Source organism: Sphingobium terrigena (genome assembly GCF_003591655.1).
Lineage (GTDB): Bacteria > Pseudomonadota > Alphaproteobacteria > Sphingomonadales > Sphingomonadaceae > Sphingobium > Sphingobium terrigena.
Map to the genome: position 1 here is coordinate 1 of NZ_QVRA01000014.1, position 57671 is coordinate 57671.

The window sequence follows — 57671 nt, forward strand, 5'->3', positions numbered from 1 at the left end:
TTCATAAAAGGGCGACCCAAAAGGTCGCCCTTTTATCGTTACCGTCGCGGGATGGAGCAGCCCGGTAGCTCGTCAGGCTCATAACCTGAAGGTCGTAGGTTCAAATCCTACTCCCGCAACCACCGAAACCGACATTCCACAAAGCCCCGACGCCAAAGCGCCGGGGCTTTGTGCATTCTGCGCCACTCGACGCTGCTCGATCCACTCCAGGATCCTGCCAAACTCGCCGTAGAGCATCGCGTTGACCTCACCGCGCTTCGCGCCGGGCGTAAGCTCGATCCGCTCGATCAGCGCCCGCAACGCATCGGCGGCTTCCTGGCGCTCCTCCGGTTGAGATAGTGCGTGCGTCAATCGCTCGACTTTGCGCCGATAAATCTCGGAGATGTTGGGATGGATGTCAGGCACGTCAACAGGGGCCGCAGCCAAACGAGCGCGGATCGCATCCTCCTGCGCTTCCAGCTCCAGAAGCTCATCGACAAGCGCGCGTGTGCCCTTACCTGCCTTTGCGAGTGTCACGAGGCCCTTGATCGCCTTGAGGACTTTCTGCAGCTCGGTTCGATCGGCGATTTCTGACGCGCGGCGCTGGTGGTTGATCCGGTTGCTCTCCTCGACATAGGTCCGAATGGCCTCTGCTGCGACCTCCGGGGTCATCATGCGATCGCGCAGACCATCAAGGACGCGCGCTTCGAGTTTGTCGCGCGTGATGCTATGCCCGTTCGCGCAGCTTTTCGTATCACCATGGTTCGAACAGGCAAACCGCCCCCGCCCGCGAAGGGAATAAGAACCGCCGCAGCAGCCGCAGTAGACCAGGCCGGAGAGAAGACTTTTTGGGCGATGCGTTCGATTAAGGGCTGTCTGAGCAGAGCGAGTTGCCGCAATGCCGTCGGCATATTGGATAGCGATATTCTCCTGCCTTGCCTTCACAGCGTGCCAGAGTTCTTCATCCACGATCCGCAGGTCAGGAACCTCGGTCACAATCCATTCGGATTTGGGATTGATGCGGGAAACCCGCTTGCCGGTTTGCGGGTTCTTCAGATAGCGCAGCCGGTTCCAGACAAGTTTGCCGATATAAAGCTCATTGTTGAGGAGGCCGGTGCCGCGCTTGGCGTGGCCGCGGATCGTGGTCGATGTCCACAGCTTCCCCGTTGGGGCAGAAATCCCGGAGGCATTCAGGCGGCAGGCGATTGCATGGGGGCTGAGCCCGTTGGCGAACTGTCGAAAAACCTGGCGAATGACTTCAGCTTCCGCGGCATTGATACTCCGCTCGCCGTGCACAGGTTCGCCTTCGCTCGAGAAGCGCCGCACGACGTCGTAGCCAAAGCAAAGCCCGCCCCCGGATTTGCCCTTCTCGACGCGGCCGCGCAGACCGCGGTGGGTCTTCTTGGCAAGATCCTTGAGGAACAGAGCGTTCATCGTGCCCTTGAGGCCGACATGCAGTTCGGAAACCTCGCCCTCGGCCAGCGTAACGATTTTGACCCCAGCAAACTGGAGGTTTTTGTAGAGCGTGGCGACATCAGCCTGGTCGCGTGACACGCGATCCAGCGCTTCGGCGAGCAGGATGTCGAAGCGCCCCATCTGCGCATCCTGCAAAAGTGACTGGATGCCGGGACGCAGTATGACGCTCGCGCCCGAGATCGCTGCATCCTTATAATTGGCGACAATCCGCCAGCCTTCGCGCGCCGCCTGTTCACGACATATCAAAAACTGGTCGTCGATGGATGCAGGGCTCTGCTTGTCATCGGAATAGCGGGCATATAGCGCGACGCGGGGCATTCGGAGTCTCCAGAGATGAGCTTTGGGGTCAGTCTACAGATTTGACCATGCTTGCCAATCTGCAGCTGCGATCAAAATTAGAGCGCGCTTCTATACTGCACTGCTGTCGGCCAACATTGATGGGCGGGCTTCGACATCGTCATCAATCAACCGTCGCGGGGTGCTACCGTTGGCTTTAGTCGGCAATCTGTGAGCAATTATTTGCGATGCTGGTGTAATCCGCCTTCTGTTGATCCGGCGGTCCGAGCAGATGCTCGGCCAGCTTGTTCCGACCTTGAGCAATGTCGTGGCGCAGGCCCAAGGCCACCAAGCTTCGTTTCACCGATCTATGACGGCACGACCGATGCGCTTTCGTCGCTCTCGTCCGGCCAGTCGTTCGGAACGAGCGCGGGCGGCTTGGTCCACGGTTGCTCGACCAAGGCGGACTGGAACCAGTCGTCGCGAAGATTGGCGTGTTCCGTCACGATAATCTGGAATCCCTTGGCGTCCTCCTCGCCAAAGCGCCGGAGCACCTCGAACAAGCGGCGGACGGCTTCAAGATCCGCATCCGTTTCTGTCTTCTCGATCGATCCGCCGGCTGCGGCATAGACCGTCTCGGACGGAAAATAGACCTGGGTCGGCTGGTCGATTAGCAGGAAGCGCGGCAAAGGCTGATCGTTGTTGGCGGCGAACCGGTGGAGCGCCAACAGGGCCGCCAAGTGGTAAGCAAGATGGTTCTCGCCCCCGCCCGTCCTGGGCATGTAGATCGGTCGGCTCGGTCGGTCGATTACAACGGTCAGGTTGTGCATGTCGAGGCGCGCCGGATACTGGCCGAATTCGCCGCCCAGATCGGTAATGTAGCGCGACATGTGCATGGAGATGTTGTTCAGCGTCGAGGCGAGCCGTTCGCCGGAATCATCTGCCCCGATCTTTCGTTCCAGATCGTCGGCCTTCGCTTTCAACCGTTTCTCCTCGGCCTCAAGACGCGCCATCTCGGCGTCGGGAAGGAGATTCTCCAGGAAGAGGCTGACTCGGCCCACAACCCGGGACGCGGCGTTGTTGCGATTACCCATCTGCGCGATGACCTCGTTTGAGGCGATCGCCGCCGACAGCTCGACCTCTTTGGTGCGGATCTGATCCCCAACCGCCTCAAGCGCCGTGCGCTGAACCACGAGATAGGCTTCCAGGGCAGGTCGCTCGCCCCGAACGGCGGTCATTTCCTGGTCCAGCGACTCGATCTCCGCCAGAAGCATGCTCGCGATAGGGCTGGATAGCGCCAGATTAGCTTCGGTGAAGGGCCACTGCCACTCGCCCGTTTCCTTGCTTTTCGGTAGGGCCTTGATCGAGGCCAGACGGTCGCGCTGCTCCCCGGCCTCGCTCTCGAAGCCCTCCGACCTTTTGGCGAACTGGACCGTAGCGTCGATCCGTCGCTGAATCTCGCGACGCTGCTCGCGAAGGCCGAAGAGGTTTGTTTCAATGGTGGCGACCCTCTGGCCGTCGTCTTCGGGCACGGGTGCCGGCGTCCACGACAGGGCGTCGCGAAGGAGGCTGACGACAGGCTCGCCGGCGCCGCGGTCGGTGGCGAATATGCCGACGCTGCGCGCTTCCGAAATCAATCCAAGAGCGCGCTCCTCGGAGGTTTCGACCGCGCCCCTGGCCTGCTCGAGCAGCTTGCCGTTCAGCCGGCGATCGCGCTGGAGCGTGCGCAGCTGGGCCTCCAGCTTGTAGCGGTTTCTCGAGGATACCCCCAGGAGAATAGGCAGGGTGTCCTTGATCGCCTGTGGTTGGAATGGCTCGTTTTGCCGGTAGAAGAGCTGGTCCTTGTTGGCGACGATCGTCTGCTTCTGGAACAGATAGTAATAGGTGTGCTTGATATTAGCGTCATAGCTCTCACGGCTGTTCTCCAGCGGCACCGCCGTGGTGTTCTCGGGGATGCCGATCATGCGTGAGAGAAGGGTCTCGACCCCGCTGTCGTCGTCATTGACCAGAAGATCAGTGTGGTCTGGAGCAGCGATGTCCGCACCGCGCCGGATCATAGCGGTGCTGCAGCTGCTTCGACCTGAGCCCGGCGACGGCTTGGCCACCAGCACCTGCTCTCCGGCGAACTGATAGATGACGGCGAACCAGCTTACGCGATCGCGTATGACGCCTTCGGGAATGTTGAAGGTCGAGCGCCCCATGCAATATTCGATGATTTCCGACAGAGCCGATTTGCCGGTCGAGGACCGTCCAGTGATGACATTGAGGCCGTTCAGGTGAAACTGCACATCCCGCCTGCGGCCGTCATAGCTATAGAGGTGGATCGACTTGATCTTCATGGTCGGACCCCCAAGGTCGTGTAAATTGTGACGCGATCGCCAATCTGGGCGAATTCGCGACCGAGGAATTTCGCCACCCGCTGACAGGAGATCGACTCGGGCGTGCCATCTATTCCCTTGCGGACGCCCTCTCGGACCGTCCGCAGGCGACCGTCGGGCGTGACGACGAGGGCGCCGAGCTGCATCAGCAACCCGAGCGCCTCGAACGCGAACGGCAGGAGATCCGTCGTTCGTTTCGGCAGATCGACGAGCATCTGCGGATTAGCCACAACGATCTTCAGAAAATAGCTTCGGTTCGCCTTGGCGAGGGTTTCGCGCGCGTCCCGCTGCAGGCAGAGCGGCAGGACGAGCAGCGTAAGCGAGAACGGCATCCCACGCACATCTTCATCCTCATAGGCCGCGAGCGCGCGGAACAGGACAAGGCCGCAGAAGGCCGGATTGAAAAGGTTCCTGATCTCTACGGGTCTAAGGTCCCACCGTTTCATGCAGCTACCCCGAGCAGATCGGCGAGGCGCTTCATGAATGCGGGATTCCAGTGCACCCGCGGCATGGGACGGGCGTTGGCGAGAATCTGAAAGGCGCCGCGAACGACGTAAGCCTCGGTCACACGCTCCCTGATCCGCAATTCCCCGGTTTCCGTTTCAGCCCATTTGTAGAGTTGGCGTCCGGCCGCCCGGAAAGCGTCGTCCCCGCTGGCATCATGAAGGGTCTCGAAGATTATATCCCGGAAGCGGCCCCACTCTTCGATCAACCGATCCTCATATTCTTCCATCTCCCCCGAGATCAGCAGATTCTCCCGCGCCCAGCTCGACCGCTGCTCGAAGGCGCGGTAATAGTCGATGATAGCGCTCTGGATGCGGGCGGGGGATACGTCGAGGTCCCGAAGTTGCTCGACAAATAGACGGGTGTCGTTGGCGACGTCGATCCGCCCGTCGGGCATCCGGCCGCGGAAGGTGATGGGCAGACTGTCGGACCGGTACTCTTCGGCAATCGAAGAGAGCTTGTCCGACACCTCATGGCCGTAGACCAGGCCTATTCGCTCACCGGTGAGTACCTTGATCATCAAGTCCATCCACCAGCCTTCCAGCCGCTGGAAGAGCGGACCCCGGACGTCCCGGCGGACGGTCCTTAGATGCTGGTCGAGCACGATCTGCGAGATCGTGTCGATACGCGGGCTTCCGTCCAGAATGAGGATCCGGCCATAGAAGTCGACGAGTTCGTCCTCCGTCAGCTCGGCCAGATCCGTCTTGGTCTTGCCGATCGTCGCAGAGGTGCTGCGATCTAGAAGCATTGCGGCCATTGCTGCTCGATCTGCCGGATCGCTATCGACCTCCGCAAACAGCGTCAGCTTCGATCCCGGCGCGATGACCGCCGTGGTGAACAAGACGAAGTCGGTGTTAGAGCTGATCCTGCCGTTGTCGACATAATAGGCCAGCCATACCCTCACGGATTTCCAGAAGTCGACGTCCAGATCCGTCAGCCTGTCGCCCTCGGCCTTGTGCTTCAGCGACGCCAGGGTCTTTCGTCCGCCCGCCGTGTCAAACTCGAGATCGTCGCTTTTCTCGATGAGAAGCGAGGTGCTTTCGGGCAGGGACAAAAGCCTCAGCAGCGCTAGCCTGGGCTGATATATGAAGCCAAGTCCTGATTCCGCAGCGGAAAATATCGAGCGAGGTTCAGGCATTGCGTTCGGCATCCCCTACCGCATGATGTCCTTCGGTCATCCACTGAATCCCCTCATCGTCGCCTGATCATGGATGCAACTTCAGCTCGAAACAATAACTGAATAGCTACTGACGATCTTACAGCAGTGGCACCAGCGAACATCAGGACGTCTGTTGCTACTACTGGAAGCTGCCGTTCCGCACCGCTGCCGGAATGTCGAGTAAGTTCCACGACTCCGCGTTCGCTTCCGGTAGCAGTCGACCCTTCCCGGGCATTCAACGATCCAATCTCCACATTCCAAAGGCGGACATTAGTTTAACGAACACGGGCTTCTGCCAGGCGTTCCATCAACCGGATTTGCGCTTGGTCCTGACCTTGGGAGCAGGCAATTCCTGGGATGTGATACGAACGATCTCAGCAAGCCACTCACGGTCATCCCACTTTTCCGCGTCGATCAGGAGACAGGGCTTTGCACCGGGATATGGAGGGGCTTCTTCCGCACCGGCAGCGAATGCCCGCCCTCCAACCGTGGGCTTTACGAATAGGTGGTCGTCGCAGACCAATGCAACCATTTTCCCATCGCAATAAATGCCGAATTCGCCAAACATCGCCTTGGCTGAAACGGTGCCGCTGCCTGCCAACTGCTCAACAAGGAATTCAACGGTTCTACGATCTGACGCCATAAGGCAATATCGACTGTCCTGATGAAAAGGTCGAGGGTCAATCGACCCTTTGTGGCCGTTCAGCCCCCGATTCTTCGTTCCCAGCAGCGGTCCGTCTGCTTTCTCATTCTGGATGCCCGAGACTGGGCCGACAGCAGATTAGTACTTCCCAGCGGTCTTGCCGAGGAAACCTGTCATGGCGGCCGCAGCTTCGGTAAAACTGAGGTTGGGTGAACGGTGGGGCCGCTTAGCTCGCAACACCGAGGTTCGGCGTTATTGGGCCGCTGCCCTTTTCCGGCCGATAGTCAGCAAGCTATTTGAGGACTGCCCATCTCACTCAATCCGCTCATTTCTCAGGCTGGGCTGGGCTGTTGCCAAACCCCGAGCGTCAGTGCTTCATATCCGTTGAAGAAGCTTTCGAATTTAAAAAGGTGCCTTTGCCCGTCGTCGTTCACGAGGAGAACCTCGGCGTCACCAAGCGGACCAGCGCGCTGCGAACCCGAATACCCGCTTACGATTCCAAACAGGTCAACATCCGTCAGGCGGCCAAAGTTCGCGCGGAACAGCGGTGACTGAACGCAATAGCGGCATGGGTTGACTGCGTCGAAATCCGCTTTACGTCGGCTTGAATGCGGGTGTCCTGTCACAAGAGCCACCATTGGCCGCTGAGCCTCTGCTTGCTCGACGAATCTCCAGAGGGTTGATGTGATAGTGTTGCCATAATGGCTACTTAGCTGCCGAATTAGAGTGATAGAGGGCGGGCTCGACATCGCCTCTTCAGTGAAGCGGTCAGCTAGGAACAGGAGCCGACCAGCCGCATAGTTGGCTTCGGCCTCCATCGTCTCGTGACATGACGGCGCCAATGTCACTCGGTCATCCCCGTACATCATGCCTTCGTGCCAAGGGATGACGCTATGGCCGATTTCATGCGCCTCACTCCAGCGGTGCTTCAACTCCGGCACGTCAGCATCGAGCAAAATGCGTCTGGAATCCGGAAGATAGAGCGCCTTTAGGCTAAGCTTTGCGATCGCCTCCTTCAAAAGAGTTGGGCGCTGAAACACCTGCTGCCCGGCGATCTTCATCCGGCTGAAGACTTCGCTCACGAACCCATGATCTGTCGAGCTGTAGAATTGCCTGTCGAGCTTGAGCAAATCGCGGACGATGCGCAGATCGATGGGTGGCTCGGGATTGCCGAGCCCTCGGATGATCTTTTCGATCTGCCCGTCGATGTCCGAAATTGTGCGCGGACCGAGCGCGACATTCCTCATGCCCGTGACCGATCCGCTCGGTCCTGGATTACTGCGACGACCGAATTAAGGAGATCGAGCTCGTCGTCGGAGAGGCGTCCGCGAAGTTCGGACCGTGCAGCGAATCGCCGCTGCGCGACATGGGGATCGACATCGTTCGCCACGATGACGCCAGCGAGCTCGTTCAGCTTCAATTGTGAAAAATGGAATTTCTGCGCAATGTACCAGACGGTCCGTCCCTCCACGCAATAATAGGGATCCTCCTCAATAGCCTGCGCCTCGCTGAGTTCGATATTCACTGCGTTCGCGAACTCGTCAACCGACAGGCCCTCACGCCGCCGAAGCAGATGCACGAATTCACCGAAGGTGGTGGCACTATCATCCGCTGCCTGGGCAGACAATCCGTCTGCCGGCTGGCCGAAAATGCTTCCGGCACCAATCGGGCCATCCGGCTCCGCATCGATGCGGGCAAGCCACCATTCCCTTGATCTCTCTATCGGCACTCTCTTCACTCCTGCGCCAATAACGTTTGAGCCACGTCGGAGGTCATCTCGTAATATCGTAAATTTTGCACCTGTGCATCTGGACCGAGGTCGATCATGCCTTCCTTCTCGTAGTAAGGTTCCGCCTGCGGTAGGGAATGCAGCCCGATTCGCCCCTTGAAGCCCTCCTCGAAGCTTAGCTCGACCGCTGCGGCCAACAAAATCGGCCCTGCGCCGCGATACTTTTTCTGCGTGCCGGCAAATGACTGATTCCATGGCGCTACCTCCAGATAATCGACGTAGACGAGCGGCTTGCCGCTCACGCCTTCCAAGCGGGCCGTCTTGGTGAGATCGACCCGCATCAGTGCCTGCGTCATCCCTTCAGCCGTGATGCTGAACGTTCGAAAGGCCAGCAGCTCGTCTTCAACGACCTTTGCTGCCCAGTTCCAGTGTCCGGTCTGCGGCCACTCCGACTTGGGCACGCCCTGTTCGTGGAGCGCAGCCTTGAGCGCGCCTAACGCAGGCTGCCAAGCATTGTGCCAGTCCATGATGTGATTCACGCCGATCCCGTAGACGAGTTCGGCAGGCACGACGTCGTCGGTCGTGAGATCCCGAAGGAAAGTCGGCGCGGTCGCAAAGGTCACAAAAGCATGAGCTCGGCTTTGTCCTGCGTAGCCTCGTTTTCGAAGACGAGTTTGTCGCCCTTCTCAACCCTTGCGTCGAGCATCTGATAGAGGCGCAGCGCTTGGCGCAGAACGGCGGTCTTGCTCAGATCCTTGCGCATCGACAGGTCTTCGAGCGCCCGCATCTCGGCGTCCGTGAGGTTGAGGGTCATGGTCCGCTTGGACATCGGAATCTCCGTTACTGCAGCACTGTATATGGGCGTAATAGCTACATTGTCAACTTTAAACCTTTAATTTTTGCCTATTGAATAGCTAAAATATAGCTACTATGTATTGATGGAGGAGATGTCCAATGAGTCGTGAGTACGTAAACCATGGTGACATTGTCCGCTTTGCGGATGCGCGCGTGAACCTGAAGCGCGAGGATGCCAGCGAGTTGCGTGCCCAAGCGAACCGGTTGCGCGACAAGCTCGAGACCTATTTGTCGCATCATCCCGATTTCGGACTGAAGAAGATGCTTCTGTCCGGCAGCTTGGCGAAGGGGACGGCGCTCAAGTCGGTCAGCGATATCGATGTTGCCTGCTATGTGGCCTCGGAGTCCGCGCCGCATGCGGTCGGCGATCTGATCGAGTGGCTGGCCAAGCGCCTGGAAAGCGCGTTTCCGGGCTTTAAGCCGTCGCAGATCGTCCGTAAGACTTATTCGGTATCCGTGAATTTTATCGCGACCGGCAATGAAGTCGACATCGTGCCGATCCTCTATACGGGCGATCCTCAGTGGCGCGGCAATTTGATTTCGCAGGACACCGGCGAGCCGCTCATGACGAGCGTGCCGATGCACCTCGACTTTGTCCGCAAGCGCAAAGCGGGAAATCCGGTGCATTTCGCTCAAATGGTCCGGCTCATTAAATTCTGGGCCGGACTGAGGAAGCGCGAAGATAGCAATTTCCGTTTTAAGTCGTTCATGATCGAATTGATCCTGGCTCACTTAGCGGACCGGGGCGTCGCGTTGAACGACTATCCCGAGGCACTGCAATCGTTCTTCACCTTCCTAGCGAACGACCAGCTTCGGTCAGTGATTTCGTTCACTGATTATTATCCGGCAGGAACCTGCGTCTTGACCAGCAACCCGGTCCGCATCTGGGATCCGGTGAACTGCGAGAACAATGTGGCGAAGCTCTATACCGAAGCCAATCGCGGCTTAATCATCGAAGCAGCGATAGACGCCGGCGACGCGGTGGATGCGGCGCTCCGCGCGATTTCGAAGGGCGACACCGTCCGTTATTGGCAGAAGGTCTTCGGGCCGAGCTTTGACGTCTAAGGATCGACGATGAGCAGCTATACTACGACAGAGACGAGCACCTTTACGATCACCCATGCGCGTTATATCGCGTCGAAGGTGGCGACCGACCTTAAGCGCTTCCAGCGTTTCTATGGATCGCCAAGCGACGATCTGATCGACCGATATGAGGGCGAGCTTGTCGGGCTGCTGAAGCACGATGCGGTCGATACGGTCGTTTACGGGTTCCAGCGAAATTCGCTCTGGACCCCTGCATCGGTGCGCTATCGCGCCACGCCGGGCGGTTCCTTGGCGACTGATGACGATCCCGGCAAAATCCGGCCCGGAATAGATATTGCGGGCGCGCATTTCACTTCTTTCCTCAGTTATTCAAATACTTGGTTAAACTTGACCCAGGCGGAGCGCGACAGCATCAAGAAGAGCTTGCCGATTCAGCGATCGACCAGCTCCGTCCCCAATCTGGAGAGCGGGGCGTGGAGTGACGATCTCAGTTATTCGGCAGGTGGCCGCGGACTTGGGCGCAGCAGTGTGAGGACGTGGTAATGTCAGAACGATTGACTCTCGGCGAGCTGTTTGATCGTCGGCTGGATTTTCCCGACCTCGATGCTCGCCGCCGCCTTAACCGTCTAGTCGGCGTCGAAGAGACCAAGCAGCGTTTGACCAAGATGCTGGGCATTCTGGTCAATCCGGCGGGGCCGCGTGCCTGGGCGAAGAGATTTCATCCGGATGCGCAGGTTCTGCTCGACTATGTCGAGTGCCGCCCTCCGCTTGTCATTCTCGCGGGTGATGTGGGATCGGGTAAGACCGAGCTCGCCGAAACGATCGGGGACGCAATCGCGCGGCAGGAAGACATACCCGTTACGCTCTATCCGCTTAGTCTGTCCACCCGCGGTAGCGGCAAGGTCGGCGAAATGACACGACTGGTCTCGGCCGCGTTCGACTTGACACTCGAGGCGGCTTCTAAGCTGCAGGGCAATGGCGCCCGCGCGTCCGGCGGCGTGATCCTGCTGGTTGATGAGGCGGACGCGCTCACTCAGAGCCGCGAGGACGCACAGATGCATCACGAGGACCGGGCCGGCGTGAACGCGTTCATCCGCGGCGTCGATCAACTCGCCGCCAAGCGCGTGCCGGCTGCGGTGATCCTTTGCACCAATCGCCTATCGGCGATCGATCCGGCTGTGCAGCGCCGCGCGGCGGAGATCTTTTCCTTTACGCGGCCTAATGCGGAGCAGCGCCGCGCTGTGCTTCAAGGCCCACTCAACGAGGCCGGCTTGAATGCGGGTGATGTGGAGCGGATCGTCGCCGCGACCGGCGAGGATCGGAGCAACCCTGGGTTTACCTATTCCGATCTCACCCAGCGCCTAATCCCCACCCTCGTTCTGGACGCCTATCCTGATCGCGCGATCACCAGCAGTCGCGCGCTTGAACTAGCAAGGCAGATTCGACCCACCCCGCCCTTCCGCGACGGTACGGCATGATCGCCATGTTCGCGAAAACGGAACGATAGCGTGGTCGATGCGATTACAGCAAGTTGGCATGGCAACAACTACCAGTCGCGCGTGTTCTGGCAGAATGCCTTGAACTTGCTCGACGACACGGCCTGCGTCGTCGAGGTGACGTTTGAAGCGAATGGCCCAAAAGCCTTTGACGACGTCGTCGTAAAATATGATCCGCCCGTGCCCCGTTCCGGCCCAGACCGTATCCATGCTGACTACCATCAGGTAAAGTATCACGTCGATCGCGGCGGGCACTTCGGCTATCAGGACTTCATCGACCCAGCATTCATCGGAGCGGCTTCCTTCTCACTGCTGGAGCGCCTGCGCGATGCGCAGGCGACCGCGCCGGCTCCGTCGCTGTTCACCTTCCTGACGACGTACCGAGTATTGCCGACTGACCCGCTCGCGACGTTGATCTCGGGAAACGACCACACCCTTTTGCTCGAGCGGTTGTTCGACGGCACGACTGACCGCAGCAAGATGGGGAAAATTCGCAAGTGCTGGCGCGAGCATCTCGGCCTCGCCGATGACGAGGCGCTGCGCATGGTGTTGCGCGGGTTCCGCGTGATCGACGGCCACCGCTCGCTTGACGAGCTGCGGTCCGAAATAAATCTGAAGGCAAAAGTCGTCGGGCTGCTAACCTGCAACGCCGCCGATTCCGATTTCCGTTACGACGAACTGGCGCGCCAGCTCAAATCGCGCCGATTGAACGCCTTCACCCGCGAGGCACTGCTGACGCTTGCCCGCGATGAAGGCCTGCTTGCGGAAGTCCGGCCTGCCGATCCGTATTTGCCAATCGCGATCCGCAGTTTCCTCGGCCCCGCCTCGGACCTTACTGGCGCATTGCCAGGGAACACGCTTCTTCTGACTGATGCGTTTCGTCAGCGGTATCTGGAGGACAGTCAGAGCTGGCAGTCGGATATTCGGCCGAGGGTCGAGGCATTCCTTGCGGTCGCTGCCAAACAATCGCGGAAGTTGTGCCTGACCCTCGATGCCCATGCCTCAATCGCCTTTCTGGCGGGCTCCGTGCTCAACGTAAAATCGGGCGTCGACGTGCATCTCATCCAAAAGGGCAGAGTTGGAGCCCGTATGTGGCGCGCCGACGACGGCTCGACGGGCGCACGTTTCGCTGAGCGCATGTCACCCCAAGGTACCGGTCGCGACATCGCCGTGCTTATGAGCGCGGCGCAGGATGTCGAGCCACAGGTGCGTCAATACATATCGAGCCATGCGCTCGATATCGGCACGTTGCTGTCATTTTCATTCGAGAGTGGCCCAGGCCAACAAAGTATCACAGGCGGCGAACATGCCACTGCGCTCGCCGAACAGGTTGCTAATGCGATTCGGCGGTCGAAGGTCGAAGACCCTAACGCGATCGTCCACGTTTTCGCGTCGGTCCCGAATGCGATGCTCTTCTTCTTCGGACAGCAGCACCAGGCTGTTGCACCGTGCATCATATATGAGTTCGATTTCGACCGGCGCGGTAACAAAAGTTATCAACCATCGTTTCTCATGGATTGAAGGTGAGCCGCGCGTTCCGCTTAGCGGAAGAGAGGTGGCCACGTTAGTCTCCAGCTGTCCTTGTAGCTTGTCGATGGCCGCAGTCTGCTCCCGCTCTGTTACGAGATTGGCGCGGTCACAATATTTAGAAGCGGCTTACTTTGGAGGGCGTTAAGTTGAAGGTCCGGATCAATCTCAGTCTCGTAGACTACATTCGCACTGGCAACGCAAACACGGAGGGGTTGCTGGCAGGCGATCATCCATTGATGCCACTCGTCACTGACTACTATAATTTCTTCGCCACGAAACTTTGGAGCGACGGGCAGCCGATCGCGGAAGTGCCGATGTTCCTGTCGACGAACGCCTTCATGATGTGGACGAGCGGCGTCCGCGTTGCGATGAGCGGGCACGAGACCGCCATCTATCCTTTGTTCCGGACGGCCTTGGAGTCTGCTTGCTACGCGCTGCTAATCTCTCTCAAACCCGAACTGGAAGCCGTTTGGTCTGATCGGGACAAAGGCGATGCGGAGAGAAAGGCATCTCGCAGGGCGTTCGGCGGCACGGTCGCGGACGTCGTCAAACACTTGGAAATTATGCAGGCAGGCCTGGGCACGTTCATTAGCTCGCTATACGAGGCGAGCATCGACTACGGAGCACACCCTAACACCCGCGCTATTCGTAACCATGTGCAGGTCACTCCGCCTACCGATGAGCAGAAAAGGTTTGATCAAGGCAGCATTTATCCGGGGGATTCATTTCAAGTGTTTCGTGCGCTGACCTCCGCATTGGAATATGGTCGTGGTATAGCCTTGGTGCTGGCGCACTGCTTGCCTGTTATGACGGCCGCAGTGGTCGAACCGCTGCGGCAACTCCAACTTGAGTTCGTTCGAGTGCTAGAGATGGAAACGCCTGACGAGCGCGGACATATTTAGAGCTCAGATCAGCGGGCGTTGACCGCCGGTGCCATCGAAAGCTCTCGTCCGCTGCGCGACTGACGTCGTTCCTAACCTTCGTTTCGAGAGAGGGTTGAGCGGCAAGGGCTCCGACAACTGCTGAGCAGAAAATTGATTGCGAGGCTCTTGGCCATCGTACCGATGCGCCGCTTGCTCGAACACGCCGCCATCTTGTCTCTTCGACGTGTATGTCCTGGGACATGAACGTAAGTTTTATACCGCCAATCAGCGTTCGAAAGTGGTAATCCCGCCATCCACGATTACGTCCATTTGCGCTTACGCGATTGATCGCCCGCTTTTTGGGTAGGCTCCGCCGCGAGCGAATGGCTGAACCGGGGCGCATTGCCGTCTTCCGGCTCTCGGCTGTCTATAATATAAGCTGGGAACGGCAGCTTCTCTATCGCGGCCGAAGTCAATAGGCGCAGGTCGTTTTCCGCCGCTGCCAGTGCGCCGGTCGTGTCGGGTTGATAGACGACGAAATGCGAATGATAATTTTCTGCCGAGCTTGAGATCGCCACACGGGGTTCGTGCTTCTCTCCGGGGTCGACTCGTAGCCGCCCCATGAGGGGGTAAGAGAAAGCGGCGTGGATCAGTCTTTTGGACGCCCTCGCAATGGGGCTGCTGCCGTTACGATCTCACGCCACCTTCGTTCCCGTGAGGACATCTTCCTGCCGAGGCAGAACCGTGAAACTCCTGTTTGAAATCGTGTCAGGCGACCGCGATCGCCGTGCCGGGCTCGCTGCCCCAGCGGAAATTGGTCCCGTCCGTCCACATGCGGTGGAGAACTACCGCCAGTCGACGCGCGACGGCGACGATGGCACTCGGCATGCCTCGGCGCTGTGCGACCTTCATCCCCCAGGCCTTGAGCCACGACCAATGCCGGCTCTGGGTCAGCAGCACCTGCGCGGCTTCATACAGCATCGTTCGCAGCATGGTGTCGCCGGACTTGGAGATGCCCCCGTCATAGTCGATCTCGCCCGACTGATGGCGTCTCGGTGTCAAACCAACATGCGCCCCGACCGCCCTGGAATGGACGAACCGTTGCGGTTGATCGACGGTCGCGCGATAGGTGAGCGCCACGACAGCTCCGACGCCGGGCGCGGTCGTCAACCGCTTGCAGACCGGATCATGCCGAACCGTGTCGAACAGCATCTTGTGGAGCACGGCGAACTGCTGGCGCATCACCCGCCGCACCGTCAGTAGCGGTTCGACGATCGCCGCCAGTCTCGGAAACCCCTCGACCAAGTGCCGGATCCGGGCCTCGTAACCGATCGTGCTGACGACACCGACCTTGAGGCCGAAATTGCGCAGCGTGCCCCGCATGTCGGACTCGATGTCGATCAGCTTGCGCTGGACGAGTTTGCGGCTTGTCAGCAGCATCCGTTGCTCCTGCGCGGCCAGCGTCTTCGCATGCACCGGCTTGAACGGGCCGACCCGCATCATCTGGGCAATCCCGCGGGTATCGTTGCGATCGGACTTGTTAATTTGCTGGGCCCTCAACAGCGCCTTCATGTGCCGGGTCTCGACGCAGATGACTGGGAGACCCGCCCCGGTCAGACCGTTCACCAGCCATTGCGACAACGGCCCGGCCTCGATCCCGATCCTAACATAGTCTTCGCCGACCGAGGTCAGTAGAACGACTATGTCATCCGGCTCGGTCGGCACCTTTTGCTCGCAAACCACCTTGCCGGCATCGTCCACCACGCACACCGACGTCTCCTTCACCGAGACGTCCCAACCCACGAAATGTGTCATTGCGTCTCACTTCTTCCCTCGATGCACGAGGTCAGGCTCGACCCCGATCCAGGCATCGTACGTGAAGGGGCTGCAATCTCATCCGCTGTCGAAATGCAGCCGCCGCGATACACCATCTTTCTGAAGTCTGTGATTCTGAAGCCGACATTCGGGAAAGTCCCACTTATGCAGTCACTCCGCTCTCATTTAAAACCCCTAACCTAGGCCAAAGATGCGGCATACCCTGATCGTCGTGCCATTTCGCGGTACGCTGCAACAGGCCGAGCCCACTGACCCGGACCCGAATACACCGGAGACTGCTTTATAATGTCCAGCTCAGATATCGGGGCTAAGACAACGACCTCGTTCCCACAGCCACGCTTCAATCTCGGCAAGAGTGACCTTGCCCGAATTGCCTACACTCATGATTTTACGGCGGGTCAATGTTGCAACCCGCTCCGGAAGTAGCCGGTCGCGCTCGCCAAGGTCCGCTTCCGGCTCGATGACTAAATGTTGCAACACGTTATTGGCCCGGCCCGACAGTGCGGCACGGTTGGTTTGAATAGCTTCCTCTCGGGCACGCAACTCCTCACGTGCCATGACATCGCGCACCCGGCCGATGCTGATCCCAAATGCTGCGGCAATTTCGCGCTGTTTCATGCCTTTGGCTTTCATGGCAATCATACGCTTTCCGCGCTCCTCTGCATCACTTGGCTTCTTTCTGGGTTGCCGTATCGCAGGGCGTTTCACCTCGATTGCGCGAACACCGTCCCAGAAGCGGATGGTGTGCAAAGACGCAGATCTGATCGCATCCATTGCCCATGTTTTCGCAGCGTCAACATCTGGCACATCGACCAGCCTCATTGATGGCTCGCCCTCGTCGGAAACCAGATAGAATGCAAACGCAGGCACAAGTTCGTCCTTCGGAAAGACCATGATTTTCAGACAAAATCATTCCGTCGGCAAGATTGCAATTGCACCGCCGTACGGCGCAAAAATGCGCCGACACAAGCAAGGAATAGCAGCATATTTGCCGCAACATTCGCCCGACAATGGTTCATCTGATATTGAAACGGCTGACAAACAAACCTCATTCGCACGATTTAGGCGGGACGTCCGTGCGCTTTTCTCGCTGCTGTCGCTCCTGATCAAGTTCACGGGCGATCTGACGGCCAAGGAGGCGCGCAAGTCGCAGGATGGCGGCATCCGCTTCGGCAGAAAGACTGGGAGGTGCATCTCGATTGGGCCGTTTTTTCTTCATTGCGGCCGTGCCCAGGATTTGGAGTACGCCCAGTTATTAGAACCGTAGAACAAAGCTCGATGGAGGGCAGGAGGAAAGAAGGGGGCAAGATGATCGCGGTGGCTATGGGCGATCGGTCCACGGTGATCATGGTGGATCAGTTTCCAGTCGGATAAACCTGTGCTATTTTTCAAAACGGAAAGGCTCTGCAGATGCAGATTGTTGATCACCTCGAACAGACAGATGCGGCACACCCGCCATCGCCGCGCGCTGCCGATTGGTTTTGGCGGCCATGGTACGCCAAGCTCTACTGGGTAGCGGCGCTGCTGTACTGGATTGGCCTCGAGATCATGATAGCCATTCCGTATGACCGGGTGAATACATCCGTCGCCAACAGCATGGTGTTGCTCATCATCGTCTTCAATCCGATCACGGTCGTGGCGGTTCTTGGCTATGGATTTTTGAAAGCCAAGGTTACTTGCGGAGAATGGGTGATCGTGCCGGGGTCGGTACCGCAAAGACCGCTGGTTGATCAAACCTCTGACCCATTCGATGTGCGTTCGGGTGATTTGCATCTCCGACATATCGGCGTGATTCAGGACTGACATCATGGATCCCGGCGCTCCTTGAAGCTGGGATCCCCGTCCGACATTCCGTTGTCGCGATCGAAAAGCAAGCGTCCCGAACTGAGGATCGACGACTGCTCCATCGACGTGATGGGGCCAGTCACATCGACTGTACCCCGTCCTGAATCAGCCTGTCGTAAATACCGGTTACGGAGCCCATCACTACCGAGTACCCGTTCTCCCAACTCCCTGGCGAATGCCTCTTCTGGACGCCCAGAGCGAGAGGCTACTTTTTCTGCAGATGCGATCGCCTCCCGAACATCATAATTCACAATGTCGATCGATGATCGGGCAGAAACTGAAGCGCTGCCACGATCCACAAAGTCCATACCAATCTTGCCGGAGAGCGAACCGACAGCGCTACCCTTGGTGCCGCCCTTGTTATCGCTACTCTTGCCTCCCGAACCCATCCCGCGTGTCGCTGAAGCGGTCAAGTTGCCCGATATGCTCTGACTATCCTGCGTTTGGTGCTCGGCAGATCGGGAAAGCGACCGTTGCCACCCGGTCTGCACCATGATCGCGGTAACGTCGCGCTCCAGCGTATCGGCGACCTGCGGTTTCAGCCGCCAGTCACCCCGCCGATCCATCTCGAACCCGCCGCGCAACCAGTTGGCCATGGCGGTCTGGCCCTGCGCGCCGCTGCCCAGGAAATGCTCGATCGTGTCCGGCCCCGCCTGTTTGCCGGCTTCGAACCGCGTACTCGTGTCGTTGCGCGCAGACTGGCTGAACCCTGTGCTGCTGGAGACGAGCAGATCATTATGCGCAAAACTGAACCGGGCATGCCCGCCATTGGCGATCGCGCCAAGCTGGCTTTCGTTGATCAGTCCCCCGCGCCACATTTGTGCCGCCAGTTCCGGCGTCAGGTTGAGGCCGATGTCGCCATTCTGGTCCATGGCGATCTGGCGCTTCGACATCTCCACGCCATGCTCGCGGAGCAGCGCCTGGGTACGGGTGAGCCGCTCCTTGTCGACGATGCCGGTCAGTCGCTCGTTGCGCGCGCGATCGGCGATACCTTCTGCGCCGCCTTCAGCCATATCGACCTGGTTTCCGGCAGTGCCCGCCAGCGCGCGGATGAAAGAATCCAGACGCGCGGCTTCGCGGACCGACACGCCAGCGGCAGCAGCGCCTTGTGCAAAACCGGCATTGTCCGCCTGGCGCCGTTGCTCACCGATCTGGGCCGAGCTGCGCACGCCATCAGGACCGATCTCGCGTTGGGCATCAAGCTTGCCCGACCGCTCAGCAAAATCATAACCGGCGGCCTCGCGCGTGCGGCCATAGACATTTGTGCCCTCGCGTGCGGCTTCCGCTGTTGCTCCGTCGGCAGTGCCGACCTGAACAGCGGCATTATAGCTTTCCAGGGCGCGCAGCACCTGCGCCTCGTTGCGCCCGGTCGAGCGCGACAACTGGCTGATCGCGCTCGATCGCGCTTCACCTGACAACGCATTGATGAACCCGATGCGCAGACTGGTTTCGGTGACCGAGAGACCCAGCATCCCTGCGGCCTCGCGCTGCCCCTGATTATGTCCGGTACGATGGGCCTGTTCCGTCGATACATTGCCGCGCTCGACCGCCGCAACCCTGTCGCCGGCATAGTCGCGTCGTCCCTCCATCGCGCCAACCTGCGTCTGCGCGGCAGTCAGGTCATTGCGCAGCATCTGTTCCTGATCGAAGGCGTTGGCGGTGATCTTGGCAAAGGTCGGATCAGCACTGGCCTGGGCGATCACGGTCGACGCCTTAAGCGCAGCGTCCTTTGCATCATAGCCGCTGCGTTCAAAATGCCGCTGCGCGCCCGACTGCATCATCTCATAGGCTTGGCTGTCGCCGAACGCCTTCCACTGCACCATATTCTGCGCGAAGGCGGCAAAAGCGCGTTCGCCGCCCTGGCCTTCGCCGAAGTAGCTCGTGCCTAGCTTGCGAAGTGCGTCCCCTTGCGCAAAATTGTGGATGGCAGAGGTCGCTGCATTGGCGCGGATCGCGCTGGCCGTGGCAGGATCGTTCAAATCCCGCCCGACCAGGGCAGGGGAGAGCCCGCCCAGTTCCCGCGCGGCATCGGCCCGACCCAGCCCGAACGCCGCCGTTCCGGTCGCGCCGCCGCCATGTTCTCCGATGACCGACCCGGCCGACGCAAAGGCGCGATCGAGCCCAAAACTGCTGCGTTCGCCAAAATCGCCGAACCCCGACGAGGTGGAGCGCCGCGCCATCGTGCCACCGGCCGATGCCTGCGCTTCGAGTGCAGAGGCATAGCCCTCGCTGGTCCCGATGGTTGCCGCCGCCATGCTGCCCTGACCCTGGACGCCGAGCATGCCCGACGTGAACGCAGTGAACATATTGCCAGAGAAGCGGAACACGGTGAACACGAATGCGCCCGCCAGGCCCGCGGCTGCGGTTCGGAACGAGCCGAAGATGGCGAGCGCCTTCATCGCGGCTGATGGTGCCAGGATCCAGCTATCGGCCGCGACATTGGTCGCGCGCAATTCGGCCAGCACATCCATCGCCCGGCCAAGGGTGAGCTGGTAAATGCCCGCATCGATCACGCCCCAGAGCGCGACGAACACGAACAGGCCCAGCGCGAAGCTTGCGACCCGCAGGTTGATCGGCGTCAGGATGAACAGCAGCGCGATCGGCATCATCATGAGCATGATCGCGAACACCGAAGCCCGGATGGTCGGCATCCACTCATTGGCAGTGGAAAGCGTGGCAAGTCCATTGGACTCGATCGCCCGGTTCGCCATTACCCGCGCCGTGGCTGCAGGCGAATCTTCGAACAAGACATCGCCGACCGTCTGACCGAGCAGAATGTTGGTGAGGAACGTCTGCCGGCTCATGGATTGGCCCAGCATCATGTCGCCCAGCGCATCGATCTGCTGGCGGCAGCGATCGCGCTGGCTCGCCTGGCTTACATCGAACCCGGTGCGAGCGCAGACCTGGTCGCTATAAGCGTCGAACACAGTGGAGTCCGACAGGCGATCGGCAATATGGTCCCACGCTGCATCGCAGCTCATGGTCGCGCCCCCTTTGTCGCTCGCCGTGAAGACGGTCGAGAAGGTCGCAGGGCCCGCCATCGCCGCAAAGGAGGCGGGAAGGTCAGTCGAGGTCCGGAACAGCTGATCGTCATCGACGCCATAGGCCGGTGAGACACGCGCAACCGGGTAGCATTGGCGAACATAATCCTTCACGCTCGCGTCGAGGAAGGTGTCGACAATCGGGCTGCGCGGCGAGACTGCGTTGAGGAACAGGTCGAACGCATGGCCGCCAGCGCCAAATTCCAGCTTGGCATTGGGATCGGTGGTGTTGTCATCGATCGTTTCAGCAAGCGCCCGTTCCATCAGGTTGGTGACGCCGGCGACCAGCACGATGAGATTGGGGACGCCGCCGACCGGCTGATAGGCGTTGCGCACCCGGTCATAGATGTGGACGGTACCGGTCGTGGCGATCATCCCGGCGAACAGGCCTATACCGACCAGCATCTGGAAGCCGAATGCAACCAGGCCCATGCCCGAACCCCGAATGCTGGCGATGACCGCGCCAAGGCCAATGCCAACCACCGCGACAATCAAAACCAGTGTTTCATAGCGCGGATCACCGAAGATCATCGCCACCAGGTGAAACGCATCGACGGTTTCGGAAAAGCCGTCCCAAGTGTGATAGCTGGCATCGATCGCCAGCGCGGGCGTGGCGCTCAGCAAGCCGAACAGGACGCATGCCAGGCGGATGAGATGACGCATGGCTCGCCTCACCGGTTGCGATTGGCGTTGGCGCCAGCGGCGTCACGCGCATCACGGTCGCGCTGGCGCACCACCCCGGCATAATTTGCCGAGAGGTTCGCCTGGTTCATGGCCGCGATGTAGGACTGGCGCATCTGCGAGCGCTGGCGCAGCACCTCGTCGCGCAGTTCGCTTAGCTGCTCGATGCCCTTGGTCAGGATGCGCGTCTGGCAGATGTTCGTGTTGTCCGCGTCGGCCGCGCCCGCCGTCGTCACGCCGCGCTCGGCATTCTGCAGCGCAAAGTCGATCGAGCGGGTGAGATCATTGAGCATCTGATAGGCGAGGGTGAGGGCGACCAGCTCGTCGGTGTCGGCGATCACGCTGTCGGTCAGGCCCTGCCGCACGCCCCATTCGAGCAGGCGGTAGACCGGCAGGGTCCGCACATTGGCGACGAACTGCTTTTCTTCTGTCGTCAACGCGGCGCGGGTACGGATCTTGGCGGCCACCGATACCATCCTTTCCCGCGCCAGCAGCAGAGCGCCGCGCCCGGCGCCGCTCACCGAGCAATCCGAAGCTGTCGCGGGAATGTTGAGCGCACGGGTGGGCACCCGTCCGGTCAGGAAATCATCGGCGCTCTCGCTATCCTGGCGCGGGCAGGCGGGGATGGCCGAGAAGAGCGGCACTTTGTCCTTATCATCCCAGCGCATATAGACATCGCCGACCCTGGCACGCATCACACCCGCCCAGTCGGACGCACCGACACGCGCGGCAGCATGGCCCAGCAGCGAACCGGTCTTGAAGATGTCGGTGACCTCGACTGGGCAATTGGCCAGCGCGTCCTTCAGATCCTCGGTCGGATTACCCTTATTAGCTTGGATCTTCTCCCGGCTCTGTTGCCAGCTATTGGCATAGCCTGCGCGGATCGACTTGTATCCGGTCATCTCCTCGACGATCCCCGACATATTATCGTCGCCTTTGGCAATCTGAACCATGCGATTGGCGAGACGGCAGTCGTTCACCTGGATGGAATTGAGATAATTGGTCGCTGCCTCCATCTTCGAGATGATGTTACCCATTTTCTCGTCGAGCGTTTCGAGCAGATACTGGAAAGCGACGGCTGGCGCAGCCTGCAGGATCGTCTCCAGCTTCTGGACCAGATAGTCGGGGTCGAGAAACGACATGCCCCCTAAAAACATGTCGATGCCCCCGCAGCCCGCCTTCACCTTGGGAAGCGTCAGGCTCATGAGATAATCGTCATGCACGTCGACGCGACCCGACATGCCGCCCGCGGTCACATAGCCGCGGGTCTGGTCCTCGAAGCTGCCCGGCGAGCTATAGGTGACATTATCGAACCAGCTTTCGGCCCAGCCTTGGGCATAGGCAGGGGCCGCCTGGCCGCATGACGCGACGAGGATGGAGAAGGCGAGGGTCAGACGATATGGATGACATCGCATGGCAGGTTCCTCATGAAAATGGACATGTGACGCTGCCCCGCCATGATCAGCGTCGCTTTGGGTTAGAGGAGGTCAGCGCCCTCACGCCGACGATCCCGGTAAATTTCGACATGGCACGCACGCCTACCGCTGCCCGGGTTCCGGTCAGCATCCGGGCTGCAAGCCAGGCGTTGCGCGCAATATTGGCGCTATGGTCGGTGCCGATCGCGATCGGCACCATGCGGTTCGGGTCGGCAAGCGGGCGCACCCATGCGACCGGGTTTCCGACCCAAGGAAGGCCGAGACGTCCTGATCGCAGCATCGCTTCCTCTTGCCCCAACGTCCGGACGTGCCAACCATAGCGGGTACGAAAAGCGGAAAGCTTGGTCCACAGATCGCCGCATGGCAGGCAGCCGGGCGATGTGCTCATCTCGATAGTGTAGAGCGACGCTTGGCCACGCAGCATGCTCTCGAAATCGGCAGGAAAGTCTCGCGTCACCGGCACGCGGGCCAGCCAGAGACGCATGTCTGCGGCTGTCGACACCGGATGAATGGCGGCTCGCCTGGCAAGGCCGCGATCCGTCGGCTGCGCAGCGGCTGTTGCGGGCGTCTGCACCGATATTGTCAGCAAGATAGCCCAGGCGAACAGGGCCTGCGCGAGGCGCGTCACGGCCTTGGCCCCTGGGCATCGACGAGGTCGCCGCCGATCACGCGCGGATCGGTCGCGGAGACGGGTCCATTGGCGAGCGCATCGAAGAAGCCGTCTTCCTCGCCGGCTCCCGTCAGCCATTGTTCGGGCCGGATGTCGCCGCGCAGCAGCCGGGCCGCCTGATAGGCCATCTGGGCGAGATTGGGATAAGTCTCGACGCCTGCTGCGATTACCATACGCTGGGCGCTGTTCCGGCGAATGACCATGGTGGTCGGCGTCACCTCGACCCCGAAGCGCTGGCCGAGTTCGGGTTTGCGGTCGAGATCCATCAGGCTGACCTGCCAGCCCATATTCTCCTGGAACCGCTGGACGATCGGCCATTGCACCTTGCAGTAGCCGCAGGAGTCCCGTGCGAACATGACCAGCGCAAATTCCCCGGCATGCGCACGCAGATATTGGCGGCGGACCTGGTCCTTATGTGCGCCCAGCGCATCGCGGGCCTCGCCCACCATCGGATTGGCGGCCCGGGCATTGAGCTGCGGATAGGTGAGCATCGCAAGCTGGGTGACGCCGGCAAAGGCGCGTGCCTTGCGCCGGGCAAAATCCTGCAACCGCCAGAAGTCGGCGACCGCATCGATCGTGAGAACGGTGGCGGCATAGTCGCGCTGCTGTTCGATCAGCTTGGCGATCCGGGGCGGCGCCCATTTGGCCAGTTCAGCCATCGGCGGTATGACGGGTTTTGGGATGACATCATCGGCCGCTTCTTCCGCAGCGCTGGCCTTTGGGGTTTCATACCACCAATAGCCGCGTGTTCCGCGACCTCCCGGGCCTGGAGGCACAGGCTGCGCACCCGCAATATCGACGGGCAGAAGCAGCATTGCAACCAAAGCGAGGAGGCGCTTCACAGCAGCTTTTCCATGCGGGTGAGCCGCTCGACGGCAACCGGGCCGTAATAGCGGCTGTCATATCCGTCGGGATGTCGCGAGCCGACGAAGATCATTCCATCGGGAATATGCAGACTTTCCGGTCGCCAACGGTCAAGCGCCTTGCCGCTGCGCGCTAAGGGTTTGGCGATGCCCATCAGCCTGCCGTTGCAATAGTAGCAGCCGGTCCAACCGCGACCCACGGTGCCAGGCTTTTCAACCATCACGATCCGGTCGCCTGGCAAGCACAGCGCATATTTGGTGACATTCACTGGCTTGGGGCCGGCAATCGGATCGGACAGAAGGAACGAGACGAGGTCGCCGTGACGGATCGGGCCGAGGGAGCGGTGCACGACCCACGCATCGATGGAGGGCGTCATGACCAATGTGATCTGCGGCATCGCCCACCAGGCAAAGAGACCAATCGGCAGTACGATCCCATAGGCCTTGAAAAGCTGACCCGAACGGGGCGGCTGCCCAGGACCAGCAGCGCCCAGCGCCACGGCTGCGCGCAGCGGCAGATCCTTGAGTTCGCGCCAGACCCGGTTACTGGCGCGCCATGTGAGCAAGAGCATCCTGCACCTCCGCCTTGCCGCCAAGGCGGCCATATTCCTCGAGAAGCCCGGACAGGGCAGCATCGCCCAGCACGAGATGCGCTGCGCGCGGGCTCGCCTCGTCGCGCTCGCAATAGGGCCGGGTCGGATCGCCTGGGATCATCGCCAGCGCCGGCACCTGGCTGACGCGATGCTGCCGGAAAATCAGTGGATCGACGATCAGCTGCACGTCGCGCATGGCGCAGGCGGGACCTTCGCATCCCGGATCGCGGCGCAGTATCGCGGCTGATAATTGCGCCATCGGTCCAACCTGCCGCATCCCGCCCGGCATGCCGCGAAAAGCCATGACGCCCCCGGCCCGTTCGAGCTGCCCTGCGTAAGTGCGCAGTGTTTCAACCGGCATGGAGGAGGACACAAACAGTAGCGGGAGCCACTGGTTCGCGCTGCTGCCGGAAACAACGCCAGCCAATGCCGCTTCTTTGGGCTGTTCAAGGCCCAGGGCCTGCGCGATCCGCCGACTGGCGGTGTCCCGTTCGATGGCCAGGGCTTTGCGCGTCGCCGCGACGTCTGCCTTGACGCGATCCGCCATGGCAGGATCCTGCTTGCGCCTGCTTATCCCCTCGAAGGCGCGGCGCTCCGCGCCAGCGTCGGCTTTTGAGGGCAGAACGGGCGAGGCTTTCGTTGAAGCCTTCGCCTTGGCGGCAGCCCGCTTCACGCGCTCCATAGCCGCGTCACCCTGATCCTGGATGCGCGTACGCGCATTTGCGCTCGTCGGCTGTTCTGCCAAAGCCTGCGGTTCACTTGCTCGCACCGATGCGGGATAGAGCGCGAGAGCCGCCAGAAGCAGGGCGCACCTAGTTGCGGATCGTCTGCATATGGGCATCGATCTTGTCCTTCATCTCGATCTGGATTTCGGATTGGGCGCGCGCCTCGATTTCCGCATAATATTCGGAGAGGTCCATTTTGCTGAAATCGAGCGCCTGGAATTCTTGCGGGCTAAAGCCTCGGCAATAGGGTTGCTTCGCAGTGCCCCAGCCGATGGCGCTAAAGGCCTTCAACTGTGGGCGGCCCTGTTCCTGGATGATACGGCCAAGCTTTGTGTTGAAGCAGCAATGGCCCCGCGCCTTCTGGACGCACACGCCAAGGATGCTCGACGAACAATAGCTGCCGATCTCATGGCACATGCCCGAACCGCGCAGCATGCCCACTTCCATATCCTGCTGGTCGCAACCTTGGAGCAGGAGATCGATCATGAAGTTGACCGCTAGGCTGATCGCGATCGATGTGGGATCGATGCCGACGATGATCGCATTGGCACCGGCACTCGCTGCCTGGCTTGCGGTCGCGCCTGCCTTGAAGGCGGTGTAGGCGGCTTTCATGCCGGTGAAGACGCCCTTGGCCACCGCGATCTTGGTCGTAATCGACGAATTCGATCCGCCCATGCCGTCCTTCACGATCTTGCCCTTGTCCTTGCAGCAATTCTGGAAGGTGGTGCTGAGTCCGGCAGGACGGCAACGCGCGGCGCGTCCGGAGAAGATCTCGATCGTGCCAAGGCAATGGCCATCGGCATCGACGGTGCCGTTGGCCGCGACGCCGGGATCATCCACCACCGGCTCCTCGACGATCGGATTGGCGCTGGTGTCGATACAGGCGTTGGCCGAGCAGCTTGGCGCGCCGCCGCTGGCCGGCACAGCGCAGGCATATTGCTCGCCGAGCGGGCACCGCATCGCTCCCGCTCCATCCGTCTCACACGGTGTTTCGCCAATGGGGCACATCCATCCGCCCGCGCCGGTCAGATGGCAGCTTGCCGTTTCGCCGTCGTCCGCCGCATCGCCATTGCCGTTAAGATCGACAGCGCAAAGCTGCTGAGCGCTTGCGGTGCCGGGGAATAAGGAACCAGCGCCGACGAGGAGGATCAGCCCCAAAAGCAAGATATGCAGCGACCTCATCGCACGGCACTCGTGCAGACCATGTCGGCGCCGCCCAGATGTACGGTCTGCATCATCACTACCGCTTCGGGAAAATCATCGATGCAGCCACAGCCCTGCACCAGTTCCTCGCCCTCGCCCGCAGGGCAGACATCATTCTCCTGGCAGGCGTGATAGTGATAGTCCCAGCCCAAGGGATCAGTCTGTCTGGAACCGGTCACGCCATCGGGGGCTGCGGCTATATTGACCTGCGCCTTGCGGGTTTTGCAGATGGGCTCGCAGGCATTGACGCTGCCGGACACGGGCAAGGAGAAATTGCGGGTTGTCAGGCTATGGCTGCCATCGGCATTCTTGACCCGGTCAGCGAGCAAAGTCTCGGTCGAATGATCGATGATATAGGTGCCGCGGGAGAGATCGGGCTGTGGGAGCGCGCCGCTATCGACCGTGCAGGCATAGCTGCGCTGGCGTTCGAAGAAGGCGCGGCTGATCGTGGTCGCGCAAGCACCCGTGCCGATCAACCGCGTTTGGGGCAGGGGGGTGAGCCCGGTCTTGACGCCGTTGCGATAGGTGATGACGCCATCGACATTCTCATCGTCGAGACGGCAGGCATTATTGGCCGCATAGCCCGAACAGCTATCGACAAGCTGCTCGCTCGACTTGCAGCCGGCGTCCACCTTCGCGTCGATCGCCGCATAGGCTTCGCCGCCATCGGCAACCGCGACCCGCAACCAGATATCATGATCGCCTTGCGTCAGCCTGGAGGTGAGATCGAGGCCGGGATCGACATAGAAGGCGCTCTTCTTCTCGCATTTGCCCGGCGGCGGTCCCGATCCGGTCCAGACTTCCGGGCCAGAGCCAACCAGGTCTCCATCGATCCTGATCTGCGCCCAGTCGTCCCCGCCAAAGCGGGTCAGAAGTAGCTGCTGAAGCCTTGCGGCGTCCTTGACCCGCAATGTCATGTGAAAATCGATAAGCGTGCAGGATCCGCCTGTGAGGCTATTATCGGTGGGCGAGCCCATGACGAAGGTGCGGCTGCTTGGGTCTGTGGCATAGGTTGAGTAGCCGCCCGCCACACGATCGATGATCATCTCGGCGGCTATTTCTTCCTGCGTGATCTGCCGGGTGATCGCGCAGCCTCGGCGCACCTGCGACGTGCCGGTTCCGGTCGACGACTGGACAAGCGCCTGGAAAATGCTGCTCGTTTGCGCGGCGCCATAGGCGTCGCCCGCGATGGCGCCCGGATTGGCCTTATACGCCGTGGCGCCCACCTGCGGCTGCGCCGCGCAGGATGTGGTTTGCGCGCCGGTATAGCGGATGAGCGGGCCATCGATGGCGGCCTGCGCGATGCCGATACGCGGGTCGGCCGTGGTAAGCGCGCCGACAACGCCGCCGCCCAGATCCTTAAGGATCGAAGCCATATTGCCCCAGACCAGATTGCTGCCGCAGCTATTATTGACGCAGTAACAACCGGCCAGATCGGTCAGCTCGACCGGGGACAGCTTCAGTGCCCCGGATGCAGAAGCGTCCCAGCGGAAGAAGCGGCATGCGTCCCAGCTGCCCGGCGCGCAGGAGATGATCCCATTGGCGCAAATCCCGGACGTGGGGACCGGAACGGTCAATGCCTCATCGAAGCTTCCGTCCAGATCGCTGTCGCGCGAAATGCTGAGCATGCCGATATCGCCGGTGGCACTGGGCTGGGCGAGCAGTTCGAGCAGCGTCGCGCTTTTCTGGCAGGCAAGATTGGGGGTGAAGGTCTTTTTGGTGTCGACCGTGGTGATGGGCTGGCCCGCCAGCCCCGGCGTCACATAATTGCCCAGCAGCGCATCGCTGTCAGCGCTCTTCGCCCGCGCGGCGGCCGCCGCGGCGCGGGCGCGGTCCTGCGCGGTCTGCGCATGGAGCGGGGCAGGCAGGCTGAGCGCTGCGAGAAGGGCGAGGGTTGCTGTCCTCATGGCCGGTGCTCGACCGGATTGATCTGCCGCGACCCGCGCCGCAGCCGGAACAGAAATATAGCTGGAACAGGGTCGGCAAGCTCTGCCCGGAATACAGCCTGACCTTCAAAAACGGTCAGCATGGCCACGACCACATGCGGCGAAGAGGGGACCGCCGCATGATCGTCTGCATGTGTGGCCACGCTGACCGTCCGACCGGTGCCGCAGGGGGGATGCGACACCGGCCTGACCGCATGGGGAACGCCTGGCTCGGTGGAATGACGGGCAGACCATCGGCTGATGCCAGACGAGGGCATGCGGATCGGGAAAGGCGACCTGTTCATGGCGTCGAAACCCCGGCGCAGCAGATCGTCTTTTCAAACAGCATGAACTGGGCATTGTCCTTGCCCGGCGCATGTTTGGCACTGGTCCACAGCGCGCCTGGCCGCCCGACATTGACGCACTGGCCGCCCTTGACCGGTTCCATCAGCTGGAACTTGTAGCGGCTCTTGGTCCAGACCGGCTGCGGGATGAACGAGCAGCCGTCCGCTGAACTGACAGTGAGGGCGCCGAGCCGACCCATCATGAAGACGCCGCGCGCAGCGAGTCCCGCCCATGCTTCGACGCTGTCGCCAAAATGGATGTCGCCAGCGATCGGATAGGTCGCGCCCCAGGATCCCATGCACCAGAAGAGCGGATCGACGACCTTGCCCGCAGCCGCTGCCGCGCTGTCGGCCATGCAGGCAAGGCCAGCGGCCGGATTGCCGAACAGGATTGCCTCTGGCTGGATGATCGCGCCCAAAGTCGCCGACTGCCAGGTCGGCAGGACCTCCGTGATCAGCGCCACGTCGAAGCCATCATCCTCGATGCAGGGCAGGTCGGTGAACATGTCGAGCATCTTCCAGACCGGCGCGATATAATAGTGCATCTGCGCGAACATCTTGCGCGTGTTAGTGCCGTCGGCGATGCTGGTGTGGCTGCCCTGCAGTCTGCCGCCGGTCGGCATGATGTCAGCGCCCAGCGCCATCATGCAGCCGGGCTCGGTCACAATATCGACCATGCGATTGGGCGACCAGAAGCTGACCTTGACGCCAAACCAGAAGGTCACGCCCTTGCGGCACGCACATAAAGGCTTGGAGGCCGATTGTGCGTCGAGCGCCCTGCCGAGCGGATCGCTCGGACCCACCTTTACCCCGCCGATGGTGATCGGGAAGATGCAGTTCCAGCGCACCTTGGTGATCGGGTTGAAGATCGTGCCCGCCTCGCATTTGGAGGCATGGGCGGGGGACGCGATCGCCAGTGCCGCGAGGGCTGAGCCGAGCGTCAAAACGCGTCGGACAGAGAGCATCTTCATCGCGCAGCCCTCCGCAGGCTTGGGGCCATGACGACCTCGGTCAGCACCAGCTTTTGGCCCGCCTGCGCGACGATCACCGGGGCGACCGTCAGGCCGAGCCGTGCCTTGACGCGCTCTTCGAGCAGAAACAGCGCCCGGCCGTGTCGTTCGCCCAACGTGATCGCATCGGCGTGTGCATCTGCGGTCTGGGAAAGACCACCGGCGGCAAGCAGGATGAAATCGGCGGGCCTTGCGGTGCGCAGCGCCCAGGCCAGATCGCTGGGGTGCACGACGATCAGCCGTTGGGGCAGCGTGACATAGGCAAGCGGATTGAAGCTATAGCCTTTGGCGTAAAGCAGCTTTCCGCTCGGCAGCCGAATATCCTGATCGAGGGTATAGAAGGGCACGACCGTTCGGCGGCGATCGTCGCGGGCGATGCCGAGCGTGGCAGGTTGCATGGCCGACCAGCGCTCGCGCGGGCCGAAGGCGGCTTTCATGTCGGGAACATGCGCGGCGCGGCTTTCGATCTCGCTCAGCGCATCGGGCTCGGCGATCGGCCAGGTGCGCCCGATAGTGCTGGTCGCAGCGGTGACGGGCGGCTGCGTCATCAGCCCGGTCATCAGCGCCAAGGGCGCTATTACTCGTAGGGCATGACGAGGGTGGCCTCGGCCCATGCTTCTAGCGCCCATGACGCCGTCTCCAATATGGCGCACGGTTCTCGCGCGCCTCGCCGATCGCGGCGCTGATCAGCGCGGCTATCGCAATCACCGCTATGACCGCGCTGAGAATGCGGACGACCGCGGGCGCGGTCGGCAATTGCCAGGCGACACAGGTTTGCACGAGCGCAAGGCCCTGGCTGCCGATCAGCAGACGGATGGGTCCTGGCGCGGGCGTGGCGGAGAAGATGCCGTTCACATCCGCCTCCACCACTGGATGATGGCATGAAAGCGCTCGACAATTGCGTCCCAGGGAATCAGGATCAGACCTGTCGAGCCCGCGCCCATTCCGGCGCAGATGCCGATGAACATGCCTTCGGCAAACGGCGCCTGGAAGAGCCAGGCTGCGGCAAATGCGCAAAACGCGGCATTGGCGATGCCGCCGGTCACCAACAGGGCGTAGCTCATCCGCGCAAAGCGGCGTTCCGCCTGGATAACCGTGACGATCGCCTGCGCAACCGCGTCGATACCAAGTGCCGGGTTGCTCACGCTGCGCGCATAGGCAAGGAGCCCATGGACATCGTCTTCGACGTCCAGGCCAAGATCGAAGCCATTGGCGTGATCGGCTTTCATTGCGCCCTCCATTGCCGCAAGCGTGAGAAGACCATCCCGCACGCGCCCGACAGGCCGATCAGCAGCAGGCCGCTCGCACAGCAGGCGGCAGCGACGAGGATGCCCGCCCGTATGGCCTGGAGCGGTGGCTGATGGAGCGCGATCCCGGCTATGATGACGAGACTGCCCATCATGCAGGTTTCGATCGCGACAAGCCGCAGTCGCCAATGGAAAGCGGCGGCCTCGGCGCGGCGGGCGACACGCGCTTCGATCATCGCTTCGATCGCCGGGTCATTTTCCCAGTCGAGCGCCAGCTGATCGGGATGGGTTGCAGGCTTGTGCGTCATGCTACCCTCCCCTCCTGGCGAGTATCTCCGCCCAGTATTTGGGCTGGATCGACACCGGCCAGTTCGCAGACCGCCTCCAGCGGATTGCGACCGGCCCGCACGAGCGCCTCGAACGCGGCAACCTCATTGGGCGCAGAAGTATTGATCCAGTAGCTGAATGGATCGACCACCAGTCGCGCGATGCCGAGGCCCAGCGGACTATCGATGAACACTTCGGAATAGTTGGGCTTGGCGTTGCGGACCGATTTCAGAAGATCGAGGACGAAGCCTGAATAGTCGAGGATCTTGTTATCCACCGCCTTGTCATAGGTGGAACCCTGCAGCAGGAATTTGGTCGCGGCATTTTCCAGGATCACCTGTCCGGTGCCGCCAAAGAGCATGAGGTCGTTCATGCTTTGGAGCACGATACCAAAGCTCCCCTGATATTTGCGCGCGCGGCGATAGCCCTGGTCGAACGCCTCGGCGAGACGGGAGAGGTCCTGCCCGTCGCTGCGGGTCATGAACTGCGCGGCCTCGTCGCACAGCACGAAGCGGGGTTTGTCGCGGGCCGAGAGATAAAGCTCCTGGGTGACCGCGTTTACCACCACCATGACGATCACGTTGAAGAGGTCTGGTAGCGCTTTTAAGCGTTCGAGCTCCAGCACCACGAACTCGTCGCGCGAGATGTCGAGTGTCGAAGGACCATTGAAGAAATGGCCATAGGCGCCCTGCGACCCGAAATCGCGCAGGTTGAACGCCAGTTCGCGCGCGACCGGCACCAGATGGTCGACCCGGTCGAGGTCGGAGGCGGCATTGTCGGGATAGCGGCCGAGCCAAGCGCGCACCGCGTCGATGCCATCTTCGCCGCGCCCGCTGTCGACCGTCCATTGCACGGCGGATTTAAGCAGGTTCCATTCCGATGTGGTGACCGGCTTGCGGGTCGAGGCATTCGCCATTTCCGCGACGATCGCGACCGCCATGGCGATCGCCGACTGCTTGTCTTCGCCATCGAGCGCGAGCCCCATGTCGAAGGGATTGAGGACGAGGCGCTCCTCGCCGATGTCGATATAACGCCCCGAGCAGAGTGTGCAGAGCTTGCGGTAGCTGCCGCCGATATCGATGATGCGGATGAGCGCGCCCTGCGCATAATATTGTTGGCACAAATTATTGAGCAGGAAGCTCTTGCCTGCGCCGGACTCAGCCGAAACGATGAAATTATAATTGTTGATGCGTGGGTCGAAGAGATCGAGCGTGATGAGCTGGCCCTTGCGTCCGACATAGAGCAGGGCCGGGCGGCCACCGCCGCGAAAATCGGTCTGGACCGGCACCATGAGGCTTGCGGCCTTCACGGCCATGCGAAAATCGCGTTCCAGCAGTTTCAATGTCTGCTTTTCGGGATAGAGCCCAAAGGGCAGGCTGGCAGCGAGCAGTACGGGCAGCAGATAGCTTTCTTCCTGCACCATGAAGGGCAGGGGTTCTGATTCCCACAAGCGCTTGGCGCGCGCCGCCATCTCACGCGCCTGGGCGCTGTCGCGGCCGAATACCCACATGGTAGGGATCACCGAGACGAAGCGACTGTTGGATGCTTCATCGAGAATCCAGCCAATCTCCTCGATCTGCTTGCCAACTTCGACTGCAAAACTGCCCGCGGCCTTTTGCGCGGAGAGGATCTGCGCGCGCTTGTGGATTTCGAACTGCGAATGGTCGAACAGGACCGAGAGGCAATAGAGGAACGGCCCGCCGATCTGGTCGCTGTCCTCCGCAGAGCCGCGCATCCCGCCCATGAGGCGGTTGGCGCGCTCGGCGGTGATCCGGCGTGCGGGCGCTTTGGGCGTGAGGCAACGCGCCACCTGGTTGCCGAGAAACACCTCCGGGCCTTCGAAGCAAAGGTCAGGTCCAGCCTCGATAATCTGCCGCGCGATCGATGGGGCGGGCATGCCGCCCATGCTCTCGCTGAGGAATACCCCCGGCGCGGGCGCGAAGACGCCGTTGAAGATCCGGCGATAGAAGCTGACCAGTTCGTCGGGCGGTAGCCGTCGGATACCCATCTTCGCCAGTTGCTCTTCCACCTGGCGGCGCAGGTCCGCGCCGAGCTTCACCCGCGTCTTGATCGCGAGGAACAACCGGAAGTCGCGTACAGGAATGGCATGGAGCGCATCCAGGCCCTTGGTTCCGCCGCGCAGATAGTCGGCGGTGCGCCGGGCCGAGGCCTGGACCAGCGGGTCTGGCCTGACCTTCATATCGAGATAGGCGTCAAGCGCCGGGTCGATCAGCGGATCGGCAAAGGTGATGAGCTGGAGGACCGTGCCCTCGGGAAAATGGATATTGAGCAGCCCGAGCAACGCCTGTTGCACATGGGCGAACATATAGGCGGACGGCACAAGCTCCCAGGCCTGGCCCCAGCCATCGTCAATGCAGAGGAAAGCTTCCTCCTCATCGACCCAGGCGACCATCGGCAAAAAATCCGAATAGGCGTCGCGGGTCACGGCGGCGCGCAGGCGCTGATAGCTCAGACTTTTGTTGCCGGGCCGCACGCTCATGGCCGTTTCTCCGGATGGATGGCAAGCGGCATGGCCTCTTGCGTCGGCACGTCTGTGCTGCCCGGTTCGGGCTCGCGCATCGTGCGCAGCACCGGTGGCGCAGGCGTTCGCCCGCCCGGTTCCACCAGATAGTCGCCCACGACCCAGGCAGGCCGGTCGATGATCGAATAGATATAGCGCGCCATATAGAGCCGGTCGGGGCGCTGCTTGTCGGCATAGGGAAGGATCAATGTCCGGATGGTGCGCGAAGGGCGCAGCATCGGCGATCCGGGAGCCTCGATCAGCGCGCCGACATGGCGCTGGCCAGGTTGCGCCATAGCCGAGGGTGTCGCCGCAGCCCTGGCGGGCCCCTTGTCTATGCTGCGGGCCCGCTTCTTGTCCGGAGCGAGCAGCTTGTGATCAAGGGTGACGGCAGGATCGGATTTTGAGGCGCGGCCCGCGACCGCATCGGCATAGGCTTGGCCCGGATGAATGCACTGGCCATGGTCGCTATTCTTGCACGAGAATTTCTCGCTATAGGGTGACATCACCGATCCCATGGTCGCGCAGCCGGGCAGCGCGAGAAGGGGCAGCAGGAGGAGGCAGGGTCGGAGCATCTTCATGGCTTTGTCTCCCATGGGTGCGGACATCAGAATTTGCCTCCTGCACCGGGTTTGATTTCGAGGGTGGCGCCCTCCTGGATCACCACGACCACATCCTTGGCGGCGCCCACCTCGACGATGGGACCAGCCTGGCGGGCGAGATCGAGATAGAAGTCGGTGAGCTTGTCCGAGGATTTGGAGAGCCCCCCGGCAATGCCCGTCCTGGCGGCATCGCCGGCATCAAGCGTGCGCACCGTGCCCAGCGCTGAGGTCGAGGTGTTGCCGAACGTGCTTTCGACCGACTGCGAAATGCCGCTGATGGTCCCGGCAATGAAGGCGCGCGCCAGCGTCGCCCCGGCGCGCGTCACCACCTTGCCAGACAGGCCCTTCTTGCCGTCGGTATCGACGAAGAAGCCCTTGACCGGTTGATCGACGATCGAATGCTCGTCGAAATCCACGCAGGAGAGCGATACGAGCTGGACCTCGACCCGCTCCTTGGCAAGACTCCCGGTGGCGTTGCCGACCACGAAGCAGCCCGCTAGATTGGCCTTCACCTCATTGGGCAGGACGGCGGGCGCCTGCACCCGGGCAATGATGGGTTCAGGATTACTCGTCGCGTCCCGGCTCGCCAGCGCGTCGATCCCGGTCAGGAGCCGCGCCTTCATGAAACCAGGCGGTAAATAGATCGTCCGACTCTTTTTTTTCGACGATGCGGCATGGTCGGTCGCGCCCTGGGCCATGACCTGACCGGTCGCCGAGCCGATCGCGCCGACCGTCTTTTCGACCGGTGGTGCCGGTGGAGCAGGCGGCGCAACTGGGCCGGTGGGCGGCGCAGGCAGCCTGTCGGCATCCGCGCTGATATCGCCGGTTTCGGGCGGGTAGGGCAGCGCTGGAACGCTGTCGGGCAGGGCGGGAGGCAGGTCGGCATCCATGGTCTGGCCGCCTGGAGCCGTCGTGTCGCCCCGGAGCACTTTGCCTTCCTCGATCGCGCTGACCCGGTCGCCCAGCAGCTGCTGGCCATCGAGAACCTTTTTCAAATCCCCGCGCAGTTTGACTTCAAGACTGTCGCCGCGCAGTCCAGCGCCCATGTTGAGCGTTGCGGCGGGATCGGCGGGCTTGACGTCCTCCTTGCTGCCCGATGCCGCGTAAAGGCCTATCCCGAGCGCACCGACAGCGACACCGACGGCGAGCTGGCGCGCGCGCAGTTTCTGCCGCGCGGACATTTTGGCCCACTGCGCCTTAAGGTCGAGCAAGGCCGGAGACGGACGGCGCGCGGCGTCATCCTTCGGTCCGGCGCTCTGGGCGGCAAGATGGGCCTGATAGGGCGACAGGCCTTCCGGCGTCTCCGCTGCGTCTTTGCTCTTGTCGCCGCTCATTGTCCGCCTCCCCGGCGCACCACGACAAGTCGGGCCGTTTCGCCCGCATCAAGGCGGACCCGGTCCAGCGTGACTGAAAAAATGCCTGCCCCAAGCGCCGGATCGACGAGCTGGCGCTCGTCCAGCGTCACCGCTGCCATGGTTCGCACATGATATTGCGAGGCCGAGAGCCCGGCACCCTCGACGGCGATACGGCGTTGTTCGGTTATCGACAGGCCTGGCAGCGCCGCAATGCCGACCGCTTCGCCCGACGGCGCGACCTCGCTGAACGAGGCAGGGATGCGATCGTCGAGCAACGCCATGGTGATGGAGACGGCACGATCTTCATCGGCCAGCGCAGCCATCAAGGCGCTATTGGCCTGGGCACGCTGGCGTGCGCCGGGCACGAGTATCACCGTCTGCGCTGGAATTTCCGCCGGTTCAGCATAGAGGGGGTAGGTCGCGCCGTTGCAATTGACAAAGAACTCGGAAGGTTGCGTCACATAGCTGCGCGTCACTTGCCCTGCGTCGTCAATCTCGCGGGCGAGGAACTTGATCCAGGCGTCCGATCCGCCTTTCTCGACGGCAAGACCTTTCTCGGCCGAGAATTTGATATCCTCGATCTCGCCGCCTTCGCACACGACATGGTTGATGTCGCGGTTGGAGAGACGGATCCGACTGGTCTGATCGGGCAGCGCATGGAGCGTCTGACCTGAGGCCGGGATCGCCAGCAGCATGAACCCGGTTAGAGCGGCGCACGCTCCTATGCGCTGATTAGCGTGTTTCGACATCGAACTGCTCCTCGGAAAGACGCGTCAGCCAGAAACGGCCATTTTCGATGCCGTAGCCGATGCGTAAAATGCCCCGGAATTTGCGGATTACGCCGCCGATGACACGGACCTTCTCGACCGGGACGACGATCTCATGGGCGGTCCAGCGGACCGGCTGATCGTTGCGGATGTATGTGGCGATCGACAGCGTAGGGTTGTTCGCCAGTTCGTCGAGCATGGCATTGAGACTGTCGCGCATCGCGCCATAAGCGGACGGGTGAACGAGCCCCAGCAGCTCCTGGAACTGCCGGTCGGCTGAGTAAGCCGACCAGGTACCCGACAGCGCGACGATGTTGCGCGTCATGGCGACGATATAGGCTTCGGACGGTGTGTTGCCCGAGACATGAAGATCACCCGTGGCGCCAAAGGGGACGATCACCGTCCGGGCATTCTGGTTGGTCGTGTAGATGACCACGCCCAGCACGGCGGTGACGCCGAACATGCCCGCAATGGCAACCTTGAGCAGGCGGTTTTCCTCGAACAGGTTGGCCGAGCCCTGCAGATAGCGATGGATGCCGTAGCTGGCCGGTTTGCCCAATAGCGGATCCTCCTTTGTCTTTTTGTGCCCGAACATGCCCATGGCGCTCACTCGAAGAAGCGGGTCTGGGTAGGACCCGGATAATGAGGAAAGGAAACAAGACCCCAGCGCCAGGCGAGATGGGGGAGATAGCCCCTGGGCTTGGTCCGCTTTCACGGGATGAAAAGGAGAAGGGCAGCGATGAGCGCCCAGCCGACAAGTCCGCCCACGATCGCGGCCACGAAAATACTCGAGGTCGCGAGCAGAAACTCGTCAGATCCAAACCACAGGATCTGGACGGGCCGGTGCAGATATTGCGGAAGGCGTTCGTCCATCTGCCCTTCTCCTCTTGGCTTCATGATACCTTCAAAGGTATCATCCTCCAGGAACCGACCATCGGTTCCCAGCCTGTTGCCGGTGGGGGAAGCACGTGGTCAGCCAAGTGCGCACCCCACCTTCGCGTCTCAGATGACCATCCCGAAGGTCTGGAGAATGGAGTCCGCCTTGATGAGGCAGACGGCCGCGACGATGGTCGGGATGCCGATCATGATATTCGAGAAAAGGCGCGAGACGCCGAACAGGAAGGCGGCGACGCCGCCCACAAATCCCATCGGACCTTTCACGCCCTGGTTCACGACGATATCGTATATGTCGTAACCAAGATCGCCCTGGGCGGGCGCCGAAAAGGCATGAACCGGGCCACCGACCAGGGCCATCGCGCCTAAAGGGAGGCCGACATTGGCCACCGCCAGGACCTTGTTGCCAAATTTGTGCATCATAGCATTGCTCCAAAAAAGAGCCGTCCAACCAAAGCCTGCCGGCATCGAAGCAAGATCGGTGTCGGCCGGGGCGTCGGTGGACGGCTCCATGAGCCCGCCGCCGCCGGCATCCTGGTTCATCCGCGCAGGCCAGTTGGGGCCAGGCCGGATGCCCTCCGCAAAGAGATTGTGCGTAGCCGCGATGGCGCGCGCCCGTTCAGCGCCGCGCATCGGACACTGCCTTTGCGAGCGCAGGCTTCGCGTGCCGATCGAGGAACGCTTCGAGTTCGGCCTGCTGAAAGCCCGAGATGAGCTTGCCATCCGCGATCAGCGTCGGCGTTCCTGAAACGCCCACTTTGGCGACCAGTTCAGCGTCCTCCACAACCCTGGCGCGGCCCTGCGCGCATTGGCGCAGGACAGGCGGTGTCTGGCCGGAATAGGCCGCCCGGAAGGCCGTCTCGCGATCTGTCGAGCATAGGATATGCTCGGCCTTGGCAGCAGCGGTCGGGTGGATGCCGCTCACGAAGAAGATGAGACGCCTTACCGGCTTTCCCTCTGCTGCCTTGGCGCTCCAGAAGCGGTCGAGCGCCTGGCAGTAGGGACAGTCGGGGTCGGTGAATTCGATGACCGTGGGCGCACCTGCAGGGCCGATCGCCAATGCCTTGGCAGGGTCGATGGCTTTAAGACGGCGCGTGGCACCCTGTTCCTGCGCCAGCGCGGTCAGGTTGACGCCGTTGCGGTCGTAGACCGTAGCGAACAAGAGATGCTCACTTTGCGGCGCATAGTAGATGATCCGGCCGCCAGCGGTCGCCTGATAGATTGGGCCCTCGACGGGCGCGGGACCAAATTCCTCGAAGCGCAGATTGGTGAAGGTCTGCTGAAGCTGCCTTTCCGCTTCGCCAGCCGCTTCGACGAGCTGCGCACTGGAGATAGGCTTTGAATCCTTTTGCGCATAAGCTGCATCAGGCTGAAGGAAGGCAAGCAGTGCAGCCGCACTGATCCCGCCTAACCATTTTGCTATGTTCCCGTCCCACACACGCGATCTGCCGCAAATCTGCGTTGGCGATTTGGAAGGTTTTGGCTCGCTCACAAATGGAGGGATCGCCAATCCGGAATGTCTATGCGAAAATGACATAAGCCTCCTTCATCCTGCGCGCATCGCTGCACGCCGGGTTTCGTTATGCGGTTTGGGCTGGGAGCACTGTTCAAGGGCTGTGCTCGCCGTCACCGTGTTGTTCGGATGGATGAAGGATGAAAGGTCAGATCAAGCCGCGCAATGGGCAGGGTACTGAGATGCCGATTCGGCACCTCAGTACCGAAATCGGCACCTCAGTGCCGATTTCTCCGCTTTTTTTGGTTCATTTGCCCGTCTCTATTCATCGGGACGCTGCCGCGACGGGCGCTGGCAGGCTGCGAATCATGCAGGGAGAGCGTGCATGAGGACATCGAGGACTTACAAACTCCAGTTATCGGAGAAGGGCGTCGATCAATTTCTCGCCTGCCATTGCAGGCTTGCCAGAATGACGCGCGAGTTTATTTCGTATGGAACGACTCTCCATGTCGCGATGAGCATTCTGGATGGCTGCGACCCTGCCGAGATTGTCGCAGAACTCGAATCGCCGCTTTGCGGCGCGTTGGGCGGTCCTTCATTTCGCTTTGTCGGTACGACATCCCGATTGGCTAACATCGTTGATCGCATCGCGAGCCGCCTGATCGAGAGCGGGGAATGTGGAGGTGGGGTGGCGACATGGCGACTCTATAATGTGGCGCTGATCATGTTCCTGGCTTCCGAAGATCGGGAGCTGCAAAGCGCCTATCGAAAGGCAGCGCTGATCACCTCGTAACGATGGGTAATAAGGCATCTATCCCCGCGACATGGCGCGTATCCCAATGCTTTCACTATGAAAGCGTAAAAATTTGACCTTTGGTGCGACTAACAACATTTTTGACCTGTGGGCTGTGCACGGGAGCTTTGAGCCATTGGCAGGGAGACCTTGTCATGCCGCTACAGGCGATACCCAATGCACGCGATCCCTCGGTCCTTGAGATGATCAAGCTGATGTCCGGGAGGCGCATCGAAATGAAGAGATGGGTCGAACGGATAACGCAGGAAGATTTCGCGGCGAACATAGGGATCGGCACGCGCTGGCTTCGCGAGATCGAGGCCGGCAACCCCAAGTCCCGTCTCGACGATCATTTCCGCTGTGCGCATGCGCTGGGTCTCTCGACCGGTCATCTCGTCATACCCCTGCTTTTCATGGAACACCGGCGGGTATTTCCGCGCGGGCTACTGGAAGGGGATCTCTCGAAACTGGAAACCGTCTGCATCGATGCCATCGCACAACATAATCTCGAAACGCTTTCGCGCCAGCTCTTCACGCCCGATGCAGATGCCATTCCTGATAACAAATCGGACAAGTGATTTCTTATGTCACCAGGAACGCGCCATGCTGAACAAGTCTATCTGGACCTGAAAAAAGCACTGCTTTCGGGGCGCTACGTCGGCTCTACCGATCTGTCTATTGCCGTTCTCGCCTCAGAATTCGGGACCAGCCCCTCGCCTATTCGAGACGTACTGCATCGCATGTATGGCGAACGCTTGCTTCAGGCCGGACAGCATCATGGGTTCCGCATTATCGACTGGACTCCAGAAGGATTATGCGACTGCTATACATGGCACGGTCAACTCATTCGCATGGCGCTCAAGAGCCGCGCACGCCAAAATATGCAACGTCCTATAGCCCCCGATGGTTGGGTCACTGACTACACGTCATCAGCCGCGATCGTTGGCACGGCCGAGCGGATGTTTCGCACACTTGCAGCTGCATCCCAATCAGCAGAAATTGTCGCGGCGATTGCCAACACAGGAGAACGGCTACGTTCCGTCCGACTCCGCGAGCTGGACCGTTGGCCAGACTGCGCCGACGAACTTCGTCGTGCCAATATGTTGGCAGTTTCCGGGACAGGAAAAGCACTTCTGGAGATGCTCTGGAATTATCATCGCCGCCGGATCAGGGCAGCGTCGATGCTGTGTGGATGACAGGCAAATAATTCATAACAAGAAAAATATTCAGAACATCAAGATCATGGTTCCGTGATTTTGAATGTTCGCAGATAATGATTTCACAATGAAAGCATATATTGGCGAATATATCCTTCCATCGACATAGCCTTTCTGTCGCCACGAACCGCGTGGTCAATCAGAAGGAGGCAAATATGGAACGCACATATGGCAAATCCGACGAAGCCGTCGTTGAACTGGGTGTCGCCAGCAAGGTGACAAACGGCCAGGGGCAGCGCCTCACCGACAGTCCGCAGGGGCAGTCGGCCGCGGGCATTCTCGACGACTGACAACCAAAAGTCTGGTCCGGCCGCCATGCCGGACCAGACAAGGTTTAAGGGGCCAGCGATGAATGCCGTCATCTTGAAACCGCGCGTTGGATATTGCGATATTGACGATCGCCTGGTTTTCCTGGACGTTGATCGCGATCGCTATCTCATGATAGCGCCCGAACTGGAGATGGCCGTTCGCGACCTGGTGGCTGGCCGTGTCCTTGATGCCAAAGGACTGGAGACCCTGGCTGCAACCGGCTTGTTCATATCTTCACACGCTGCAGCGGGTTCATCCCATCCTTTTTCGGGGATCAGAGCTGCCCGCGCATTGTGCGATAGAGCTGAAGTGACTTCGGACAAGCTTGCCTTCGGCGCCCATTACGTCGCTGCCTTTCTTTGTCTGGCATTCTTCCATCTTGTGGCGCGATACTGCCCGTTGAGGATGAAGATCTTCTTGGCGACATCCCTGGCGCGATCAGGGGAAAAGGCGTTATTGCCATCGAAAATTCCTGTGCTTCTTGCAGCCTTTCATAGCGCGAGCCTGGTTTTTCCCCGCAAAGATCGCTGTCTTGCCGATGCGCTCGCGTTGCACGCCTATCTTGCACTTAGCAGGTTGCGCACGACACTCGTCTTTGGCGTTCAGTTGGGGCCTTTCCAAGCGCATTGCTGGGTCCAGCATGAAGATGTGGTTCTGGGTCAGGATATTGAGACTGTCCGGGCATTTCATCCGGTGCTTGCCCTGCCATGAACACGCGCTATTCGATAATCCTGCGCCGGGGCGGAGCCATGTCATCGGAGGATATCGGGGCAGCGGAGGAATTGGCCGTCGCGTGCAGCGCGGACCTTGAAGTCCAGCGTTTCCATCATGATGGCGTCATTCTCCTGGGCGACTGTTTCTCCGACATGGACGCACCGCGCGGTCTTGAGCCTGCCTGGAACGATGACCCAATGCTGCTCGTCCAGAATTTTGTGCAGGCGCATTGGGGACGCTTCGTCATGATCGTCCAGAGCCCTGTAACACATCATACAGTCATTTATCGCGATCCGTCGGGCATGATACCCTGCTATTATGCCTCCGACGAGCACCGTGTCGCCATTGGGACGGAGGCTGCGCCCATCCTGCAGGCCTTGGACATCACGCCGCGTATCGACTGGAAAAGCATCGCCAATGGTCTGATGGCGCCGGACCTGCGCAGGCATCAAACCTGTCTGCAGGACGTAACCGAGGTTCTGCCCGGGGAGATGGTGATCCTTGACCAGGATGGAAGCCATCATCATCATCTGCTCTGGAATCCGGCCGACTTTGTGAATAATAATCTGCAATGTGATTTCGAACAGGCCAGTTACCTGTTGAAAGACGCGTTGTGCAGGGTGATGTCCACATGGATCCAGCGCTATCCCAATCCCCTCATTTCCGTGTCTGGCGGATTTGATTCATCGGTACTTGCTGCACTGTCCGCACAACATGGCCCTGTCGGCCTCATCCATTTTTATACAGCCTCGCCACTGGCTGATGAGCGTATTTATGCTGCCGCGCTTGCGGACCATCTTGAATATTCCATCAGCCCCACATTAATGTCGCCTCAGGATATGGACGTCGCCATCAATCTCTCCGTTCACAGGCCGCGCCCATCGGCACGCTCCTTCACACAGATTTTCGATCTTGCATCGGCGCAACGGGCTGCAACACGGGATCATAGTGCGCATTTTAATGGTGGCGGCGGCGATAATGTGTTCGGGAAGTTGCATTCGGCCTATCCGTTGGCTGACCGCTACAGCCATACAGGTTTCTCTCGCGCACTGGCGTCAACGGCCAAGGATATCTGCGCCGTAACCGGGACGTCCCTGCCAATGGTCTTGCGGCAGGCTTTCAAAGCCTGCCTCAGGCAAGATATGCTCGTTCCCTGGCCGATCATGACGGATCTGCTGACACCCCTTGCTCTTTCCATGCAGGATATAGATGCCCATCCTTGGCTCAACGCGGCCCACGGGGCGCCTCCCGGGGCCAGGCAGCATGTCAGGAGTATCGCGCGGGCGACGGCCTCGACCGATCATCTCAACATCTTCGACGATCGACCCACCATCTATCCGTTGCTGTCCCAGCCGATTCTGGAGCTCTGCCTGTCTTTCCCGACCTGGTTCTGGTTCACAGGAGGGCGCGACCGTGCCTTGGCCCGCGCGGCGATGGAGCCCTTTCTGCCGCCCTTGCTGACAGGTCGTGCCGGAAAGGGTGCATTTGATGGACTATTGCACCAGATCTGGATCCTGCATCGGGATACTATCATCGACGATCTGCAAAATGGCTGCCTGGCCGACCATGGCCTTGTTGATCGGGACGCGATCGGGATGCTCGGAACGGATCGGGGCGTAGCGCTTGCGACGCCTACGCGCATTCTTCACCTGCACGAGATGGAGATCTGGTGCCGGGCATGGTCGTGAAAAGCTGGAATATTCATAGCGTCAGCCGCCAGGGGTCGCGGGTAGCGGATTGAGCTGCTCCTCAAGCCATTGTATGTTGCGATCGTAGATGGCCGCGCGATGCGCCGGGTGCAGTTTGACATGCCCTTCATCGGGATAAATATACATTTCGATCGGCCATCCCCGCCGCCGCAGGTCGCGATAGGTCGCTAGGCCCATTCGAAATTCGCTGGACGCTGCCTGAATGAGAAGAGGGACCGGTCTGGCGTCAGGCGCGTCTACAAGCGAGGCTACGCGCCAGAATGGCTTTCCGGAAGCTCGCGTGGCCGGATAGCCGATGCCGATATAGAAATTGTCCAGCGCTTCGCCCGATATTTCGAGTCCGGATTCGCTCTCGCAGCATGTGCTGAGGATCGCCGCGGAAAAGAGCGTTGAATTGGCGAGCGCGAAGGTCGCTGTCACGGCGCCATCGCTCTGGCCGGTGATGGCGACGCGCAGAGGGTCGATCAGTCCTTCCAGATCCAGTTGCCTGATAACCTGTCTGAGTGAGGAGAGGACATCACGACGATCGGCAAAACCATGCATGCTTTGCCGTAAATATTCTTTTTCATTCAGTGGCTCATCTGTAGCCGGCCGCCATTGTGGGCGATTGAAGCTGAGAACGGCAAAGCCCCGCGCCGCCAGCGCCTGGATCGGATATTCATCGCCCGTGCCGCCGCGCAGGAAGCCGCGCGACTGATATTGGACGATGACCAGCGGCAATCGGTGACCGGGCGTGTAGCGGGGCGGCAGGACGAGGTCACCGAACGCTGCGACGCCCGCATCATTTCTCCATTCAAGTCGCCGAACGGTTCCCGGCTCCAGTGCGGCATATTCAGGATTGGGATCGAGCAACAGGCGTCGCGCTCCATCCCGTATGGAAATTGCGACCAGAAGCCTCGGGGTGTTCGATGCTTCCTGCGCGCAGATGATCTCGTCGCCCGCATATTGGCAGCCGAACAGGGCATCGGTGGTGCTGAGCAACCTGCGCGGCACATTGCGCCCGGGAACCCATGCGAAAAACTCTGTCAGGCTATTGCCGACGCCCGTGCGCCGCTGAAAATATAGCGTTCTGCCATCGTCCGACCACCATAGGGAATTGACCCCGCTGCACGAGGCTGTGCGACATGGTAGCGGCTTGTTCCCCATGCGGATCTGTAACCGGGACGGCGTATCGATTCCCTCATCGGCGGGCGCGCTCCAGGCCGTGCGAGAACCGCGTTGCGCAAAGGCGACGCTGGCCGATGGCCATTGAACGGCTGGATGCAAGGCCAGCTTGTCGGATGGCCGAAAGGGCTGGGTCTGCCCGGTTATGGCATCGAGCGACTGATCGATGAGCGGAACATCGGCCGAGGGGAGGGGCATGTCACTTGAAAGCGGCCAGAAGCGACCATCGTAGCGAAAACCGCTTCGTCCTTCTGCCATGATGGCGTCCCGTGCTGCCGGTAAATCCCGACGACTGGCATAGAGCAGCCGCTCACCATCATCCGACCATGACAGTGCTTCAACATCGACAGGGCTGCTCGACAGCCGCCTGGACTTAAAGCCAACAAGATCATGGATCCAGATTTCCGACCGGTCGGGAAAGGACTTGGTATAGGCAAGCAGCCTGCCGACCGGGTTCCAGGCGATCAGGGCAGGCTTGGGCGTGCCGAGCGGAAGGTCCGTCACACCATAACGGGTGGAGGTGGACGCAATAATCATACCCGCGTCATCGATGATATATGGTTTGCCCCCGCCTCTGACGGGCATGAGGACCAGCGCGGTGCAATAACTGTCGGTAGCCGGGTCGGCCTGGCGCAATTGCAGCGCCGCAAACCGCCTGTCTGGCGAGAGCGCGAACGGTGCAGGCGCGTTGCCAAGGCCAAGCCCACCAAAGTCCCTCAACCGCATCAGGTCGTTGGCACCAATGGCCCTTTCTTCTCCCACAGTATGAAGGTCAGGAAGGCGGCACTGGCGTGTTTCTGCTCTCGCTTGGGCAATCCCCAGGAGGGACAGGAAGACCAAGGCGCCAGTTGAACGCCAATTGCGCGAAAGCCCTCTCTCCGCGATTGCGACAAAGTGCGGCCGCTGCCTCGTAGCTGGCATTGTCGACACCCTCACCAGTCTTTAGAGATGGTGAGGCTGACAAAGCGCCCGACCGGCGAGAAATTCGTAGAATCGTAATTCACATAATAGCTGTAGCCCCCGCTCGGCCTTGCATAGGGAGGGCGTTTGTTGGAGACGTTCTGCGCGCTCAATTGCAGCGTCAATCCGCCAAGAACAGGCTGACTATCGGGAAGTGCGAAGCGGGCGGAAAGATCGAGTGTCGTTTGTGAAGCTATTTTCAGCGACGGTGTGATCCGGTTGTCTTCAAGACCGCCGCTATGGTTGAGATAGGCAGCAAACGTCCATTTCTGGTCCGTCCATATTGCGCTGCCTCTGGCTCTGAGACGGGGCGGATTGAAGATTGTTCCCGCAAGAACGATTTCTCCCGCGTCGTCACTCGTCTTTTGTTTCGACCACAGCCATGAGGCGTTGCCGCTGACCGTCAGCGATGAAAGCCCTTTTAATGCAATTTCATATTGGGCCGACAGGTCGATGCCCTGCACCGATTGCCGTGCGGCATTGACGTAGCGATCATAGAGGATGGCGATGGTCTGGCTGAGTCCGGTGCCGCCGCTATAATCATAATATTTGGATGCTGCAGATATGATGCGCTGTAGTTGCTCGCTGGATGGATCATAGGCGACAAAGGCGGCATAGGCCGGATCGGAAAGCGCATTGAACAGCGCCGCGCCCGAGACAGGCTGGACGATGCGGTCGAGATAGGTGACGTGGAAGTAGCTTACCGACGCTCTGAACCTGTCGAGGGCGGGCGGGTGAATATCGAGCGTTGCCGACCATGTTTCGGCTTTTTCCGGTTTGAGATCGACACTGCCGCCATAGTCGATCAGCACGGTCGAACCCGCTGGAAAAGCCGATCCGCCCAAGAGGCCGGCAGAATAGAGATAGGCTTCGCGCTGCTGGAATTGTTGGGAAAGGGTAGGGGCCTTGAATGAACGTCCCCAGCTTGCCTTTAAATCGAAAGCGCGGTTTGGCCCGTAAATGAGACCGAGCTTGGGAACGGCGACAGACGCCATGCCGAGATAATTTTCATAGCGTATAGCTCCGTTCAATATCAGGCGATGGGCAAGTCGGTTGCCATCCTCCGGCGCGACAAGCGGCAAGGCCGCTTCGGCAAAGCCGTAATAGCTGTTGACCGATCCGGCATCGAGCGGAACGCCCGAAGGCGCATAACTATAGCTGTTGTAACGATAGCCCGCGCCAATCACCAGATCGATGGGGCGCGCGGCAATTCCCTTCAGACTGCCGGAGGCGTAGCCTTCGACATTGACCAGCTTGTTGAGATAATGTCCCCAGGACCGATAATCGATCGCGCCATCCTGGAAGGCTTGTTCATCATATTGAGATTTGCTCTGCCCATAGGTGCCGGAAAGAGTGAGCTTCCATCCCGGCGCCAGCCCTGCCCGCAGTGATGGGGTCACGGAGTAGGACGTGACGGCGGGCCGCTCTTCATATGCCAGGCCATAGTCCGTGACATAGGACATGAATGAATTGCGTCGGCTGTAGGTGGCATCGAGAAGCATCTCGACATCGCGAGCAACGCCCTGACGCAACGCGATAACGGCGCTGTTCTGCACGGTCCGAGGGTAAAGCGTGTTTTTGTCTGGCATATAGTCTGTGTAAGAGCGATCACCGGAATAGATGGCGCTGTTGCTTTGGTGGCCATAAGCCGCAATCAGGCTGCCTGATCCCCAATCCTTGCCTCCAACGGCGCTATATTGCTGCTGGAAATCGCCGCCATTGGTTGCGCCGCCCAAGGTCGCAGCCACAGAGGCACCATCATATCCCTGTTTGAGGACGATATTGACCACGCCGCCGACGGCGTCGGACCCGTAGATCGCCGACGCCCCGTCAGCAACAATGTCCATTCGTTCGACAGCGGCCAGAGGAATGGCACCAAGATCGACGGCTTGGACGAAAGAGCCATAAGACAGGCGGTGGCCGTTGAGCAATGTCAGTGTGGCGTCTCCACCCAACCCGCGAAGATTGGCGGTGGAGCTGGAGTCGATATTCTGATTGTTGATCCCGCTGGCACCCCAGCCCACGCCGGGATTCTGCCCACCTCCAAAATTTTGAGGAACGGAGCGGATCGCCTGGCCCAGGTCGGTCTGACCGGCCAGTTTGATTTGATCTCCATCCAACTGCAGCATGGGGGACGCGGACGGGGCAGATTTAAGACGGGTTCCGGTGATGACGAGCTCGTTTTCGCCGTTTCCCGTTGCATCATTTCTGGCTGCAGCGGTCGTGTCCTGCACGATGAGCGCGCCATCGGTGATTTGGGCTGTGAGTTTCGTGCCGGCAAGCAGCAGGCGCGCGGCATCCTCGATCGTATGGCGCCCGGTCAGGCGACCTGATTGCCGACCTCGCAGCGGATCTGCTGGCGCGGAAAACTCCAGTCCTCCCTGGCGCGCGACCTCCCGCAGCGCTCCAGTCAAAGATTGCGCGGGGATATCGAATGTTATCGCTTTGTCTGCTTGCGCCTTGGCGGGTGAACCTATGAGCAACGCACCGGCTGCAATACCTACAAGTAAACCGCCACGAACCGTTCGCATGTCTATCCCCCAGTTTCATGAGAGGCGCATCGAATGATGCGCTCGAAGGGGCAGACGGGAAGAATTTCAAAACGAGCGGCGGTGGCGCTATCTTTTTAGAACGATCCTGTCTGCGCCCTGAATCTCAACCATCAGACCGAGCGAACGCGCGAGATGCTTTGCGACCGTTTCCGGGTTGCGGATGTGAAGATCGGCGCTCACGCGCATCGAGGCAACTTCCGGCGTGGCAGCGATCAACTGGACGCTCGAATAGAGGTTCACCTCCGCCAGTATCGAACCTACCGTTTCATCCTCATAGCTTTTCACACCGGTCACCCACTGTCCTTCATTTTTCGGCGCACGGTCGGGGACGATGGAAGCGGCCTGTGCGATGGACGGCAAATAGCGCATTCTTTCACCGGGCTTGAGATATTGCTTGTTCGCAGCCAGATACAGCCGTTGTGTGGCGCATGGTGGCGAAACGGTCACTTGCCCCTCAAACAACACAACCTTCATTTCGCAGCGACTGCGTCGCTCGACGTCGAAAACAGTTCCCAGCGCCGTGGTAGCCCCGCCATCGGCGACTACCGTGAAGGGGCGTGACCGATCATGCGCTACTATGAAATGGACCCGGCCATGATCAAGTTCGAGATCGCGTCGATCCGGTCGCATCCAGACCAGCAGGCGGCTATTTGTGTCGAGCGTCACGACGGAACCGTCGGCGAGCGTGACGTCGCGGACTTCACCCCTTTTGGTAGTCAGTACAAGCGGAGTGTCCGGCGTGGTATTGGTTTCGCCTGCGAGGTCATGGTGCTGAGTGGAGTTGCCCTCGTTCTTCTTCAGGCCAAGGCTGGCTCCCACGGCAATCAGGCCAACGACCGACGCGGCCATCGCCAATTTCAAAAGCCGTTGACGCGCGCGAATGCGCCTCGCCGCTGGATCAAGACGGGTCAAGGCAGCTTCGGCTTTATCGAACGCGGCCCGGCGCTCGGGATCCTTGTTACACCAACGCATTGCCGCAGCGCGCGTAGTGGGATCACGTAGCGCTTCCAGAGCGAGGAGTCTGGCCTGATCCTCAATGGAAAATTCGCCATCGTGCTCCTGCGTCATCGGTTCGCCATCCTTGTCATCAGATGGTCCAATGTCTTCAGCATCTTCCTCTTTACCGCCCACTCGCTCAGCCCGATGCGTTTTCCGATATCGCGGAAGCTATAGCCGTCAACGCGATTGAGGAGAAATATTTCTCGATCGATGGGGTCCAGATCAAGCAAGAGCTTGTCACAGAAGGCGAGGTCGTCGCGGGCCGCCAAGGCGCGATGCGGGTCTCCATGCACAGGGATTTCCGCGGCATCCGATATCGGACTCTTCAGCTTGTCCACCCGCGTCGATGAGCGGTCCGCCCAGTCACGCAGCAAGTTCGTTGCTATGCGCCGGAGATACCCCTGGGGCGAGGATAGCATGCGAGCGGTGCCGCTCCGTACGAAACGAAGAAAGGTCTCCTGCGCGAGTTCGTCGGCCTCAGCCCGCGACACCGAATTGCGGTGAAAGTAGCGCACCAGCCGCGGATTTTCTTCGTGATAGAGGCGGACGATAAGATCATGGTCGTCGGACGCTTGCATTGCTTCACTGCGGGATCGACCGTCACTTGGCATGGCGGGCGCTCCCATGCGACGGATATCGCCATTTCAGTATTATGCTGACACCGCAGACTTTCGTCGCAGCGACCTCAACGCATTGATTGACCGGTTGTCTAGTTCGCCTCATCCGCCGCACCTATGTCCACTCGGGGCGACGGCCGAAGCCGGATGTTAGTAACCTGCTAGTCACAGGCGCATGCGCCTTTACCGTTGCCGGCTGGACATGCGCGCATGCCACCCGGCCCCCAGTAAAACTGTGACCGAGCAATGACTAGAGGGGTTACTAAGCCCCGCTTCCGGGCTTTCTCCGGAAGCGGGGCTACCTTGCCGGATTTGCCCGGCAGCGCAACCCCCTAAGAAACCCATTGTGACGTTTTTGCGAACCGGATTAGCCGCTGAACGAAGGGGTGAGCGACTGCCCGCTGCGCGGGTATCGCGCTCGTGTCGGCACGGCCTGCCGCCGCGCCGACTTGACTCCGCTATGCCGATCCCGGCCCTCCGGACGGTGATCGCTGTCGCGGCGGCGAGGGCGAAGTGTGAAGCTGGGAAGTGGCGAGGGGAAAGGAGGTGGCGGACAGGCAGGATACGTGATGCCTTCCGCACGGGCAATAGCATTGTCGCGGGGCACTAGGAGGGAAGGGAGAGGGGGGAAGTGTCCCGGAAGGGACTACCCGATTTGCGGAGTGTCCTGCTGTGACCTTTCTACCTGTCCTGCGCCAGACGTTGGCGAAATTGATTTTATGCGCTCAAAACTTGGCGGACGATGACCGTTGCTGCGCGCGGATTGACCGCTATCTCGATACTGTTGATCTGCGGATGATGGCTGCGCCGATCGGCGTGGGCGGCGGCGAGGAAGCTGCGCGGATCAGGCAAGTCGTCGCCAAAATGGAGCCGCTGACACGTAGTATACTCATTCTTGTAGTCGGACGAAAAATGAGCGTGGCGGAAGTATCACGGCGTTTTGGAATGTGCGAGGAGCGGGTGTGTCGACATTACCGGGCGGCGGTGTGCGAGGTGGCGGCGCGGAAGGGTGCGAGGTAATCCTCGGCTCGCCTGCTGGGCAGTCAGACGGCAAGGAATGGGACTTTGCCGAAAGTCGGCTTCAGAATCAGAAGTTGAGGAAAGCCGACATTAATTCGCGCTTCCACGGCCAACCAACCAGCGGCGGCAATACGCCCTAATAGCGGTCGTTCGAGGCTGCGTTCGGCAGTCCTATAAATCGCCGATTCCCGCACCGTCAGGCAATGGCTGATCCGCCGGAGTCTGCGCGACTTTACGGGCCCTACGGGCATCAGACCGCCCGACTCACCTCTTAACCGGCTGTTCTGCCGAATTCGTTTTCAACCCAACACGATCGCTTATTTCGGACTAACCACGGATAATATAGCTTGGGTGCGCGCGGCTGGCGACCAAACGGAAACAGATCCAAGTTCTTGAGGACTCGGCGGCAATTTTATGCGTCCAGTTTGGATGAGAAGAAATTCCGCTCTCTGTTCACAATCAGCGGTAGCAGAGTTAATGTGACTACTCGGCGAGTGCGCGGGTCGCTGTTCATCGCAGTAGCGGGTCCGGGATGCGACCATTCTTGCATCCCACAGACGGGGTGAGTTGCAAGACACATGATTCCTGATCAAATCTCCGACGCGCTCGCCCAAGGAACGGGCGATCCCAAAGATGGGGTTGGTCTTTGCCTCTCGGGCGGTGGCTATCGCGCGATGCTGTTTCATGTCGGTTCGCTTTGGCGCCTTGCAGAGCTGGACGCGCTGCGCGATCTCACTCGGATCTCCAGCGTATCTGGAGGGTCGATTACGGCCGGGGTGCTCGCACTCGCCTGGCCAAAGCTGCTGGCCGAAGGACTGCCGGCCTTCATTCGCGATGTAGCTGGACCGGTACGCAAGCTGGCAAGCGTGACTATCGACGAGCGAGCCATCCTTGGCGGGATCGTGCTCCCGGGCAGCATCTCTGCCTATGTCGCCAGGGCATATGCAAAGCATCTGTTCGGCGATGCCACGCTCCAGCACCTGCCCGAAGAGCCTCGGTTCATCTTCAATGCGACAAATCTCGAGACTGGTTCGCTATTCCGCTTCACCCGACGGGAAATTCGCGACTGGCGGGTAGGGAGGATCCCCGCCCCTGAGGTCAAGCTCGCGGATGCAGTCGCGGCCTCCTCGGCCTTCCCTCCCATCCTGTCGCCATTCATCCTGGACGTTGCGCCGGGAGACTTCGACGATCCGTTGCCGGGCGAGCTATCGGCTGACGCATTTCGCAGCGATATATCGCTCACCGATGGGGGCGTTTACGACAATCTCGGCCTCCAGCAGGTGTGGGGGCGTTGCCGGACCGTGCTCGTGTCGGACGCCGGCGGCCATATCGCGGATGACCCCTCGCCACCTGGCGACTGGGCACGCCAGTCGACCCGGGTGCTCGAAGTGATCGACCAGCAGGTGCGCAACCTTCGCATGATCCAGGTAGTGGGTTCGCTCAAGGAGAAGAAGCGCCTCGGCGCCTTTTGGAGCGTGCGCACCGATATCGCCGACTATACGCTTGCCGATGCGCTCGCGTGCCCGGTTGAGGAAACGACGCGGCTGGCGGCGGTACCAACACGACTGCGGCGCCTGGAGGCACGCCAGCAGGAACGCCTGATCAACTGGGGCTATGCCGTCGCCGACGCAGGCATCCGCCGATACTGGCAACCGCAGGCCGCGATTCCCGCGGGATTCCCCTATCCCGAGGCGGGCATCGGCTGATGGCCGATGATCCCGCCCTGATATTCGCCGACAACGCAGATCGCGCGGGAACGCATGTGCTGCTCATCGGGATCGGGGATTATCCATGGCTCGAGGATGGGAGCGAATATGATCCCATGGAGCATGAGGAGAACGCGATGGGGATGGGCCAACTGGCCGCTCCTTCTACCTCGGTCCGTCGGCTGGCGGACTGGTTCCTCGATCATTTCGTCAACGAGGACCGAGAACTTGCCAGCCTCTCGATGATCCTTTCCGAGCCGCAGCCATCGACCTACGCGCATTTGCGTCGGACGACACCGCAATGCGACCTGCCAAGAGGCAGCGCGGCCGAAGTCGCCGAGGCGGCCAAGCAGTGGATCAAGCGCGCCTCCAAGCGGCGTGACAATAGCGTGGTGATCGCCTTCTGCGGCCATGGTGTTCATTCGGGCAATCCCGTGCTGCTCTGCCGCGATTATGGTCACAATACGGAAAACCGGTTTGAGGGAGCCATCGACTTCGAGCAGTTCAGGATCGCCCTTGCCACCCGGCAGCCCGACACGCAGCTGCTTCTTATCGATGCGTGCCGCACGCCGGACCTGGAGGCTGACCTGTTGGGCCAGGTGGCGCCCGGCAATCCGCTGCTGGCGCTCAAGAGCCTGACTGAGCGGGACAATGCACCCGCCGTGCAGAGCGTTCATTTCGCGACCTCGCTCTACACGCAGGCCTGGGGTCGCGAGGATGGAGCCAGCCTGTTCACCGAGGCCCTGCTTAAGGCTCTCAACGGGGGCGCCGCCGACAACATGTCGGATTGGTGGGTGACGACCGGCCGCTTGCACACCGTGCTCAACACCTACCTGCAGCGCCTTGCCTCGTCGGCTGGCGTCATCCAGAGACCGGCGGCACAGACACAGGAATTTCGGCTTCACAAACCAAAGGAAATCGGCGTCGATCTCTATGTGTCGTGCAAGGAACCGGCGATCTGGCTCGAGAAGATACGCATCGAGGCTTTGCGCAAGGGCAATCTGGCCGAGAAGTTCGACCATCTGCCGCCCGAAGACCCTGCGCATCCGCCTCCCGCCGAATGCGTCATGCGGCTCGTAAATCCGAGCCAGAACCCGGCGGACGTGCTGTACGATATCTGCGCCCGCTTTGACGCACAGTCGCAATTTGCCGACTGCAGCCAGCAGATCATCGCCTACCCTCCCACCGTCGGATGCGACCTTCCCGTGAGCAAGCGACAATGATGATCACGCCGTCGGGCATCACGATCAGCTTTGGTGGCGCACGCGGACGGGCCGACGACAGCCAGACTGTCGTGGCTCGCATTTACGGGTTCGCGCAAGACGGGCAAGGCGATCCGATCGCCCGTGAAATGGTTGTTCCAGCTGGAACGCGTGTCGAGCAGGACCTGCCACAAGGGCTCTATAATGTGGAACTGACCCTACCTTCGGGCCGGATCATCCAGCGCAACGTCCGCATTGACGAGGCCTCGAACGAGACCTACGAGTTTTTCGACGATTTCGCCAAGCCAGCCGGATTCAGCCTCCAGGAGTCGGTCGGCCGCGACGTAGGCGCCATCTTTGATCGTGCCCTGGCGTCCCGGGAAGTAAGCGACCGGTCGCTGTACCACTCGGCCTTCGCCAAGGTGAATTCAGCGCGCGGGATCCGGGGCCGGAGCCAGCTGCCGGATGCTACGATCGGAACCGACAAAACGGGCACCGGCTTCGATCCAGCGCAACAGCCCCCTATTCGTGTCGTCGAACCAACCGTCTCCGTTGGGGTCGGAACCCACGTTGCGCTCTGCGGAAAGATCCTAGACGACGATGCCTGGGACGTTGCCCAACCAAAGGAGCGGCGCGCTGGGACTGCGATCTGGCACTTCACGCACGGTGCTGCACATCCACCAGATCCCGCGACCCGTCGCTGGGCACGTGTAACTTTCTCTTCAGGAGCCATCGAGGTCGCCAGTTTGCCATTGCCGTGGTTTTGCATGGCCTCGGGCGCTTTCGTGCCCGTCGAGATGCTCGTCGATCCGGCCCGCGTCGAGGGCGCCGCGACTAGTCTTGCAGTCCATGATGAACGGCTGGCCGGCCTGCTCGCCTTTCTGGACAAGGGCCAGGCTGTAGCTGCCGGTCCCATGCTGCAGTCGCTTGAAGCGGACAACCTGATCGAGCAAACCATCTATGCCAAGACAAGCAATCCCCTGGCAGCATGTGCGGCAGCCTATGTTGGCCTTGCCGTCTATCCGCCCGATGAGCGCGAACAATGGGACATGTGGCTGGGTAATTGCATGAAGCGCTTCCCCGGTGTGCCGGATTCTGCGATCGTCCATGCCCGGCGACTGGTGTTGCGACCGACATCCCGAGAGAGCAACGCCGAGGCGGCCGAGGCTCTGCGCCGCGCTTGTGATGCAGGCGTTCCGTTCTTCAGCGCCGGCGTCGGACTGCTGAGGGAAATGCTGGTGCTGCTGTCCACGGACTTCCCAGACCTAGCACCACTAGCCGACCAGGCTGCGCGCCTCGCCGCACGGGTTGACGCTCAACAGGCCTTCACTGTCCTACGCTTTGCGCCTCAAAGCACCAGGAAGAAATGAGCGTCTTTCGCCTCACCATGCTGCCCGCAAGCGAGGGCGACTGTCTGATCCTGAGCTATGGGCCGTCCGAGAAGGAGCTTCGGCACATCGTGGTCGATGGTGGGCGCAAGGCAACCTGGCCAGCGCTCTCGGACCGGCTCAAGACCATCGCGGCGCGCGGAGAACAGGTTGAGCTGTTGCTCCTGACCCATATCGACGCCGATCACATCGATGGCCTGCTTGAACTGGCCGAGGACCCGGCGCCGCCTCTGATTCCCAAGGCGGTCTGGTACAATGGCTTCGATCAGCTGGGGACCCTTACCCCTGCTGGAGGGCTCCAACCTTTCGGTTTCCGGGCTGGTGACGACTATAGCAAGGCATTGGCCAAGCTTGGCTGGCCGGTGAACGCCGCGTTCGGCGGAAATGCGATATTCCTCGATGGCAAGCCTGAGCCTTTCGACTTTGCCGGCCTCACGTTGACGCTCCTGTCGCCTGACACAGGAAAGCTGGAAGCTTTGCGAACGCAATGGCAAAAATGGCGCGATCCCAAGCCCGCTGCCGGTCCGGGCACGGTGGCGGCTGCCGGGATCGAGGCATTTGGCAAGCGCCCCTTCCCCGCCGTGCTCGACGTCGAAAAGCTCTACAAGGCGAGTAGCCTCGATAAGACCGCGCCGAATGGTTCCAGTATCGCGATCATCGCGGAATATGCAGGCCGGCGGGTGCTTCTGGGCGCCGATGCCCATCCTGACCTGATTCTCAAGAGCCTCGAGGCGCTGATGGACGGGCATGGCCCTTGTCACATCGACCTCGTCAAACTGCCCCATCATGGCAGCCGCGCGAACGTCACCAAGGAAATACTGGAGCTTCTCGATTGCGGCCGCTTCGCGATCTCGACCAGCGGCGCCGTCTTCGGCCACCCCGATCCCGAAGCGATCGCCAGGATCCTGAAGTTCTGCCCGGTCGATGAGCGCATCCTATACTTCAATTATGCGAGCGAGCGTACCACACCCTGGAATGCCGAGGATCTGAGAACCCAGTACAACTATTCCTGCGCATTCCCTTCGGACCCGGCGGGAGGGATTTCCATAGATGTCTAGGTCGACGGATGATCGGCGGACGCGCGATACGAAGCCATTGAGAGACAAGCTTTGCCGTATTGCGCTTTATGGCGCGCAGATGCCCCTGCCCCCATTCGGTTTGATCTGTCTCTCCGACGGCAAAACTCAGTGCTCGGTTTTAACGGCAAACCTGCCCTGCGCATCAGCGGTAACGATGACGGTACCATCCCATCCGGTGCCAAAGACGGCCTTGTCCATCCGCATTGTCTCGAAGCTCCGCATAGCATTGGCGACACGCACGTGCTTGGCTGGCCGCGACAGGTGCACGGCGTCACGTAGCAATCGCACCGACGCGATGCGGGGGTGACCATATTGGTAGGCAGACCAGTCCTGGCGGACGCCTTCAGGGCCCATCGAGATGACGGCAATATCTGGCGAAATCGCCGCGAGAAACGGAGCGGTGGTACCGTTATCGGCACCGTGATGGCTGACCTCGACGACGTCGGTATCGAGCAATCCGGTCTCGGCATAGCGGGTCAGCGCATCGGCAATCCCAGCATTTTCTAGGTCGCCCGGAAAGAGGAACGATGCCTTGCCATAGTCGATACGGATGACGACGCTATGATTATTGCCGTTATCATAGTCATCTTTGCTCCACTGAGAATTGTCGGAGCGTTCTCGACCACCGGTCAGGACCCGGATCTGCGGATCGACGCCAGGACAGGCAACCGGATCGATCACCGGCCCCGCCAACCCTTGGCCGCCCGATGCACGGACATCGCGCTCCAGCACCGCTGCGCGCGGCATGGCGGGCGTGACATCACGGATATAGGCCGCCATCCAGACGGCATCCTTCGACCCTGACCCGAAGAGCCGACCGTTATCGATATAGGCACCGATCTTGTAGTTGTAGACCAACGCGCCAAGGGCCGTGTTGTGGTCAACATGGGTGTGGGTCACATAAACCGCTGCGAGGCGACGCTGGAGATCGGTTCGCCTCGCAAAGAAGCTGTCGAGATATCGGGTCAGCAG

56 protein-coding genes, 1 tRNA gene and 2 pseudogenes (1 of these 59 running past the window's edge) are annotated in these 57671 nt (G+C 60.7%); 20 read left to right on the forward strand and 39 right to left on the reverse strand.

Translation table 11 applies throughout. The features are described 5' to 3' along the window. Positions 1–45 precede the first annotated feature (45 nt). Together D0Z70_RS15190 and D0Z70_RS25400 are read left to right on the forward strand one after the other, a co-directional pair. A tRNA-Met gene (locus tag D0Z70_RS15190) sits at positions 46–122 on the forward strand. A 220-nt stretch (positions 123–342) separates the two neighbouring features. Beyond that, entirely contained in the window at positions 343–573 is a 231-nt protein-coding gene (locus D0Z70_RS25400) for a hypothetical protein (RefSeq protein ID WP_239018938.1), read from the forward strand. Positions 574–720: 147 nt separating this feature from the next. On the opposite strand, the pseudogene D0Z70_RS25405 reads toward D0Z70_RS25400, so the two are convergent. From D0Z70_RS25405 to D0Z70_RS15235, 9 genes and pseudogenes are all read right to left on the reverse strand, one after another. Beyond that, positions 721–1773, reverse strand: a pseudogene (locus D0Z70_RS25405) (recombinase family protein); the annotation flags it as partial. Between the two features lie 326 nt (positions 1774–2099). Then, positions 2100–4070, reverse strand: coding sequence for a DUF3732 domain-containing protein (locus tag D0Z70_RS15200; protein WP_119747922.1), 1971 nt, complete (start codon positions 4068–4070; stop codon positions 2100–2102). After that, positions 4067–4555, reverse strand: coding sequence for a three component ABC system middle component (locus tag D0Z70_RS15205; RefSeq protein WP_119747924.1), 489 nt, complete (start codon positions 4553–4555; stop codon positions 4067–4069). The genes D0Z70_RS15200 and D0Z70_RS15205 overlap by 4 nt, the downstream gene beginning before the upstream one ends. After that, complete coding sequence (locus D0Z70_RS15210) at positions 4552–5667, reverse strand: ABC-three component system protein (RefSeq protein WP_220475652.1); 1116 nt, start codon at positions 5665–5667, stop codon at positions 4552–4554. Before D0Z70_RS15210 ends, D0Z70_RS15205 begins: the two co-directional genes overlap by 4 nt. Before the next feature lie 412 nt (positions 5668–6079). Then, complete coding sequence (locus D0Z70_RS15215) at positions 6080–6415, reverse strand: TfoX/Sxy family protein (protein ID WP_119747926.1); 336 nt, start codon at positions 6413–6415, stop codon at positions 6080–6082. A gap of 332 nt (positions 6416–6747) precedes the next feature. Continuing rightward, entirely contained in the window at positions 6748–7662 is a 915-nt protein-coding gene (locus D0Z70_RS15220) for an ImmA/IrrE family metallo-endopeptidase (RefSeq protein ID WP_119747928.1), read from the reverse strand. Next, entirely contained in the window at positions 7659–8144 is a 486-nt protein-coding gene (locus D0Z70_RS15225) for an XRE family transcriptional regulator (RefSeq protein ID WP_119747930.1), read from the reverse strand. The genes D0Z70_RS15220 and D0Z70_RS15225 overlap by 4 nt, the downstream gene beginning before the upstream one ends. A 5-nt stretch (positions 8145–8149) precedes the next feature. Continuing rightward, on the reverse strand, positions 8150–8767 hold the full coding sequence (locus D0Z70_RS15230) for a GNAT family protein (protein ID WP_119747932.1): 618 nt from the start codon (positions 8765–8767) through the stop codon (positions 8150–8152). Continuing rightward, complete coding sequence (locus tag D0Z70_RS15235; RefSeq protein WP_119747934.1) at positions 8764–8973, reverse strand: transcriptional regulator; 210 nt, start codon at positions 8971–8973, stop codon at positions 8764–8766. The genes D0Z70_RS15230 and D0Z70_RS15235 overlap by 4 nt, the downstream gene beginning before the upstream one ends. A 125-nt stretch (positions 8974–9098) precedes the next feature. On the opposite strand from D0Z70_RS15235, the gene D0Z70_RS15240 reads away from it, so the two are divergent. The 5 genes from D0Z70_RS15240 to D0Z70_RS15260 all read left to right on the forward strand — a co-directional run bounded on the left by D0Z70_RS15240 (position 9099) and on the right by D0Z70_RS15260 (position 13971). Continuing rightward, positions 9099–10064, forward strand: a complete 966-nt coding sequence (locus tag D0Z70_RS15240; RefSeq protein WP_119747936.1) for a CBASS oligonucleotide cyclase — start codon at positions 9099–9101, stop codon at positions 10062–10064. A 9-nt stretch (positions 10065–10073) separates the two neighbouring features. Beyond that, positions 10074–10586, forward strand: coding sequence for an HORMA-1 domain-containing protein (locus D0Z70_RS15245; protein ID WP_119747938.1), 513 nt, complete (start codon positions 10074–10076; stop codon positions 10584–10586). Next, positions 10586–11521 carry an AAA family ATPase gene (locus D0Z70_RS15250; RefSeq protein ID WP_119747940.1) on the forward strand — a complete coding sequence of 312 codons (936 nt, stop codon included), beginning with the start codon at positions 10586–10588 and terminating at the stop codon, positions 11519–11521. The genes D0Z70_RS15245 and D0Z70_RS15250 overlap by 1 nt, the downstream gene beginning before the upstream one ends. 30 nt (positions 11522–11551) lie before the next feature. Beyond that, on the forward strand, positions 11552–13060 hold the full coding sequence (locus D0Z70_RS15255) for an SAVED domain-containing protein (protein ID WP_119747943.1): 1509 nt from the start codon (positions 11552–11554) through the stop codon (positions 13058–13060). Between the two features lie 155 nt (positions 13061–13215). Beyond that, positions 13216–13971 carry a hypothetical protein gene (locus tag D0Z70_RS15260; RefSeq protein WP_147418773.1) on the forward strand — a complete coding sequence of 252 codons (756 nt, stop codon included), beginning with the start codon at positions 13216–13218 and terminating at the stop codon, positions 13969–13971. Between the two features lie 281 nt (positions 13972–14252). On the opposite strand, the gene D0Z70_RS15265 is transcribed toward D0Z70_RS15260, so the two are convergent. The 3 genes from D0Z70_RS15265 to D0Z70_RS15275 all read right to left on the reverse strand — a co-directional run bounded on the left by D0Z70_RS15265 (position 14253) and on the right by D0Z70_RS15275 (position 16662). Continuing rightward, the gene (locus tag D0Z70_RS15265; protein WP_147418774.1) at positions 14253–14510 is read right to left on the reverse strand and encodes a hypothetical protein; all 258 of its coding nucleotides are present in this window, start codon (positions 14508–14510) and stop codon (positions 14253–14255) included. Between the two features lie 190 nt (positions 14511–14700). After that, positions 14701–15747: an IS110 family RNA-guided transposase gene (locus D0Z70_RS15270; RefSeq protein ID WP_119747950.1), complete on the reverse strand. Its 1047-nt coding sequence runs from the start codon at positions 15745–15747 to the stop codon at positions 14701–14703. Between the two features lie 315 nt (positions 15748–16062). Further along, positions 16063–16662 carry a hypothetical protein gene (locus tag D0Z70_RS15275; RefSeq protein ID WP_119747952.1) on the reverse strand — a complete coding sequence of 200 codons (600 nt, stop codon included), beginning with the start codon at positions 16660–16662 and terminating at the stop codon, positions 16063–16065. Here D0Z70_RS15275 and D0Z70_RS24950 point away from each other — a divergent pair. Continuing rightward, on the forward strand, positions 16661–17035 hold the full coding sequence (locus tag D0Z70_RS24950; protein WP_182913978.1) for a hypothetical protein: 375 nt from the start codon (positions 16661–16663) through the stop codon (positions 17033–17035). The two genes, D0Z70_RS15275 and D0Z70_RS24950, sit on opposite strands and share 2 nt — an antisense overlap. A gap of 143 nt (positions 17036–17178) precedes the next feature. Further along, positions 17179–17571, forward strand: a complete 393-nt coding sequence (locus D0Z70_RS15280) for a hypothetical protein (RefSeq protein ID WP_119747954.1) — start codon at positions 17179–17181, stop codon at positions 17569–17571. Positions 17572–17573: 2 nt separating this feature from the next. Here the strand turns inward: D0Z70_RS15280 and D0Z70_RS15285 are convergent, their stop codons facing one another. The 22 genes and pseudogenes from D0Z70_RS15285 to D0Z70_RS15390 form a co-directional block, all read right to left on the reverse strand. After that, positions 17574–21317 (reverse strand): conjugal transfer protein TraG N-terminal domain-containing protein, encoded by a 3744-nt coding sequence (locus tag D0Z70_RS15285; RefSeq protein ID WP_119747956.1) that lies wholly within the window; start codon positions 21315–21317, stop codon positions 17574–17576. Positions 21318–21325: 8 nt separating this feature from the next. Beyond that, positions 21326–22750, reverse strand: coding sequence for a conjugal transfer protein TraH (locus tag D0Z70_RS15290; RefSeq protein ID WP_119747958.1), 1425 nt, complete (start codon positions 22748–22750; stop codon positions 21326–21328). Between the two features lie 46 nt (positions 22751–22796). Further along, positions 22797–23399: a hypothetical protein gene (locus D0Z70_RS15295; RefSeq protein ID WP_119747960.1), complete on the reverse strand. Its 603-nt coding sequence runs from the start codon at positions 23397–23399 to the stop codon at positions 22797–22799. Next, positions 23396–24283, reverse strand: a complete 888-nt coding sequence (locus D0Z70_RS15300) for a conjugal transfer protein TraF (protein WP_119747962.1) — start codon at positions 24281–24283, stop codon at positions 23396–23398. The genes D0Z70_RS15295 and D0Z70_RS15300 overlap by 4 nt, the downstream gene beginning before the upstream one ends. Beyond that, positions 24280–24876 (reverse strand): S26 family signal peptidase, encoded by a 597-nt coding sequence (locus D0Z70_RS15305; RefSeq protein WP_119747964.1) that lies wholly within the window; start codon positions 24874–24876, stop codon positions 24280–24282. The genes D0Z70_RS15300 and D0Z70_RS15305 overlap by 4 nt, the downstream gene beginning before the upstream one ends. Beyond that, the gene (locus tag D0Z70_RS15310) at positions 24848–25444 is read right to left on the reverse strand and encodes a type-F conjugative transfer system pilin assembly protein TrbC (protein WP_338054906.1); all 597 of its coding nucleotides are present in this window, start codon (positions 25442–25444) and stop codon (positions 24848–24850) included. The genes D0Z70_RS15305 and D0Z70_RS15310 overlap by 29 nt, the downstream gene beginning before the upstream one ends. 265 nt (positions 25445–25709) lie before the next feature. Continuing rightward, on the reverse strand, positions 25710–26804 hold the full coding sequence (traN, locus tag D0Z70_RS15315) for a conjugal transfer protein TraN (RefSeq protein WP_119747968.1): 1095 nt from the start codon (positions 26802–26804) through the stop codon (positions 25710–25712). Continuing rightward, the gene (locus D0Z70_RS15320) at positions 26801–28732 is read right to left on the reverse strand and encodes a hypothetical protein (protein WP_119747970.1); all 1932 of its coding nucleotides are present in this window, start codon (positions 28730–28732) and stop codon (positions 26801–26803) included. The genes traN and D0Z70_RS15320 overlap by 4 nt, the downstream gene beginning before the upstream one ends. After that, positions 28729–28914 (reverse strand): hypothetical protein, encoded by a 186-nt coding sequence (locus tag D0Z70_RS25410; protein WP_239018940.1) that lies wholly within the window; start codon positions 28912–28914, stop codon positions 28729–28731. Before D0Z70_RS25410 ends, D0Z70_RS15320 begins: the two co-directional genes overlap by 4 nt. Positions 28915–29051: 137 nt before the next feature. Continuing rightward, positions 29052–30065: a TraU family protein gene (locus D0Z70_RS15330; protein ID WP_119747974.1), complete on the reverse strand. Its 1014-nt coding sequence runs from the start codon at positions 30063–30065 to the stop codon at positions 29052–29054. Continuing rightward, complete coding sequence (locus D0Z70_RS15335) at positions 30062–30652, reverse strand: conjugal transfer protein TraW (RefSeq protein WP_239018941.1); 591 nt, start codon at positions 30650–30652, stop codon at positions 30062–30064. The genes D0Z70_RS15330 and D0Z70_RS15335 overlap by 4 nt, the downstream gene beginning before the upstream one ends. A gap of 70 nt (positions 30653–30722) precedes the next feature. After that, positions 30723–30959, reverse strand: a complete 237-nt coding sequence (locus D0Z70_RS15340) for a hypothetical protein (RefSeq protein ID WP_239018942.1) — start codon at positions 30957–30959, stop codon at positions 30723–30725. Continuing rightward, positions 30956–31333, reverse strand: coding sequence for a hypothetical protein (locus D0Z70_RS15345; protein ID WP_119747979.1), 378 nt, complete (start codon positions 31331–31333; stop codon positions 30956–30958). Before D0Z70_RS15345 ends, D0Z70_RS15340 begins: the two co-directional genes overlap by 4 nt. Next, complete coding sequence (locus tag D0Z70_RS15350; protein WP_119747981.1) at positions 31330–31659, reverse strand: hypothetical protein; 330 nt, start codon at positions 31657–31659, stop codon at positions 31330–31332. Before D0Z70_RS15350 ends, D0Z70_RS15345 begins: the two co-directional genes overlap by 4 nt. Next, a complete protein-coding gene (locus D0Z70_RS15355) occupies positions 31656–34178 on the reverse strand; it encodes a TraC family protein (protein ID WP_119747983.1) in 2523 nt (840 codons plus the stop codon). Before D0Z70_RS15355 ends, D0Z70_RS15350 begins: the two co-directional genes overlap by 4 nt. Further along, entirely contained in the window at positions 34175–34780 is a 606-nt protein-coding gene (locus D0Z70_RS15360; RefSeq protein WP_182913979.1) for a TraV family lipoprotein, read from the reverse strand. The genes D0Z70_RS15355 and D0Z70_RS15360 overlap by 4 nt, the downstream gene beginning before the upstream one ends. A 26-nt stretch (positions 34781–34806) precedes the next feature. Further along, entirely contained in the window at positions 34807–36135 is a 1329-nt protein-coding gene (locus tag D0Z70_RS15365; RefSeq protein ID WP_119747987.1) for a TraB/VirB10 family protein, read from the reverse strand. Beyond that, positions 36132–36851 (reverse strand): type-F conjugative transfer system secretin TraK, encoded by a 720-nt coding sequence (locus tag D0Z70_RS15370; protein ID WP_119747989.1) that lies wholly within the window; start codon positions 36849–36851, stop codon positions 36132–36134. Before D0Z70_RS15370 ends, D0Z70_RS15365 begins: the two co-directional genes overlap by 4 nt. A 37-nt stretch (positions 36852–36888) precedes the next feature. Continuing rightward, on the reverse strand, positions 36889–37518 hold the full coding sequence (locus tag D0Z70_RS15375) for a TraE/TraK family type IV conjugative transfer system protein (RefSeq protein WP_373444015.1): 630 nt from the start codon (positions 37516–37518) through the stop codon (positions 36889–36891). A gap of 11 nt (positions 37519–37529) precedes the next feature. After that, positions 37530–37796: pseudogene (locus D0Z70_RS15380) on the reverse strand (type IV conjugative transfer system protein TraL). A 129-nt stretch (positions 37797–37925) separates the two neighbouring features. After that, positions 37926–38240 carry a hypothetical protein gene (locus tag D0Z70_RS25415; RefSeq protein ID WP_026149605.1) on the reverse strand — a complete coding sequence of 105 codons (315 nt, stop codon included), beginning with the start codon at positions 38238–38240 and terminating at the stop codon, positions 37926–37928. 196 nt (positions 38241–38436) lie between these two features. Continuing rightward, entirely contained in the window at positions 38437–39255 is an 819-nt protein-coding gene (locus D0Z70_RS15390; protein ID WP_411779031.1) for a DsbC family protein, read from the reverse strand. Positions 39256–39739: 484 nt separating this feature from the next. Between D0Z70_RS15390 and D0Z70_RS15395 the strand changes: the two genes are divergently transcribed. The 6 genes from D0Z70_RS15395 to D0Z70_RS15420 all read left to right on the forward strand — a co-directional run bounded on the left by D0Z70_RS15395 (position 39740) and on the right by D0Z70_RS15420 (position 43991). Next, on the forward strand, positions 39740–40063 hold the full coding sequence (locus D0Z70_RS15395; protein ID WP_239018943.1) for a hypothetical protein: 324 nt from the start codon (positions 39740–39742) through the stop codon (positions 40061–40063). 155 nt (positions 40064–40218) lie between these two features. After that, entirely contained in the window at positions 40219–40641 is a 423-nt protein-coding gene (locus tag D0Z70_RS15400; protein WP_119747995.1) for a helix-turn-helix domain-containing protein, read from the forward strand. A gap of 6 nt (positions 40642–40647) precedes the next feature. Continuing rightward, on the forward strand, positions 40648–41259 hold the full coding sequence (locus D0Z70_RS15405) for a GntR family transcriptional regulator (protein WP_119747997.1): 612 nt from the start codon (positions 40648–40650) through the stop codon (positions 41257–41259). Between the two features lie 176 nt (positions 41260–41435). After that, positions 41436–41570, forward strand: a complete 135-nt coding sequence (locus D0Z70_RS25700; protein ID WP_275402220.1) for a hypothetical protein — start codon at positions 41436–41438, stop codon at positions 41568–41570. 58 nt (positions 41571–41628) lie between these two features. Then, entirely contained in the window at positions 41629–42300 is a 672-nt protein-coding gene (locus D0Z70_RS15415) for a lasso peptide biosynthesis B2 protein (RefSeq protein WP_182913980.1), read from the forward strand. Beyond that, positions 42297–43991: an asparagine synthase-related protein gene (locus tag D0Z70_RS15420; RefSeq protein WP_239018944.1), complete on the forward strand. Its 1695-nt coding sequence runs from the start codon at positions 42297–42299 to the stop codon at positions 43989–43991. Before D0Z70_RS15415 ends, D0Z70_RS15420 begins: the two co-directional genes overlap by 4 nt. A gap of 21 nt (positions 43992–44012) precedes the next feature. Here D0Z70_RS15420 and D0Z70_RS15425 read toward each other — a convergent pair whose 3' ends face one another. The 4 genes from D0Z70_RS15425 to D0Z70_RS15440 form a co-directional block, all read right to left on the reverse strand. After that, positions 44013–45938 (reverse strand): Atxe2 family lasso peptide isopeptidase, encoded by a 1926-nt coding sequence (locus tag D0Z70_RS15425; protein ID WP_182913981.1) that lies wholly within the window; start codon positions 45936–45938, stop codon positions 44013–44015. 170 nt (positions 45939–46108) lie between these two features. Beyond that, on the reverse strand, positions 46109–48550 hold the full coding sequence (locus D0Z70_RS15430) for a TonB-dependent receptor plug domain-containing protein (protein WP_239018945.1): 2442 nt from the start codon (positions 48548–48550) through the stop codon (positions 46109–46111). A 204-nt stretch (positions 48551–48754) separates the two neighbouring features. Continuing rightward, a complete protein-coding gene (locus D0Z70_RS15435; RefSeq protein WP_239018946.1) occupies positions 48755–49819 on the reverse strand; it encodes a FecR family protein in 1065 nt (354 codons plus the stop codon). Continuing rightward, positions 49753–50313, reverse strand: a complete 561-nt coding sequence (locus D0Z70_RS15440) for an RNA polymerase sigma factor (RefSeq protein WP_239018947.1) — start codon at positions 50311–50313, stop codon at positions 49753–49755. Before D0Z70_RS15440 ends, D0Z70_RS15435 begins: the two co-directional genes overlap by 67 nt. Positions 50314–50976: 663 nt before the next feature. On the opposite strand from D0Z70_RS15440, the gene D0Z70_RS15445 reads away from it, so the two are divergent. The 5 genes from D0Z70_RS15445 (at position 50977) to D0Z70_RS15465 (ending at position 56678) form a co-directional block, all read left to right on the forward strand. Further along, on the forward strand, positions 50977–51324 hold the full coding sequence (locus D0Z70_RS15445; RefSeq protein ID WP_220475653.1) for a sigma-70 RNA polymerase sigma factor region 4 domain-containing protein: 348 nt from the start codon (positions 50977–50979) through the stop codon (positions 51322–51324). 578 nt (positions 51325–51902) lie between these two features. Beyond that, positions 51903–53030 carry a patatin-like phospholipase family protein gene (locus tag D0Z70_RS15450; RefSeq protein ID WP_119748009.1) on the forward strand — a complete coding sequence of 376 codons (1128 nt, stop codon included), beginning with the start codon at positions 51903–51905 and terminating at the stop codon, positions 53028–53030. Continuing rightward, positions 53030–54253, forward strand: a complete 1224-nt coding sequence (locus D0Z70_RS15455; protein WP_119748011.1) for a caspase family protein — start codon at positions 53030–53032, stop codon at positions 54251–54253. The genes D0Z70_RS15450 and D0Z70_RS15455 overlap by 1 nt, the downstream gene beginning before the upstream one ends. Beyond that, the gene (locus D0Z70_RS15460; protein WP_119748013.1) at positions 54250–55602 is read left to right on the forward strand and encodes a hypothetical protein; all 1353 of its coding nucleotides are present in this window, start codon (positions 54250–54252) and stop codon (positions 55600–55602) included. The genes D0Z70_RS15455 and D0Z70_RS15460 overlap by 4 nt, the downstream gene beginning before the upstream one ends. Continuing rightward, positions 55599–56678 carry a ComEC/Rec2 family competence protein gene (locus D0Z70_RS15465; RefSeq protein ID WP_119748016.1) on the forward strand — a complete coding sequence of 360 codons (1080 nt, stop codon included), beginning with the start codon at positions 55599–55601 and terminating at the stop codon, positions 56676–56678. The genes D0Z70_RS15460 and D0Z70_RS15465 overlap by 4 nt, the downstream gene beginning before the upstream one ends. A gap of 126 nt (positions 56679–56804) precedes the next feature. Here D0Z70_RS15465 and D0Z70_RS15470 read toward each other — a convergent pair whose 3' ends face one another. Beyond that, positions 56805–57671, reverse strand: partial view of an MBL fold metallo-hydrolase gene (locus D0Z70_RS15470; RefSeq protein ID WP_182913982.1) — the 3' portion only. 429 nt of this gene lie beyond the right edge of the window; the window shows 867 of its 1296 coding nt (coding positions 430–1296); its start codon lies off the right edge, out of view; its stop codon occupies positions 56805–56807.

Coding starts and splice junctions, on each gene's coding strand:
- D0Z70_RS15320 (WP_119747970.1), bottom strand. CDS start 28,732: ATGAGGACAGCAACCCTCGCCCTTCTCGCAGCGCTCAGCCTGCCTGCC.
- D0Z70_RS15245 (WP_119747938.1), top strand. CDS start 10,074: ATGAGCAGCTATACTACGACAGAGACGAGCACCTTTACGATCACCCAT.
- D0Z70_RS15285 (WP_119747956.1), bottom strand. CDS start 21,317: ATGCGTCATCTCATCCGCCTGGCATGCGTCCTGTTCGGCTTGCTGAGC.
- D0Z70_RS15355 (WP_119747983.1), bottom strand. CDS start 34,178: ATGAGCGTGCGGCCCGGCAACAAAAGTCTGAGCTATCAGCGCCTGCGC.
- D0Z70_RS15215 (WP_119747926.1), bottom strand. CDS start 6,415: ATGGCGTCAGATCGTAGAACCGTTGAATTCCTTGTTGAGCAGTTGGCA.
- D0Z70_RS15310 (WP_338054906.1), bottom strand. CDS start 25,444: ATGGCGGATCGCGTCAAGGCAGACGTCGCGGCGACGCGCAAAGCCCTG.
- D0Z70_RS15375 (WP_373444015.1), bottom strand. CDS start 37,518: ATGTTCGGGCACAAAAAGACAAAGGAGGATCCGCTATTGGGCAAACCG.
- D0Z70_RS15275 (WP_119747952.1), bottom strand. CDS start 16,662: ATGGTCTTTCCGAAGGACGAACTTGTGCCTGCGTTTGCATTCTATCTG.
- D0Z70_RS15450 (WP_119748009.1), top strand. CDS start 51,903: ATGATTCCTGATCAAATCTCCGACGCGCTCGCCCAAGGAACGGGCGAT.
- D0Z70_RS15420 (WP_239018944.1), top strand. CDS start 42,297: ATGAACACGCGCTATTCGATAATCCTGCGCCGGGGCGGAGCCATGTCA.
- D0Z70_RS15365 (WP_119747987.1), bottom strand. CDS start 36,135: ATGAGCGGCGACAAGAGCAAAGACGCAGCGGAGACGCCGGAAGGCCTG.
- D0Z70_RS24950 (WP_182913978.1), top strand. CDS start 16,661: ATGATTTTCAGACAAAATCATTCCGTCGGCAAGATTGCAATTGCACCG.
- D0Z70_RS15335 (WP_239018941.1), bottom strand. CDS start 30,652: ATGACGCAGCCGCCCGTCACCGCTGCGACCAGCACTATCGGGCGCACC.
- D0Z70_RS25415 (WP_026149605.1), bottom strand. CDS start 38,240: ATGATGCACAAATTTGGCAACAAGGTCCTGGCGGTGGCCAATGTCGGC.
- D0Z70_RS15235 (WP_119747934.1), bottom strand. CDS start 8,973: ATGTCCAAGCGGACCATGACCCTCAACCTCACGGACGCCGAGATGCGG.
- D0Z70_RS15205 (WP_119747924.1), bottom strand. CDS start 4,555: ATGAAACGGTGGGACCTTAGACCCGTAGAGATCAGGAACCTTTTCAAT.
- traN (WP_119747968.1), bottom strand. CDS start 26,804: ATGAGGTCGCTGCATATCTTGCTTTTGGGGCTGATCCTCCTCGTCGGC.
- D0Z70_RS15270 (WP_119747950.1), bottom strand. CDS start 15,747: ATGACACATTTCGTGGGTTGGGACGTCTCGGTGAAGGAGACGTCGGTG.
- D0Z70_RS15350 (WP_119747981.1), bottom strand. CDS start 31,659: ATGACGCACAAGCCTGCAACCCATCCCGATCAGCTGGCGCTCGACTGG.
- D0Z70_RS15400 (WP_119747995.1), top strand. CDS start 40,219: ATGCCGCTACAGGCGATACCCAATGCACGCGATCCCTCGGTCCTTGAG.
- D0Z70_RS15200 (WP_119747922.1), bottom strand. CDS start 4,070: ATGAAGATCAAGTCGATCCACCTCTATAGCTATGACGGCCGCAGGCGG.
- D0Z70_RS15305 (WP_119747964.1), bottom strand. CDS start 24,876: ATGCTCTTGCTCACATGGCGCGCCAGTAACCGGGTCTGGCGCGAACTC.
- D0Z70_RS15250 (WP_119747940.1), top strand. CDS start 10,586: ATGTCAGAACGATTGACTCTCGGCGAGCTGTTTGATCGTCGGCTGGAT.
- D0Z70_RS15240 (WP_119747936.1), top strand. CDS start 9,099: ATGAGTCGTGAGTACGTAAACCATGGTGACATTGTCCGCTTTGCGGAT.
- D0Z70_RS15465 (WP_119748016.1), top strand. CDS start 55,599: ATGAGCGTCTTTCGCCTCACCATGCTGCCCGCAAGCGAGGGCGACTGT.
- D0Z70_RS15405 (WP_119747997.1), top strand. CDS start 40,648: ATGTCACCAGGAACGCGCCATGCTGAACAAGTCTATCTGGACCTGAAA.
- D0Z70_RS15395 (WP_239018943.1), top strand. CDS start 39,740: ATGACGCGCGAGTTTATTTCGTATGGAACGACTCTCCATGTCGCGATG.
- D0Z70_RS15330 (WP_119747974.1), bottom strand. CDS start 30,065: ATGAAGATGCTCTCTGTCCGACGCGTTTTGACGCTCGGCTCAGCCCTC.
- D0Z70_RS15415 (WP_182913980.1), top strand. CDS start 41,629: ATGAATGCCGTCATCTTGAAACCGCGCGTTGGATATTGCGATATTGAC.
- D0Z70_RS15460 (WP_119748013.1), top strand. CDS start 54,250: ATGATGATCACGCCGTCGGGCATCACGATCAGCTTTGGTGGCGCACGC.
- D0Z70_RS15290 (WP_119747958.1), bottom strand. CDS start 22,750: ATGCGATGTCATCCATATCGTCTGACCCTCGCCTTCTCCATCCTCGTC.
- D0Z70_RS15455 (WP_119748011.1), top strand. CDS start 53,030: ATGGCCGATGATCCCGCCCTGATATTCGCCGACAACGCAGATCGCGCG.
- D0Z70_RS15370 (WP_119747989.1), bottom strand. CDS start 36,851: ATGCTGCTGGCGATCCCGGCCTCAGGTCAGACGCTCCATGCGCTGCCC.
- D0Z70_RS15220 (WP_119747928.1), bottom strand. CDS start 7,662: ATGAGGAATGTCGCGCTCGGTCCGCGCACAATTTCGGACATCGACGGG.
- D0Z70_RS25700 (WP_275402220.1), top strand. CDS start 41,436: ATGGAACGCACATATGGCAAATCCGACGAAGCCGTCGTTGAACTGGGT.
- D0Z70_RS15360 (WP_182913979.1), bottom strand. CDS start 34,780: ATGAAGATGCTCCGACCCTGCCTCCTCCTGCTGCCCCTTCTCGCGCTG.
- D0Z70_RS15280 (WP_119747954.1), top strand. CDS start 17,179: ATGCAGATTGTTGATCACCTCGAACAGACAGATGCGGCACACCCGCCA.
- D0Z70_RS15440 (WP_239018947.1), bottom strand. CDS start 50,313: ATGGGAGCGCCCGCCATGCCAAGTGACGGTCGATCCCGCAGTGAAGCA.
- D0Z70_RS15345 (WP_119747979.1), bottom strand. CDS start 31,333: ATGAAAGCCGATCACGCCAATGGCTTCGATCTTGGCCTGGACGTCGAA.